Source organism: Silvimonas terrae, from assembly GCF_014202765.1.
Classification (GTDB): domain Bacteria; phylum Pseudomonadota; class Gammaproteobacteria; order Burkholderiales; family Chitinibacteraceae; genus Silvimonas; species Silvimonas terrae.
In genome coordinates this window covers 57,672-113,626 of the sequence record NZ_JACHHN010000009.1, presented here as the reverse complement: position 1 = coordinate 113,626, position 55,955 = coordinate 57,672, and the positions used below count along the sequence as shown (strand labels likewise).

Genomic DNA, 55,955 nt, shown 5'->3' with positions numbered 1-55,955 from the left:
ACTGAAATTACGCTTGGGCGCGCCAGCGATCGCCAACTGGAAGGCGGTGGAAAAAAGATCCTGAGTCCCCTTGTCCAGCGTTTCTGTGCTGGCTTTGTCGCCATCGCGCAGATTGATTTGATGGTTGGCCCAGTCAAACTGCGCTTCGTTCTGCAGTTTGCCATCTTTCACATCGGTAAAGTGTTCCGGCGCCAGTCCATCCTTGCCCAGCAAGCCGTCACTGGTAAACGCGCGGGTACGCCCAAACAGGCTGGCAGCCAGTTTGAGCGAATAACGTCCGTCAGCGGTTTGCCATTTCAGGCGCATGGGAATCGGCAGGCCGCGATAAACGTAGGTGATCTCCAGATTATGCGGGAAATCGGTGGCAGGCCGTACCGGGGCCGCCGCCTGGACAGGTAGCGCGCACAGGGCAAGTAACAGGGTGAGCAGGCAGAGCAATCGGGGTTTCATCAGGTTCATCCTTGTTCAGCCACCACGCGGGCCACGCGGGTTATCAAGGCCCGGAGGCGGGGATTCGAGCAGCGTCTGGCCGTCGACATCGAGATCACTGGCATACACATCATAGGTGTCTTTCCCCACGTTCAGGATCATGCGCACGGGCAGGTTGTGCCATTGCGGGGCCAGCCAGAAATCAAACACCCGATCTTCAAAGGTGCCACGCAACAAAATGGCATCCACATCCTTGCCGGAAAGTCGCAGTGTTTTCTCGCCCATCACCTGAAAGGCGACGTTGGCGTACACCTTGCGCCCACTGGCGAGAGAGAACGTAAACGAGGGCAGGCTGGCGCCTTGCAAGGCGAACTGGAAGGCGGCGGAAAACAGATCCTGATCGCCAGGTTGCAGTGGCGCCTCAATGGTTTTGTCGCCATCGTGCAGTACAAATTTTTGCTGATCCCATTCAAACAGCGCTTCGTTTTGCAGCTTGCCGTCACGCGTATCGCTGAACCGCTCCGGCGCAAGGCCGCGTTTGCCAATGGTGCCGACGCTGCTGAAGGTGCGGCTGCGGCCAAACATGGCTGCGCCGATCTGTAGTGAATAGCGGCCGTCGCCCGCAGTCCAGGTCAGCCTGGCCGGAAAACCTTTCCAGCGATAGGTGATATGGACGAGTTTGGGGAAGGCATTGTTAATGACCGGCATGGCCGCAACGGCAGAAGCGGGGGGCGCCGCCCTGGCCACGGCAGAGGCCGCGCTGGCGGCGTGGGCGGGTGCAGAGGCCACCGCCACCGCGCTGGCATGCGCAGGCGCACTGGCTGTGTTACCAAACCAGGATTGCGGCGCGGAGGCGGTCAGGCTGGCGATGACGACCGGAGGACGCGTCACTGCGGGCGTGCTGGCCGGCACACGGACGGGCTTCGGTTTGCGTTTGGGGGCCGGCGTTGGCGTTGGTTCGGCCGTGGCCACGACGACCGGCTTGGGTGGTGGCGCTTTGGGCATCAACCAGACCGTCTGGATGTCCGGGCGTTTGATGTTTTTCAGTTCGTCCGGCAGCTTTTTTTCGTCTTCCCAATCCTGGCTTTTGAGTTTATGCGCGGGTTTGCGCAGCTTCTCATTGGGCTTGTCGGGAGAGGTGTTGGTGAAATAGTCGTACAGCAGGTCACCGGTGGCCGAGAAAATGTGCGTCAGCAACGACAACACAAAGGCAACCACCAGCAGAAGACGGGAGGCGCGCCAGCGGGAGGACGCGCCGGACTTTGTCATGCGCGGGTCGGGCCCACGCGTACGCGATGGCCCTCAATGGTCAATCGGTCTTCAACAAACCAGCGCACGGCCAGCGGGTAGAGCTGGTGTTCTTCTTGCAGCACGCGCGCGGCCAGTTGCTCGGCGGTGTCATCTTCCAGGACCGGTACGGCAGCCTGGGCGATGATGGGGCCATGATCCAGCTCTGCGGTCACAAAATGGACCGTACAACCGGCCAGTTTCACGCCCTCATCGATGGCGCGCTGATGGGTGTTCAGGCCGGTGAAAGAGGGTAACAGCGACGGGTGCACGTTGATCAGTCGCCCCGCGTAATGGTTCACAAAGGTCGGGGTGAGAATGCGCATGAATCCGGCCAGAACCACAAGGTCTGGCGTATAGCTATCGATCAGTCGGGCCAGTTCGGCGTCGAATGCATCCCGGCTGTCAAAGCTGCGATGATCGAGTGCGGCTGTTGCAATACCGCGCTCTGCCGCCCAGGTCAGCCCTTCCGCGGCTGGCCGGTTGGAAATGACTGCGGCGATGCGCGCATCAGGAATGGCGGCCTCGACGATCTTGCGCATATTGCTGCCGCGACCGGAAACCAGAATGACGATGTTTTTGGACATGTGAGGTGTAGTGCGCGAGAGATGCCGGAGCGCAGACTTTGTGTCCTCGCACCCCGGCAAATCTGCTGCGTCGCGTCAGGCGACCTGGGTCTGGTGCTCGTCGCCGTTGCGCTCGCGCACCGCGCCAATGCGGTACACGGTCTCGCCTTCGGCCTGGAGCAACTGGGTAGCTGCATCGGCCTCACCTGCGCCGACAATCACCACCATGCCAATGCCGCAGTTGAAGGTGCGGTACATTTCCGCCGCCGCCACACCGCCTTTCTCTTGCAGCCACTGGAACAGCTTGGGCATGGCCCAGCTCTTGGCGTCGATCTGGGCCACGGTGTTTTCCGGCAGTACGCGCGGCACGTTTTCAGAGATGCCACCGCCGGTGATGTGGGCCATGCCCTTGACTGGCAGGGTCTGCATCAGTTTCAAGAGTGGCTTGACGTAGATGCGCGTCGGGGCCATGACCACATCAGCCAGCGACTTGCCGTTTTCGAACTCGGCTGCGTAATCGGCTTCCGAGAGATGCAGAATCTTGCGCACCAGCGAGTAACCGTTGGAGTGTGCGCCATTGGAGGCCAGACCCAGCACCACGTCGCCCGGCTGAATGGTTTTGCCGGTGATGATATTGGCCTTTTCGACCACACCCACGGCAAAGCCGGCCAGATCGTATTCACCCACCGGGTACATACCTGGCATTTCAGCGGTTTCGCCGCCGATCAGCGCGCAACCGGCTTGTTCACAGCCGTGGGCAATGCCACGGATCACTTCGGTAGCCGCATCGACATCAAGCTTGCCGCAGGCAAAGTAATCCAGAAAGAACAGCGGTTCTGCGCCTTGCACCAGAATATCGTTCACGCTCATGGCGACCAGATCGATACCGACGGTGTCGTGACGATTCAGTTCAAAGGCCAGCTTGAGCTTGGTGCCCACGCCATCGGTGCCGGAAACCAGCACGGGCTCTTTGAACTTTTTGGAGATTTCCACCATGGCGCCAAAGCCGCCCAGACCGCCCAGCACTTCCGGGCGCATGGTGCGCTTGGCATACGGTTTGATGTTTTCAACAAGTTGATCGCCAGCGTCAATATCAACGCCTGCGTCGCGGTAGCTCAAGCCGGTGGGGGTGGTGGTCATGTTGTATATGGCCTCGTGGTCCAGATCAGGTGGGCGTGCTTAGAATCGCTAACAAAACCCGGCCAGTGTCGTTGCACCGGGTTTTGTTAGCGGCCCTTAATGGCGGGATTGGTCTGTTACGGCTAGAATTGTGAGCCTTCGCCAAAAGACCAATCCGGGGAGTGGCAAAGAAAATCCGGTGCAGCATCGCTGGCAATGGATAGGGTGTACCTGGGTACGCCCACCAGTCCGGTTTTTTTAGCCGCTCCACAAAAGGCCAGTATTTTACCGCATCTTTAGATGATACGCCCGACTCCCCGTCTGTTTGCCCTGCAAAATCACCTGGTTGCCGTTCTGCACCGGGCGAACAGGCACGTCTGTGCCTGGCAAAAAGGGGCACGCGGATGAGTGAGCAACTGATTCTGGACCTCTACCTGCCGCAACCGCCCAGCTTTGAAGGCTTTGTGCCGGGCGAGAACGCAGAGCCGCTCTTCATGCTGGCCGAATGGGCGGCCGGTGCCGCGGATATCCGCTTTCTGTATTTGTGGGGCGGGGATGGCGTGGGTAAATCGTACTTGCTGGACGCAGCCGCGGGCCGCCTGGCCGGTGCGCTGGTGATCGATGCCGCGCATGAGGCCCTGCCCGAGCAGATTGATCCTGCCGCTGCGCTGATTGTCGATAACGTTGAAGCGTTGAGCCCGGAACAGCAAATCCGCTTGTTCGACCACTACAACACGCTGCGCGAAGGCAGCGGCCGCTTGCTGGCCGCCGGCCCCATTCCGCCCATGCAACTTGATTTGCGGGATGACCTGACCACGCGCCTGGGTTGGGGATTGGTGTATCAACTCAAGGCTTTGTCAGACGCCGACAAGATTGCCGCGCTCAAAGCACAGGCGCGGGAAGCCGGGTTTGAGTTGCCGTCTGAAGTGGCAGACTACCTCCTGCGCCACACGGCGCGGGATCTGGCCAGTCTGCGCGCGGTGCTGGAGCAAGCCAGCCGCTACGCCTTGTCCATCAAGCGTCCGGTGACGGTGCCGCTGATCCGCGACGTGCTGGCGGGCGATCGCCACGTCTAACGGTCTGGCGCCGCCGGCCGCTCCACAAAATGCACGCTACTGATCAGGTCGTTGTCCACCCGGTAAATGGCCACGGCAGTGACGGTGTGTGATTCCAGTCCGGTAATGATTTCGTGATCAATCACCGTATTGCCAAACACAATGCGGTTTTGTAGTTCAGCGCGCAGGGCGGGGCGGTTGAAGCGGTGCAAGCGGTAGAACGCCGCCAGCGCATAGCGGCCTTCCATATGTGTTTCGTTGGATGGCCAACCGGCAATGCGCACATCCGGCGCATAACAAGCCACAAAGCGATCGGTGTCGTGCGCGTTGTAGGCATCCAGTTGCGCTTGCACAATCGCCTCAGGCGATATGGTGGATTCGGCGCTGATCATGACGTTGTCCTCCCTTGCTGTACCCAATATAGCGCAGGTCAGCGGGGGCTACCGTCTGGTGCTCAAGCCTTGATTTGCAGGGGGACTTCCGGGTTGATGAAGGCTTCGCCCGCCATCAGTTTGTCCATCATGTGCGGGTCATGCCACTCCGCTTTGACCTGCTCGGAAAACACCAGGTCTTGCAGCCGGATCAAGCCCATACGGGGGTTTTCAGCGTCTTCCCGGAACGCCTGGGCGTAACCGGTTTCGGTTTCGTGGGCAATCACCGAATGCAGGCGCACATCGTTCTCGCCATTTTTCATCACGGTGTTTTTGAGGATGGCGTCGATCACCACAAAAAATACGCGGGCAAATTGCTCTGCCGAGGGCGACACCGGCACGCTGATCCAGCGGGCAGAGAATTCTTGCGAGAGGCGGATGTACTCAGGATCGTCCTTGTCCCAGAAACAGATGGCATGGTCGAACGCGTCAATCACGTCTTTGATGGTGCCCTTCATCAGGCCAAAGTCGTACACCATTTGACCGTTGTCGAGTGCGTGCGCTTCCAGCAGCACTTCCACCTTGTAGCTGTGGCCGTGGATAGAGCGCCGACACCGGTCGGACGAACAATTGCGCACGATATGTGCACTTTCAAATTTGAACAGCTTGCGGATCAGCATGGATAAAACCCGAGTAATGAACTCGGGTTTTATCAGAATCCGGCCATCTGCTCAAGCATGCCGGGTGACGTGCTTCCGGACGGCATGCATGGTGGAGTAGGGCGTAAGGTTTGTAAGTAGTTTGCTGTACGTGGAGGGGGCCGAATCAACAAAATGTCATCCGGTTGACATCCGGCTGTCGCAGATCGGCGGTAGTGGCCAGGCAACTGGTATCTGCTGCTCCTTCATCAGCAAGTGCTTTTTTTGTGCTGCATCATAGGCAATCCGGGCAAAAAGCCGCAGCGCATCGGTCTGATTCTCCCGTTGGTCCTCTTTGTGCTGCAATGCAACAAAACACGAATGAGGCAGTGGTCTGATTGCCCGGAAAACCGCAGCCATACGCCTGATGCCGTTGCCTTGACACACCCTCTCCCCATGCCGCTAATCGATAGCGCGCCCGCAAAACGGCAAGAAAAGCCTTGGCGGGACCGGTGCCATAACGCGGTTTTCTTACAAAAACCGGCACCTTCAAAGATCCGTCGGACACAAGAACGGATCATCGCGATACAGAGATCAATGGATTGGAGACTGAACCTATGAAAAGCAAGCGGCTGGCCCTTGCGGCTGTGCCCTTTGCCTTGGCTGCGGTATACGCATTGGGCGCATACCCAGCCTGGCAAGACGGTGGTACCTACACCGCAGGCACGATTGTTTACTACAACGGGCACGACTATCAGGCACTGGTTACCCAGACTGACTATGCGGGTGCCAACTGGAACCCGGCAGCAACGCCAAGCTTGTGGAAGGATCTGGGCGTAGATACCGGCGGGACACCGACACCGGCCCCGACACCCGCGCCGACACCGGCACCGACGCCTGCGCCAACACCGGCCCCGACACCCGCGCCGACACCTGCGCCAACACCGGCCCCGACGCCTGCGCCGACACCCGCACCTACGCCGGCCCCAACGCCGTCGGGCAACTGTTACGCCGCCTGGGTTTCCACCACCGCCTATAGCACCGGTGCAACCGTGAGCTACAACGGTGTGAATTACAAAGCCAATTTCTGGACCCAGGGTAACAACCCCAGCACCAGCAATGGTGCGACTGGCACTGGCCAGCCGTGGACCGTTGTCGGCAACTGTGGCAGCACCACACCGACGCCGACGCCAACTGCAACGCCGACCCCAGCCCCCACACCGACGCCAACTGCAACGCCGACCCCGGCCCCCACCCCGACGCCAACCGCAACGCCGACCCCGGCCCCCACGCCGACGCCGACTGCAACGCCGACCCCGGCCCCAACGCCGACGCCGACCGCCACGCCAACGCCGGCACCGACCCCGTCGGCCAACGCTTGCCGTCCGGATGGCCTGATCCCGGGTGCCAGCAACGTGCCGTACTGCAAGGTGTATGACGCCAATGGCCGCGAAGTACTGGCCAATGGTCTGAATCGCCGTATCGTTGGTTACTTCGCCAGCTGGCGCACCGGCGCGGGCGGCACGCCGGCTTATCTGGTCAACAATATTCCGTGGAACAAGGTTTCGCATATCAACTATGCGTTTGCCACGGTGGATCAGAATGCCTACACCATCAAGATCGACACCAGTGCCACCAGCCCGGAAATCGGTCTGACCTGGCCGAACGTCGCTGGTGCGAGCATGGATAGCACGCTGCCGTACAAAGGCCACTTCAACTTGCTGGCCCAGTACAAAAAGCAGAATCCAGGCGTGAAGATCATGATGTCGATTGGCGGTTGGGCTGGTGGTACCGGCTTCTACACCATGACCACCAATGCCGATGGCAGCACCAACACCGCTGGTATCAATACGTTTGCCGATTCGGTGGTGGCGTTCCTGCGTCAGTACAACTTCTTTGATGGCGTGGATATCGATTACGAGCATCCCACCACCAATAACCAGGCCGGTAACCCGGACGACTTCAGCATCTCTACCCCGCGCCTGAAGGGGCTGATGACCAGCTACAACCTGTTGCTCAAGACCCTGCGCCAGAAACTGGATACCGCTGCGGCCACCGACAACAAGTACTACATGCTGACCATTGCCGGTTCGGCTTCGGGCTGGATTCTGCGTGGTGAAGAGAATCTGTCGGGTCTGCAATATCTGGACTACGCCAGCCTGATGTCTTACGACTTGCATGGCGCGTGGAACCAGTATGTTGGTCCGAATGCGGCACTGTATGACGATGGCAACGATGCTGAACTGAAGGCGGGCGGCGTGTATGGCGCTTCGCAATACGGTGGCATTGGCTATCTGAATACCGACTGGGCTTACCACTACTACCGTGGCGCGCTGCAGTCTGGCCGTATCAACCTGGGCCTGCCGTACTACACCCGTGGCTGGAAGGGTGTGACGGGCGGTGCCAATGGCCTGTGGGGTACCAGCCCGACCGTGAGCAGCACCGTAACCTGCAAGGGCATTGCCACTTGCGGTCAGGGCGCGACTGGTATCGACAACGTCTGGTATGACCTGGATACCAACGGCAATCCGGTTCCTGGTGGTGGCAACCCGCTGTGGCACGCCATGAACCTGCAAAACGGCATTGTTCCGGATTATCTGGCGGCCTACGGCGTCACCGAGAACACCATCACCGGTACCTACAGCCCCAACTACAATGCAACCCTGGTTGCGCCGTGGTTGTGGAATGCCACCAAGCAGGTGTTTATCTCCACCGAAACCGAGCAGTCCATCCAGACCAAGGCCCAGTACATTGTCGACCGCGGCATTGGCGGTGCCATGATCTGGGAACTGGCCGGTGACTATGCCTGGAACGCCAGCATGAACGGCGGCAAGGGCGAGTACTACATGGGTAATACGCTGACCACCGATATCTACAACGCCTTCACTGCTGCCGCGCCGTATGGCAACAAGAAGGCTGAAACCACGCTGCCGACCACCTCGGCTGCCGTGGGGATCATCCTGGATCAGTGGCCGATGGGGGATAACAACTACCCGATCACACCCAAGATGGAAATCACCAACAATTCCACCCAGACCATTCCGGGTGGCAGCACGGTCGAGTTCGACTACCCGGTATCCGCACCGGCCACGATGGCAGACCAGTCTGGTTTCGGTCTGACCAACACGGTTGCGGGTTATACCGGCCCGAACAACATCGGTGGTTTCAAGAACAACTACAACCACGCAAAGTTCAGCATCCCGACCTGGCAAACCATCGCCCCGGGCCAGACGGTGACCGTCGCGCTGAACTACTATCTGCCGATTTCTGGCCCGTCTAACTACGTGGTCACCATTGGCGGTAACAAGTACATCCTGCAGCAAGAGAACCCGGATGCGACAGTGGGCTACAAGTAAGACGCATTGAATGGCGCGGCAGACCGGTCTGACTGGTTTGCCGAGCGTTCAGACATAAAAGGCAGGTCTACGGACCTGCCTTTTTTATGCCGTTGATCGGAGTGTGTCGCTGGCTGGATGCAGTGTCGCTATATGGCGACAGTGGTAAGGCGCTGATTTTATGGGTTTGTAGTGCATTGCTGGCGAACACTGTCGCTTGATGGCGACGATTTTCTTTCTTTATGCCATCAGAATGCGGCAGTCAATCCCGGCGGCCTTGCCATGTGACTGATTAAACAGGTGTTTTATCGTCTGGCCTGATTCTTGCTGTATACCCCGTCCGCTCTCAAAACAGATAAAGACAACAATGAATCGCATCGCATTGGCAAGTGCTGTGGCCGGGTTGCTCTTCTTTGTCGCCGTGCCGGCTCAGGCCATGTATACCGCGTGGCCGTTCAATGGCCGCGTGATCAATCACAGCCAGCAGGATGTCAAAGCCTGGGATGGCGAACATGACTTTTACAGCATCCGCGCCGGGATCACGTCCTCCAATCTGTATGACGTTGACCATATCCAGCTGGCGGGGGATGCGGACTGGTGCAAGCTGGGTGCCAACACGGTCACGGTGACGCCGGATGGCCGCATCAACGGCTGCGAATGCCGTGTCGCGCATGCGGCGGATGAATGCGCGCCGGCGGAGCAGCGTTCGCTCTTGTCGCAAGTAGCGTCTGTATTCTTTGGCCGGCAGCGGACCGAAACCGTCATGGCCTACCTGACGCGTATCACGCCGTTACGCCGGGTTTGATGCGGGAGCCGGAACGGTTAGCCATAAAAAAACCGGCCATGAAGGCCGGTTTTTCTTTGGACGTTGACCGCAATTACTTGGTCAGTTCCAGCAGCTTGTCGAAAGCTTCATCAAACAGCTTCAGACCATCAACCTGCAGTTGTTCGCCGGCCAGGTTGTAGTTGATACCCAGCTTGCGCAGTTGGGCCATCACTTCAACAGCGGCTTCGGTGTTGGTTTCCAGCTTGTCAGCAGCAACGCCGTGGTCGCGGAAGGCGTCCAGGGTAGCATCCGGCACGGTGTTCACGGTTTCCGGGCCGATCAGCTCTTCCACATACATGGTGTCGCGGAACGCGGCGTTCTTGGTGCCGGTGGAAGCCCACAGCAGGCGTTGCGGGTGTGCGCCCTTGGCCTTCAGATCGGCAAAGCGGCTGCCGTGGAACAGCTTCTTGTAGTGCTGGTAAGCAACCTTCACGAAGGAGATCGCAACCTTGCCTTGCAGGGCCTTGGCTTCAGCGGAGCCGATGGCTTCCAGCTTCTTGTCGATCAGGGTGTCAACGCGGGACAGGAACACCGAGGCCACAGCGCGGATGTGATCCACCGGCTGGCCGGCGGCCACGCGCGCTTCCAGACCACGGATGTAGGCGTTGGTTACGTCATCCACATGCACCAGGTTGAACATCAGGGTGATGTTCACGTTGATGCCGGAGGCGATCAGTTCTTCAAACGCGATCACGCCAGCGGAAGTGGCCGGCACTTTGATCATGGCGTTCGGACGGGCAATGGCAGCCCACAGACGCTTGGCGTTGTCGATGGTGCCTTGTGCGTCGTTGGCCAGGTGCGGGGATACTTCCAGGCTCACGTAGCCATCCAGACCCTTGGTATCGCGGTACAGCGGGGCGGTCAGGTCGCAAGTGGCTTGAATGTCCGGCACAACCAGCGCTTCGTAGCGTTGTTCGGCGGTCAGGTCTTGCTTCTTCAGTTCAGCCAGGTCGCCGGTGTAGAGCGGGTCGGAGCTGATGGACTTGTAGAAGATCGCCGGGTTGGATGTCACACCTGCGATGTCATCTTCCTGAATCAGGCGAGCCAGTTCGCCGGACTTCAACAGACCACGGGACAGGTTATCCAGCCAGATACGTTGCCCGAAGGGCTTGATGGCAGCGATTCTACTCATTGCATTCACCTCAAATTCATACGTTGTCATAAAAGGGCGTGATCGCCAGACTCATCTGTCATTATCCGCCATGTATAGCGGTTTGACATGCAATCACCCAGAAGTTTTCGCCCCGTCGGCGCATCAGATAAGCCCGACGGACCGATAGTATATGGGGGTCCGCCCAGGAAATAAAACAGGGCGATCGGGGTTTTCCCGATAAAAGCGCGGTTTTGGGCGAAATTAGCCGGTGCTGAACCGTTTTTTCTCTGCAAAGATGCCGGCAAAACCCGGCGCCAGGGGTTGTGGGCCTGATCACGCCGGCTGGTTTTTGGGATGGTCTGCCATCCGTAGCCCGGATGGAGTCGGAGGCGAGAATCCGGGGCGGCGATGCCGGAAAAGAACCTTGTCCTGACATGGATTGCTACCCCGGATTCCCGCTCCGTTTCATCCGGGCTACGTGTTGATCAATCGGCCAGCAGCCGATGCGGCGGAAAGCGCACCGAGAACTCGCTACCCTCGCCCAGGCGGGATTTGACCGCCAGTTGCGCCTGGTGGCGCTGCAAAATATGTTTGACGATCGCCAGCCCCAGCCCGGTGCCGCCAGTCGAGCGGGAACGGCCACGATCGACCCGATAAAAACGCTCGGTCAAGCGCGGCACATGTTCTGGCGCCACCCCAATGCCGGTGTCCTGGACACTGAACACCGGTTGCTCATCATCCACCACCCAGTTGATGGTGATGACCCCACCTTGCGGGGTATAGCGGATGGCGTTGGAAACCAGGTTGCCAAAGGCCGAATGCAACTCATCGTGATTGCCGATCAGCCGCGCCGGGGCGAGCGTGCCAATGCGCACTTCGTGGCGACCTTGTGACAGGCCGACGGCTTCGTCATGCATCAGTCGCATCAATTGCGGCACGTCGACTTCTTCTTCCTTCATCTGTTGGCCATTCTCCAGGCGGGAGAGGGTCAGCAGATCGTCCACCAGGCGCTGCATGCGCTGGGTCTGGTCGTACATCAACTGCAATTGCTGCCGGCGTGTCGCTTCTTCCAGATCCGGAATATCGATCATGGTCTCGATAAAGCCGCCCACCACGGTCAGCGGCGTGCGCAATTCATGCGAAACATTGGCGATAAAGTCGCGGTGCACGGTCTGTACCCGATCGAGCTGGGTAATGTCGCGGGATAACAGCAGTTTGCGGGTGGTATCAAACGGCACCAACTGGACTGACAACACCTGCTCCTGGGGCCGCGTAGTGCGCAGCATCAGCGGGTGGGCAAAATCCTGCATGCGCAGGTATTCGCGCAGGCTGGGCTGGCGCACGATGTTGGTGACGATCTGCCAGATGTCAGTGACGCGATCGATACCCAGATGCTGACTGGCCGCCTGGTTACACCATTCCACGCGGTCGTGTTCGTCCAGCATGATCACGCCATCGGGCAACGCTTCACCGGCGCTGGTAAAGCGCTCCAGCATGTGGGCCAGACGATCCTGAGTTTTGCGCTGACTGCGGACTTGTTCGTACAGGCGATCGAACACGTCTTGCCACAGCAGCATGCTGCCCGGCACGTTGTCGACGCGCGGGTTTTTCATCCAGCGCAACAGACGGGCCAGATTGTAGAGGTGAAACGCAGTGGCAAGGCCAAGGATGCCGGCAGCCAGGGACAAGCCCCAGACCGGGCCGGCAGCGGCAGAAATAATCAGTGCGAACAGCAGAATGCAGACGTAGTAAACGGTCGAGCGCAGCCAAATCATCGAATAAATCCGGTAATGCACAATGGGTTTAGAGGCGCGGACAACGTCGGGCTGGCTATATGCGCTAAGACTGGCTTGCGCGCCTTGACCCTCGTAATGGTGTCGGTAGCACTCATGCGATCGAGACTGGCACGAGTTTATTACGATTCTTCCACCAGCCCTCACCAGACTGGTGGAAATATTTGAAGGACTTACTGGGCAGAGAGGCGATAACCGGTGCCACGCACGGTCTGAATGAGACGGTCATAGCCCGAAATTTCCAGCGCCGAACGCAGGCGACGGATATGCACATCAACCGTGCGCTCTTCCACAAACACATGATCACCCCAGACTTGATCAAGCAGCTGCGCACGCGAATGCACGCGCTCCGGGTGGGTCATGAAGAAATGCAGCAGGCGGAACTCGGTCGGGCCCAGATCAATCGGGTCGCCATTGCCGGTCACGCGATGCGTGGTCGGATCAAGTCGCAGGCCCTGGATTTCCACCAGGTCATCCGTCACTTGCGGTGAGCGGCGGCGCAGCACGGATTTGATCCGGGCTTGCAATTCACGCGGGCTGAATGGCTTGGTGATGTAATCATCGGCACCGGTATCCAGACCAATGATCTTGTCCTGTTCGTCCGAACGGGCAGTCAGCATGATCAGCGGGATCTGGCGGGTACGCTCTTCACCGCGCAGCTTGCGGGCAAATTCAATCCCCGTCATGCCTGGCAGCATCCAGTCCAGCAGGATCAGATCTGGCAGCGCATTGCGCACGATATGCGCAGCAGATTCGGCGGAATCAGCACGCATGACATGGTGGCCGGCCTGGGTCAGGTTAAAGGAAATCAGTTCCTGGATGGCCGGTTCGTCTTCGACAAGCAGGATGTTGGCTGGCATTGGGTAAATAACCTCACGGGGTAGCGTTGTGGGCGCGTCTTGCTGCCATCCCGAGGGAGGCTCATCTCCTGGTCAAACCAGCCATCACTGGCCGGTTCTAATCGTTATTTAAGACTTGGTGCGCCCGAAAATTGTTGCGAGATTAAGGCTCCAATGTGAACAGAATATTACAAGTCTGCGTAATCCGGGTGGGTGTGGTTTGTGTGCCCAGGGCGGCCAGGGACTCTTATCTTCAAACAATGCAATGCGTTTGGTGCTTGATTTTGTTAAAGATTGCCGGTTTTTCTGGCTATTGCTGACATCCATCAAGCCCGGTAAATCGATATGATTTTGTCATTGCACCGCTGATCGCAGGTGCCCGGCGGCATGAGCCGGGACCCGCCCGAATGCGGTGTTTGATCATCGACAGGAGAAACCAGTCATGAAATCCGGATGGGTCAGCCGTATTGTTGCCGCATTGGTGGCCGTATCAACCACCATGCTGCTCGGCCACGTCTTCGTGGCGCTTTGAAGCACACCGCAGGGTGTTGTCCCGCATACCAATAAAAAAACAGAAGAGATGGAAAAGAGTCGCCGCAAAGGCAATTTCACAAAGCCCCGTACAGGGGCTTTTTTCTTGTGCGGCGCATGCGTTGCAGGGTGGGCACGGCCATAATGAAGGGATCTGCTGACCACCTGGATGCCCATGCCTGTTCCTGCCCTGACTGCCTTTCTCAACGGCCAGTTTGCGCCGCTTGATACGCTGCAAGTATCCGTCATGGACCGTGGTTTTTTATTTGGTGACGGCGTGTACGAAGTGATTCCGGTGTACAACCGGCAACCGTTCCGGCTGGAAGAGCATTTGCAGCGGCTGGAAAACAGCCTCGCGGCAATTGCGCTGGTTAATCCGTACTCGCGCGGGCGCTGGGCTGAGTTGATCCATGCCATCGTCGCGGCGCAGGATTTTGAAGACCAGTCCGTTTATTTGCAGGTGACCCGTGGCGCAGCCTGGCCGCGTAACCACGCGCTGCCCGCTCAGGTCACGCCGACCGTGCTCATTTATGCTGACGAATTGGCGGCACCGTTACCGGCCATGGTCGAGCAGGGTGTGACCGCTATTTCGGCCGGGGATATCCGCTGGCTGCGCTGCAATATCAAGGCCACGGCATTGCTGGCCAACGTGTTACTCCGCCAGATGGCGGTGGATGCCGGAGTGGCGGAAACGGTACTATTCAGGGATGGCCTCTTGATAGAAGGCTCCTCCAGCAACATCTTTGTGGTCAGTCAAGGCGAAATCCTCGCCCCGCCACCCTCACATTTGATGCTGACCGGAATCACCTATGACCTGATTCTGGAACTGGCACAGCAGCATGCGCTGCCATACCGGGTGTGTGAAATCACCGAACAGCAAGTGCGTGATGCCGATGAAGTCTGGCTCACGTCCTCTTCCAAAGAGGTGCTGGCGCTGGTCCAGCTGGATGATCAGCTGGTGGGAGACGGCAAGCCCGGCCCGGTGTTTCGCGAGATGCACCGCCACTATCAGCAATTCAAGCGCGACGTCATGCGCAACAAGGAGTTCAGACATGACCCAAGTTAACATCACCGACCTGGACCAACCCAGGCTGGAAGACCTGGTTGAGTTTCCCGCGTTGATTCCGGTCAAAGCCGTGAGCCGCAAGCAAGTCGCCCAGGATGAGTTTCATGCAGCACTGGTGGACCTGACGGCGCAGCATGTGCCGGGCTTTGTGGCTGAACTGGTGACTATTCGTCCCAGCAGCCAGGGTAACTATTTTGCCGCCACGCTCTCGGTGACCTTCCTGAATGTGGAACAAGTGCACGCGCTGGATGCCGCCCTGAAGGCGCATCCGCTGGTGCGCATGGTCTTGTAATCACTGACTGGGGAACGGCCTGTGCGGCGCGAAGAAAACATCATCCTGCAAAGTGACTGGGCCAGTGTTGGCCCCGCCACGGTCGCTGGCATTGCGGTGCGTCCGCTGGGCCTGCAGGCCTATGAGCCAACCTGGCATGCGATGCAGGACTTCACCGATGCCCGCACGGCGGACACGCAAGACGAACTCTGGCTGCTGGAGCACCCCCCGGTGTACACCCTGGGGCAAGCCGGCAAGCCGGAGCACATCTTGCAGCAAACGGATATTCCCATCGTCAAGATTGATCGCGGCGGTCAGGTGACCTATCACGGCCCCGGTCAACTGATTGCCTATACCTTGCTGGACTTGCGCCGCAACAAGCTGGGCGTGCGCGAACTGGTGCGCAAGCTGGAGCAAAGCGTCATCAACCTGCTGGCGGACTTTGATATTGAAGCGTACGGCAAGATCGATGCACCGGGCGTCTACGTGCAGGACGAACTGGGTGAAGCCAAGATCGCCGCGCTGGGCTTGCGGATTCGCAACGGCTGCGCCTTTCATGGCTTGTCGTTCAATGTCGGCATGGATTTGACCCCGTTTGGCTGGATCAATCCTTGCGGTTATGCCGGTTTACGTGTCGCGCAGCTTAACGATTACGGCTTTGCCGAGACACCCGCGTCGCTTGCGCGTAGAATGGGCGACCAAATTCTGCAACAAATCAACTGACTAACGAGCGGTTAACAAAACCCTGCTGGCAGCGTTGTGCTCAGTACTACAAGTACGGTCTTCGTTGCGCACGCCTTGCCATCACCGATTCGCTGGGTATTGTTAGCCGCTCCTGACCGGACAAAAGCCGGGAAGCTGCCGATGACCGAAGAGATCAAAACCGCCGCCGCATCTAATGCCGCAGGTGTGAAGCACAAGGGCGAATCCAAGACTGCCCGCATTCCCATCAAGATTGTTCCGCTGGAACAAAAGCTCAAAAAGCCGGACTGGATCCGCGTGCAGGCGCCCAGCCTGAACAGCCGTTTTTATGAGATCAAGGACATCTTGCGCTCGCAAAAGCTGCACACGGTCTGTGAAGAAGCGTCCTGTCCCAATATCGGCGAGTGTTTTGGTAAAGGCACTGCCACCTTCATGATCATGGGCGACATCTGCACCCGCCGTTGCCCGTTCTGCGACGTCGGCCACGGCCGCCCGAACCCGCTGGACGAGAACGAACCGGCACATCTGGCCGAAACCATCGCCGCGCTGAAACTGCGCTACGTGGTCGTGACCTCGGTGGACCGGGACGACCTGCGCGACGGTGGCGCCCGCCATTTTGTCGAATGCATCACCAAGACCCGCGCCGCCAGCCCGGAGACGCAGATTGAAGTGCTGGTGCCCGACTTCCGTGGCCGTCTGGACATTGCCGTCGATATCTTCGGCGAAGGCCTGCCAGACGTGATGAACCACAACCTGGAAACCGTGCCGCGTTTGTACAAGCAAGCTCGCCCGGGGGCGGACTATATGCACTCGCTCAGGCTCCTCAAGGACTTCAAGGCCAGATATCCGCATGTGAACACCAAGTCCGGCATCATGGTTGGCCTGGGTGAAACAGATGAAGAAATCCTGCAGGTGATGCGCGACATGCGTGATCACGACATCGACATGCTGACCATTGGCCAGTATCTGCAACCGTCCAACGGTCACCTGCCGGTGCTGCGCTACGTGCACCCGGATGTGTTCAAGATGTTTGAAGAAGAAGCCTACAAAATGGGCTTCAAGCATGCTGCCGTGGGGGCGATGGTGCGTTCCAGCTACCACGCCGATCAGCAAGCGCACCATGCGGGCGTCGTCGCGTAAAACCGACTGATGCCAAATACAGATGACGCCGGGCCCGCCCGGCGTTATTTTTTGTCTGCGCCCAACGTCTTTCGGAGTACCTATGACCGACACCCCACGCCACAAACTCACCATGACCGTATTGATGATGCCGGACATGGCCAATTTCTCTGGCAACGTGCATGGCGGGCAACTACTCAAACTGCTGGACGAAGTGGCCTATGCCTGCGCCAGCCGCTTTGCCGGCACCTATGTGGTGACATTGTCGGTGGATCAGGTGATGTTCAAGCAGCCGATTCACGTGGGGGAGCTGGTGACATTCCTGGCAACCGTGAATTACACCGGTCGCACCTCGATGGAGATCGGGATCAAGGTGATTGCCGAAAATATCCGTGAACGCACGGTGCGGCATACCAATAGTTGCTATTTCACCATGGTGGCGATGGGGGATGACGGCAAGCCGGCGATGGTGCCGGAGCTGGTGCCGACGGATGAGATTGAGCGGCAGCGCTGGCAGGATGCCGAGGGGCGGCGGGTGGCGCGGTTGAAGAGGAATGGGTGAAGGGGCGGCCTCGAGTTGCCTCGGTGGCTGCACTCCAGTGCCTCGTCATTCCGGTCCTCGGCGGCCCCCTTGCGCCGGAATCCAGCTGCGATATGCGCCTGGGAACTACTACAAAACTTTTGGACCCGTGTTAGCGCCTTCGGCGCGAGTAGAAGCATTACACACCGGGGTGCCCCGCTCACCAGTCCGGCTCGTTCTCCCCGCGCCACATCACCGCAAATCCCAGCAAGAACAGCATCGTCCCATAGGGCCACAAATCACTGATCAGTGCGGCCAGCCCCCGGAAGTGCATCAAATGCCCGTAGTTCCAGCGGAACAACGGCAAGATGGCCGAGAGCTGCGGGGAGAGCGGCCACATCCAGCTCACCAGCACGGTGCAAAACAGGCACAGTGCGCCGACAAGGGCCCGCCAGGGGCGTTTGAGTTGCAGCAGCACCGCCAGCAAAGGCAGGGCAGCCAGCCCGCCCAGCACCACGTTGTGGTTAATCCAGCTGAAAAAGTCCGCCCACTTGAGCATAAAGCTGGCAAACACGATCTTGCTGGCCAGAACGCTGGCCAGCAATGTCGCGACAGCCCATGGGGCCTGACGACTGTGGCGCATCAATACCGAGACAAACAGGCAAACCCCCACTGTGTTGAGCATCATGCCGGAGCCTTCCAGCAAGTCCAGGAACAAGGCGGGGTTGTTGAGCGGGGCGAGGATGGGTTGGGGAATGCCGCGCGGTTCATCGACCACGCCAAAGAAGGGCACCGAGGGGTCGAACTGGGTGATCAGCCACAGCCCCAGCCAGACCATGCCCCATTCCGCAGCGGCCCCTGGGAACAGGTAAGAATGACGGAACACCAGCCAGCGCCGTTGAGAACGCCGCAGCATCAGCAAAAGGGCGATGGCTGCGCCGATCATGGCGCCGGAGCTGTTAGAGAGGATGTCCAGATTGGATGCCACCCGGGACGGGATGAACTGCTGCACGAACTCAACAAAACACGACGTACCGGTGCCAATCAGCACCGCCATCACCGGGCTGGCCCAGCGCCAGCGGCGTAACGCCAGACCGGCGGAGAGCCCCAGCGGAATATAGGCGAGCACGTTGATCAGATTATCGAAAAACGTGAAGTAGTACGGCAGGGGGTAAGTGTAGAAGGCAAGGATGGGTTCACCGGTGAAACGCCAGCCGGTAAACGGGTAAAACGAGACCAGCAGCACGACCAGCAGGTAGCACCAGAAGAAGTAACGCGCCACGCGGGTGGGGGCGTTACGGTGGGCCAGAAAGCTGATGGGTGGGTGTGCGCGCATGGGTAAACAATAAAGGGGTGGTCTTGGCGACCACCCCGCAGAGCTTACCGGGCGGTCTTCACTTCCGTCCAGAGGCGGTTCAGGTCACGCAGGGGCTTACCTTCCAGCGAGTTGAGCTGGTACAGCTTTTTCATGTTGTCCGCAGTGGGGAACACGGCGTTGATCTTCTTGATGTCCGGGCTGACAAACTGGGCGGCAGCGGCATTCGGGTTGCCCGAGCCAATCATGTTGGTCAGTTCGGATGAGTTCTTGCCATCAAGCATGAAGTTGATGAACTTGAAGGCCAGATCCGGGCGCGGCGCACCCTTCATTACCATCATGTTGTCCACAGACAAGGTATTGCCTTCTTTTTGCAGGGTGTAGGCAATGTTGAACGGGCGCTTGGCGGTGTGGGCGTCGGTATTGGCCTGGAACATGTCGTTGGAGTAACCATGCGCCAGCCAGATGTTGCCGACGGTCAATTCCTTGATGTAGCTCTGGTTATTGAACGCAGCCCAGTACGGTTTGGCCTTGATGATGGTGTCCTTGGCCTTTTGCCACTGGTTGATATCCGTGCTGTTCGGATTAAACCCGTTGTACATCATGGCGGCGGCGAACAGTTCTTTCGGGTCATCCAGTACGGTGACCTTGCCCTTGATCTTTTCCAGCACCTTCGGGTCGAAAATGGCCGACCAGGACGTCGGGTCGATACCCAGTTCCTTGATCTTCTTGTCGTTGTAGCCAATCAGCGTGGTGGTGAAGGCATACGGGACAGAGTAGACGTTGCCCTTGTCGAACTGGCTGTTCATGAACGCCGGGTTCATGTTTTTCAGATTCGGGATCTTCGACTTATCCAGCGGTTGCACCAGGCCTTGCTTGATCAGCGGCGGCAGGGCAAAGCCGGTTGGCACAACAATGTCATAACCCTTGGCGCCTGCGGCCAGCTTGGCCAGCATTTCTTCCATGGCGCCGTAGTAGTCCTGCACGACCTTGCATTTGCAGTCGGCTTCGAAATGCTTGACCGTTTCCGGCGCGATGTAGTTGTTCCAGTTGTAGATGTGCAAAACATCTTCAGCTTGTGCGGTGCCCATGGCTGCACCGGCAGCCAGCATCAGGGCCAGAAACTGTTTTTTCATGGCGGTTTAACTCCAGGTCCGGAATCACAAGAAATGAGCGCGGGATACGCTGTCCCACGCCAGAAAAACGGCGATTATGCCAGATCGACGAGTCAGGAAAACAGCCGATCCGGCATTGTCGTTTATTTGCTGATTTTGATTTCCGTCCAGGCCTGGTTCCAGGCACGGCGCGTCTTTGCGTCCAGATCCGTCAACTGTTCCAGCCTGGCCGCCTGCTGGGTGTTGGGCGCGATGGCAGGGTTCTGTTTGAGGTCTGCGCGCACAAAGGGCAGGGCGGCGCTGTTGGGTGTGCCAGAACCCACCTGATTGGTGGTTTGCGCCGCGTTTTTACCATCCAGCATGAAGTTGATGAACTGATGGGCCAGATCGGCGCGGGGGGCGTTCCGCGCAACGACAAAGCTGTCGGCCGTCATGCCGTTGCCTTCTTTTTGCAACTGGTAGCCAATCTGGAATGGCCGCCCGGCTTTCTGGGCGTCTGCGCGGGCCTGATACATATCGTTGGAATACCCCAGCGCCACCCAGATATTGCCCACGGTCAGTTCCTTGATGTAGCTCTGGCTGTTGAACGCCGCCCAGTAGGGCTTGGCGGCCTTGATGGTCTCTACCGCTTTTTTCAGCTCAGCCGGGTTGGTCGAGTTGGCGGAAAAACCGTTGTACCGCAGCGCCGCGCCGATCACCTCGCGCGGGTCATCCAGCACCGTGATCTTGCCTTTGATTTTTGCCAGTACTTTCGGGTCAAACACCATGGACCAGGAGTTCGGGTCCAGCCCCAGCTCCTTGATCTTTTGGGTGTTGTAGCCGACTAGCGTGACGGTAAAGTCATAGGGCACAGAGTACTTGTTGCCCGGATCGATGGGCGTGTTGGCAAAGGCCGGGGCAATGTTCTTGAGGTTGGAGAGCTTGCCGTGATCCAGCGGCTGCACCAGGTTCAGTTTGACCAGTGGCGTGATGCCGTAATTGGCCGGGCCGATGACATCAAAACCCTTGGCACCGGCCGAGAGCTTGGCCAGCATTTCTTCTACCGAACCGTAATACGTGGCCTCGACCTTGCATTTGCATTGCGCCTCAAACGCCTTGACGGTGTCGTCGCTGATGGCGTTATTCCAGTTGAACACATGCAATACGTTATCGGCGCGGGCCACGCCGGTGATCAAACAAAGAGCGATCAGAAGTTTTTTCATGGAACCCCCAAAGACGTTGCCCGCCCCCTTGCGGGTAGCGGGCAACGGTATGCCTGACAACAACGGGTTGGATATACCCGTCAGTGACTGGCGCGCAAAGCGCCGGGGGCAATTTTGGCGGCGATCACGATCAAGGCCAATGTCAATAACATCAAAAGTGAAGAAATCGCATTCACTTCCGGTGTCACGGCGATCTTGAGCATGGAGTAAATCTGCAGCGGCAAGGTAGACGCCCCGGCACCGGCCACAAAGTAGGTGATCACAAAGTCATCAATCGACAAAGTAAACGCCATCAGCGCACCGGCAATGATGCCCGGCAGGATCAGCGGAAAGGTCACCTGCCAGAAGGCTTGCAGCGGTGCCGCGCCCAGATCGCGGGCGGCTTCGACCAGTGACTCATCCATACCTTGCAAGCGTGAACGTACCACGATCGCCACAAAGCCAATACTGAACGCAATGTGCGCCAGACCGATCGACAGATACCCCATGCTGAAATTGAGCGCCACAAAGAACATCAAGAGTGACAGCGCCATCAGGATTTCCGGAATGGCGATCGGCGTCAGCACCAGAATCGGCAGCAGTCTGAGTTTGTACTTGTACATGGCCAAGCCTGCCAGCGTGCCAAAGAACGTGGCAAAGATGCTGGACACGAGGCCAATCAACAGCGAATTACGCGCGGCGGTCAGCATCTGGTCATCGGCAAACAATACGCCATACCAGTGCGTCGTAAAGCCCACCCATTCTGCGTTCAGGCGCGAATCGTTGAATGAGTACACCACCACAATCACCAGTGGCAGATACAAGAAGCCGTAAACCAGCAACGATGCCGCCCACAGCCATTTGCTTTGCTTAGAGTGCATTGCGCTTGCCTCCACGGCCCAGCATGGCCATCAAACCGGCCATGATCAGCACCGACAAGGTCAACATGATGGAGAGCACCGAACCAAACGGCCAGTCGCGTGAATCCAGGAACTGCTGCTTGATCAGGTTGCCGATCATGATGCCGTCGGTGCCGCCCACCAGATCCGGCACGGCAAAGATGCCCAGTGCGGGGATAAACACCAGCGCGGCGCCGGCGTATACGCCCGGCAACGACAGCGGCCAGGTGACTTTCCAGAAGCGCTGCCAGCGCGACGCGCCCAAGTCCTGCGCGGCATCCAGCAAGGCCATGTCGTGCTTTTCCAGGTTGGCGTACAGCGGCAGCACCATGAACGGCAGATGCACGTACACCAGCACAATGATCACGGCGAACGGGGTGAACAAAAACTGCTGCGGCGCAATGCCCACCACGCCCAGCACGGTGTTCACCAGCTTGGCGAAGTAACCTTGCGGGCCCAGGATAATCATCCAGGCATACACCCGGATCAGAAAGTTGCTCCAGAACGGCAGGATCACCAGCAGTACCAGCAGATCACGCCATTTCTTCGGGCTGCGGGCAATCAGCCACGCCAGCGGGTAAGACGCCAGCAGGCACAGCAGCGTGGTCAGGAGCGCATAGCCAAACGACTTGATGAACAACTCGATGTACACGGCTTCCTGGAAGAAGCGCGCAAAGTTGTCCAGCGTCAGGTAGTCGTGCCAGTTGTGGCTGTTGACCAGCAGCACGTTCTTGCCGGTGGCCGGGTCTGCGCCAAACAGCGGCATCAAGCCACCGTAATCCCCCGGGAAGCGGAAGGCGGCAAACGCCATCATGGCCGTGGGGATGGCAAAGAAGAAAATCAGGTACAGCAAAGGTGGCCCGGAGATCAGCCACTTTGCCAGGTTTTTTGAGCGAGCCATGTGCGTCTGCGTCCTCAATCAAGCCAGCAAAAAGTGGCCGGCATCAAACCGCCATGCCAGTTCAACCTGATCGTTGTCATCAAAGAAACGTGCGCGGCCTGGTGCGGCGTTGGGCAGCATGGTTTCAATGCGCGTGCCGTTTTCCAGTTCGACGATGTACACGGTCACGTCGCCCAAATACAGACAATCGTGGACTTTGCCCTTGAAGTGGATTTCATCGGGCACATTGGCGGGCAGGGTGGCGCCCAGCTTGATTTTCTCTGGCCGCAGCGTCAGCGTGCCTTGCTGGCCGACGGTCGCGCCGGCCACCGGCAGCACTTCTGCCGTGCCCACGCCGGGGATCTCCACCTTCATGCGGTCGGCGGCAATCTCGGTGATGGTGGCATCCAGCAAATTGCACTGACCAATAAAGTCCGCCACAAAGCGGCTCTTGGGATAGCTGTAGATGTTCTCTGGCGCATCCAGTTGCTCGACCTGGCCCTGGCTCATCACGGCAATACGGTGCGAGAGGGCCAGTGCTTCGCCCTGATCGTGCGTCACGTAGATAAATGTGATGCCCACTTCCTTTTGCAGGTTGATCAGTTCCAGCTGCATTTGCTCGCGCAATTTGGCGTCGAGCGCAGAGAGTGGCTCATCCAGCAACAAGACGCGCGGGCGGTTGACCAAGGCGCGGGCAATGGCCACACGCTGGCGCTGGCCGCCGGAGAGTTCATGCGGAAAGCGGCGGGCAAACTGGGTCAGGCGCACATCTTCCAGCACCTCGGCCACGCGGGCCTTGATCTGGTCGGCAGGCACCTTGGCCATCTTGAGCGGAAACGCCACGTTGTGTTCCACCGTCATGTGCGGGAACAGCGCGTAGCTCTGGAACACGGTGTGCACCGGGCGTTTTTCTGGCGGTACGCCATTGAGCGGCTGGCCGTCCAGCAGCAACTGGCCTTCATCAGGCTCTTCAAACCCGGCCAGCATACGCAATAGCGTGGTCTTGCCGCAGCCCGACGGGCCCAGCAGGGTAAAGAATTCGCCCGCCTCAACACTCAGGCTGACATGGTTGACGGCGGTGAAATCGCCGAAGCGTTTGACCACGTCCCGAATCTCAAGCAGTGCCATGATCTTTCCCGGAAAAAAACGGCGGCCATTTTACCCAAAATGCGCTTAAAAGTGGCACAAGTTTTTGTTTAATATGTATTTGTTGTTGTCACTGTCTAAATGTCTGAAATTGAAATTCGTGCCAATTCATTGACTTGCAACAATCACCCAAGCCGCTGTCAATGCCTGCGGCCATGCAGGGTCCGTGCTAAACCGCAGTGCTCGCGCGCCGCACGGTATGATGCAGCCTTGCGGCCAAGCCTGGCCGAGCCCCTGGTTGTCGTCGTCCTCCCTGGAAAACCTGATCATGATGGACTGGAACCGCCTCCTGACTGCTGACCGGCTGAGCGCATCCCGCCTGCCCGCGCACGATGCAGAGATCTCCCGCAGTGATTTTCACAAGGATCACGACCGCATCGTGTTCTCCTCACCGTTCCGCCGGCTGGGGCGCAAAACCCAGGTGCACCCGCTGACCGAGAACGATCACGTGCACACCCGGCTGACCCACTCCATTGAAGTGGGTTGTGTAGGCCGCAGCCTGGGCATTCTGGTGGGGGAAAAACTTAAGGATAAACTGCCGGCCCATATCTCGCCCTATGATCTGGGCGCCATCATTCAGGCGTCTTGCCTGGCGCACGATATTGGCAATCCGCCCTTTGGTCATGCCGGCGAATACGCCATTCGCGACTGGTTCCGCCGGGATGAACACGCTTACCTCCTGCAAAACCTCACCGCCGCAGAACGCCGGGACCTGCAAACCTTTGAAGGCAATGCCCAAGGGTTCCGGGTGGTTACCCAACTGGAAAACCACCGGTTTGAAGGCGGCATGCGGCTGACTTTTGCCACACTGGGCGCCACGCTCAAATACCCGTGGACCAGCGAACACGCCGGTGAAAAAGGCAAGTTCAGTTGTTACCAGTCTGAGGAAGCTTTGCTGCAAGAAGTCGCCGCTACCTTGGGCTTGCCGCAGATTGCCGCAGGCAAATGGGCGCGGCACCCGCTGTCTTATTTGATGGAAGCCGCCGACGATATTTGTTACGCCATTCTTGATCTGGAAGACGGGATCGAGATTGGCATGCTGCCCTATGAGGTGGTTGAACCGCTGCTCTTGAAGATTTGCGGCGGCGATCATGAATTGTTGCGGCTGGAAGTGGCCGCTGCACCCTCCACCCGCCGCAAGATTTCCTTATTGCGCGGCAAAGCCATTGGCCGTTGTGTGCAGGAAGTGGCCCAGGCCTTCATCAAGGTTTATCCGCGGTTGATGGAAGGTAGCTACCAGGGCGACCTGCTCAACGATTGTCCGGCCAGCGTGCGCCATGGCATTACGGAGTCCAAACAGCTCGCCCGTGACCGGATTTTCAACGCCCGGCGCAAAGTGGAGATTGAAGTTGGCTCCTTCACTTGTCTGGATATCTTGCTTGATGCATTCTGCAACGCCGCTTACCAACTGAAAATCTCGCCAGAATTGCCGTTCCGCATGAAGCGCATTCTGGACCTGATGGAATACAACGCCCCGAAAAAGGAATGGCCGATGTATCAGACCTACCGGCGGGTGCTGGATTTTATCGGGGGCATGACGGACAACTATGCGACGTATCTGGCGCAGCAGGTGGGCGGGATGGGGCGGTAGCGGGTTTTTTGCTGCGGGGAACATGGCCAGGTGTACTGCCTGGTCATTCCCGCGGCGGTGGGAAGCGGGCAGGGCTGCCACGGGTGGTTTTTGGCAGGCTGACCAGGCACTCCGGACGTTGTTCGGCCACTGACTCGTCATTGGCCTTGCGCCGGAATCCAGTCTGGCCGCCACAGGTGGCCTTGGCCGAGCACCACTTGGTAGCCCGGATGGAGGCCGCAAGGCCGGGGTGGCGGACCGGGTTCATATTGTTGTGAGCGTAGGGTGGATTCGGAGCGTTAGCGATAATCCACCATTGCAATGGTTGTTAGCGCCTGACGGCGCGGGGTTTAAAAGCGTTTGATACCGGCGGTGGCCGGAGCACCCTAATTTGCAGTACACATTTATCGTGCAACTTGCTTCGCCACCTCGGCGGCCCCAAAGAAAGTAGGCAAAGAAAGGCGACCCCAGCCTGCCCCTTGGTGGGTACCCCCACAAAGGCGCCGGCATACCAGATGGCAGTAGCAGCGGGGTGGCGGCCCTACGGGCTTCCACCTCGGCGGCCCCCTCCGTCGGTCGGGAGCCTTGGGTCTCCCTCCACTTCCTCGGCGCTGGGCTTTAACGGGGGAGAACGTCAAAGGCAACCCCGAGAATCAAAAGCAACGCCAACGGCAAAAGAACCTGCCGCTAATGTCATTTGTATACAGGCAACAAGGGCCACTGGCCCAATTAACAAATTAGATGAGCAAAGAACATATGAAATTGCAGTTCCTGGCCGCAGCCCTGATCGTCGTGTCCTTATCCGCGTGTAGCGTGGTCACCACCACGGTGGCGGTCGGTGCCGCCGCAGTCAACGTCGCGGCGACGACGGTCAATGTTGCGACGACCACCGCTGGCGTTGCGTGGGATGTAGGCAAGGCGGGCGTGAACGGCGCGGGCTGGGCGATCGACAAGGCCACAGGGGCCCCTGTGGCCACACCGACACAGACGGCCACGGTGCATGCCACCGAGCCGGTGGTAGCGCCCTGACCCGCGTCAGGCGGCGGCAGTCAGGCCGGCTTGCAGTGGCAGGCGGATGATCATGGTCAGGCCGCCTTCGGCACGATTGGTGGCGATGATGGTGCCGCCATGCGCCTGGACTGCGCGCTGGGCAATGGCCAGGCCCAGCCCGTAACCGGGCTGCCGGTTTTCGCCATCCAGCTGGACAAAGGGCTGGAACATCAGCCCCAACTGTTCTTCCGGCGCACCAGGGCCCTGGTCGGAGACGTTGATTTCCAGCGTGTGGCCTTCATCGGCCAGGGTCACGGCCATATCAATGCGCTGGCCAGGCCGAGAGTATTTGAGCGCATTGCGCACCACGTTTTCCACCGCGCGATAGAGCGGCTCGGCCCGGCCCGGCAAAATGGCTTCCTGGTTGGTCAGGGCGGGGTCCATGGCCAGCTCAATCTCTACGCCCGCGTTTTCCGCTTCAAAACGCGCATCGGCGACGATGGTGTCCAAGAGTTCGATCATGTCGAAGTAATGGTCCGGATCGCCCGCGCCAGCGGCTTCCAGGCGGGAAAGGGTGAGCAGTTCACCCACCAGTTCATCCAGCCGTCTGGATTCACGCTCAATCCGGTCAAGACTGGTGATCAGGTTGTCCGGTTGTTTGCGCGCAAGGCCCACCGACACTTGCAAACGCGCCAGTGGCGAGCGCAGTTCGTGGGAGACATCGTGCAAGAGCTGGCGCTGTGAGTGGACCAGTTGCTTGAGCCGTTCTGCCATGCGGTCAAAATCGTGGCCCAGGTCCGCAATTTCATCACGGCGGCGGCCCATGCGCGGGGCGATGCGTTCATCCAGGTCGCCATTGGCGACGCGGTCGAATGCGCGTTGTAACAGCCGGATGGGGCGGGTCAGATACCAGGCCAGCAATGCACTGAAAATCAGACTGCCAAACGCACCCAGCCAGAGCATCTGTGGCGGTAACCATTGGCGCGGCGGCGTCCGGCGCACCATGTTTTCATCCAGCACAGCAAAGATCATCAAATTGCGATGATCCGGCGTTTGCGTCTGCAATACGCTGGGCATGCTTTGATCGGGTTCGCCTTCGACCGGGCGGGGCGTGTTTTTCAGATAGTCGCGTGCCATGGCCAGCGCCCGCGCCGGCACCGGGCGACCAAATACGTCTTTGCCGTCTTCATCCACCGCCAGCAGGTTGGATTTGGCAAAGCGCGGCCAGCTGCGCGTCACTTCCCGCAGTGCTTCCACGCCACCGTAATGCAGCACGCTGGCGGTAGAGGTGGTCAACACCGACATGCGCGGGTTGGTGGCCAGCGCATCTTGCATGCCGGCGCGTTGTTCATCGTAAATGGCAAAAATGGCGGCTACGCCAAAGAACACGCAAATCAGCGTGAGCCAGAATCCGATCAGGATTTTCCAGAACAGACGACCTTTGGGCATTTTCATTCAGGCTCGGACAGGGCAGGAGGTGGAGACGGATGGATGCGGATGCGTTATTCGGCTTGCCACTGATAACCAATCCCGCGCACGGTCTGGATCGGCGTCCGGCCATCCGGATAGTTACCCAGTTTTTGCCGCAGATTGCTCATATGCACATCCACGCTGCGGTCATAGCGCGTGAAGGGTCGCCCCAGCGCTTGTTCGCACAATTCATTCTTGTTGAGTACTTTGCCTTGCGCACGCAACAGCATTTCCAGCAGGTTGAACTCCGAGCTGGTCAGATCCAGCGGTATGCCATCCAGCTCTGCGCGCCGATAGGCCGGATGCAACTGCAAGGCGCCAGAGACCAGCGGAATGTTAAGGTCTTCTTCCGTGGTTTCCATATTGCCGGTGCGGCGCAAAATGGCGCGTAACCGCGCCACCAGTTCCCGTGGCTGACAGGGCTTGGGTACATAGTCATCCGCGCCCAGTTCCAGCCCGATAATGCGGTCAATGTCATCGCCCTTGGCGGTCAGCATGATCACGGGAATGCGGCTTTTCTCGCGGATTTGTCGCAATGTTTCAATGCCGCCCATGCGCGGCATCATGACATCGAGCACCATGATGGCGTATTTGCCCGACAACGCGGCGGCCACGCCGGCCTCGCCGTCATGCACGGCATCTGCCTCAAAGCCCTCGGTGCCGAGGTATTCCTTGAGCATGGTGCAAAGTTCGTTATCGTCGTCCACCAGCAAAATACGCATGATGTTTTCCCTGAGAGCTTATTGGTATCGCGGCCGGTCGTTTTTTCTCAACACGCCAGCCAGGCCGCAGAGGATAAACGCCGCAGGATCAAGATGTTTGTCGCTGCCAATTGCGCGTGATCCGGTTCACATCTTCGCCGATTTGGTACCCATAAACCAGTCAGAACCGGCCTCCTTTACGCAATCTTTGCACTTTGATAACCCACCTTTACCAAGTGGTCGCGCATAGTGAAATCACGCCACACGACAACGGCCAGCAACACAACGCCCCGGTCGTGAAATGGCTAAATCACATTATCTGGAGATCACCATGTTGAAGATTAAATACCTGATTGGCGCAGTTGTAGTCGCAGCCGGCTTTGCCGCTGCACCTGCCATGGCCGGCGGGCATGTATCGGTCAGCATCGGTCTGGGTCTGCCGGTTGCCGTTGCACCGGTGGTGGTGGCCCCGGCACCGGTCTACTACGCCCCGCCCGTGGTCGTGGCCCCTCGCCCGGTTTACTACGCACCACGTCCGGTTTATTACGCCCCGCGTCCGGTGTACGTCGCGCCACGCCCTGTTTACTACCGCCCGGCCCCGCAACACTGGGATAACCACCACGATAACGGCTGGCATGATGGCCGGCGCGGTTGATACCGCAAAACGGCGGTTGAAAAGGGCTGATACTTAACTTTACTTCATCTTTTCAATCGCTTGACACCACTTAACAAAGAGCCGCCGGATAATGCAAACATCGCCGGCAGAGTTCTGCCAGACCCGATAAAACACAAAGTTGTCTACAAAGGAGTGAACCATGTTCAAGACCCGCAACCTGCTGACCGCCCTGGTGGCCGCCGTGGCACTGGGTGGTGCCGTGACTGCCGCGTTTGCTGACGATGCCGCCGGCGGTAATCCGCCTCCGCCGCCGGGGCATCACATGCGCGGTGGCCCACATGGCCCGCACGATGGCTTTTTCTTCAAAGACCTGAATCTGACTGACGCGCAAAAAGCCCAGATCAAGCAATTGATGCAAGCCAACCGCGCCAACATGAAACAGGAAATGGACGGCATGCGTGCCTCGCACCAGCAAGAACAGGCTTTGTTGTTCTCGCCGGATTACAGCGACGCCAAGGCAGATCAACTGGCCCAGGCTGACGCCCAGCAAATGGTGGCTGGCCGCGCTGCCCGCATCAAGTTCCAGCATCAGCTCTACGCCGTGCTGACTCCGGCACAGCAGCAACAACTGCAAGCCAAGATGAAAGAGCGCGAAGCCAAAATGGAACAATGGCGCGCCAAGCACGACCAGAAGGGCGCTGCGCCTCAACAGTAAGCAGTGAGCCAGGGTGCCCGCTCAGGCGCCTTTAAGGCAAAACAAAAAAAGCCACGGCATTGACCGTGGCTTTTTCTTTGCGCTTTCTGCGATGAAGATCAGTGCGCCAGAATCTTCGACAAAAATGCCTGGGCACGCTCAGAGCGCGGGCTGCCGAAGAATTCATCCTTTTTGGCATCTTCAATGATCTGGCCGCGATCCATAAAGATCACGCGGTTAGCCACTTTGCGGGCAAAGCCCATTTCGTGGGTTACGCACATCATGGTCATGCCTTCTTTGGCCAGTTCCACCATGACATCCAGCACCTCGTTGATCATTTCCGGGTCCAGCGCGGAAGTCGGCTCATCGAACAGCATGGCGATCGGGTCCATGGCCAGCGCGCGGGCAATGGCGACACGTTGTTGCTGGCCCCCAGAGAGCTGACCCGGGTGCTTGTGCGCGTGCGCTTTCAGACCCACGCGGTCCAGCAGCTTCAGGCCTTTGTCGATCGCGGCATCCTTGCTGCGACCCAGGACCTTGATCTGCGCCAGCGCCAGGTTCTCGGTAATGGTCAGATGCGGGAACAGTTCAAAGTGCTGGAACACCATGCCCACACGGCTGCGCAGTTTGGGCAGGTTGGTTTTGGGATCGCCCACCGAAATGCCATCAACCGTAATGGTGCCTTGCTGGAAGCCTTCCAGACCGTTCACGCATTTGATGAGGGTGGATTTGCCGGAGCCCGACGGGCCGCAGACCACCACCACTTCACCTTTTTGTACTTCGGTAGAGCAATCGGTCAGCACCTGGAAGTCGCCGTACCATTTGCTGACGTTCTTGATGGAAATCATACGGTCATCCTTTTTTGCAGATGCTTCACCAGGCGCGAAGCGCTAAAGCTGATCACGAAATACACGGCACCGGCCAGCAAGATGTATTGCTGCAGTTCACCCGTGATATTGCCTTTGGAATAGGCCACGTTGAAGAAGTCGAGCACGCCCACGGCATAGACCAGTGATGTGTCCTGAAACAGGATGATCGACTGTTGCAGCAGCAGCGGCGTCATTTTACGGAATGCCTGCGGCAGCACCACCAGACGCATGGTCTGGCCATAGGTCATGCCCAGCGCATAAGCTGCGTTCATTTGTCCGCGAGAAATAGCCTGGATACCGGCCCGGACGATTTCGGCGTAATACGCAGCCTCAAACATGGTGAACGCCACCAGGCACGAGGTGAACGCGCCGATGGGGCGGTTGGTGCCGGTCACCCAGCCAATGATCAGCGGCACGGCAAAGTAGAACCACGAGATCACCATCAACAGGGGGATCGAGCGGAAATACGTCACATACGCGCCACCGAGAGCAGCCAGCACCTTGTTGTGCGACAAACGGGCCAGCGCCAGCAGCGTGCCCAGGATCATGCCGCCAAGAACGGCCATGATCAGCATCTGCAGGGTGACCTTCATGCCTTCCCACAAGCCGGGCAAAGAGCCTTGCAAATCAGAAAAATGCAGCATCTTATTTGCCTCCCAGCGCAATCAGACCTGGCACGCGCAGGCGTTTTTCCACCCAGCGCATGAAGAACATCAACAGCATGTTCACGGCGAAGTAAATCAGGGTGCCGACGGTATATGCTTCAAACTGGTTGGCGGTGAAGTCCACCAGTTGCTTGGTTTGCGCCAGCAGTTCCGGCAGCGCCACCAAAGACGCCACGGAAGAATTCTTGATGATGTTCAGAAATTCCGAGGTGAGCGGCGGAATAATGATACGGAATGCTTGCGGCAACAGCACGTGCCGATACACCTGCGCCAGCGGCAAACCCAGTGCCAGGCCGGCGTTGCTCTGACCCTTGGGCAAAGCCTGGATGCCGGTGCGCACTTGTTCACAGACGCGGGCAGCGGTAAACAGGCCCAGACAGACTGTCACGGTGATAAAGGCGTTGGTGACCGGCGAGATATCCTGCTTGAGCCAGTTGGACAAGTTATCGGGCAACCAGTCCGGGATCACGTAGTACCAGACAAACAGTTGCACCAGCAGCGGTACATTGCGGAACAGGTCTACATAGGCGCCGGCAATGCGCGAGGCGATCTTGCCAGGCAGCGAGCGCATAACGCCCAGCACGGTGCCCAGAACGAGTGCGATCACCCATGCTGACAGCGCCACGCCCAGCGTCATCATCAAACCGGAAACAAACCAGTTCAGATAAATTTCGCTGCCGACCCCGGTGGGCTTGAAAAAGACGCCCCAGTCCCAGTGGTAATGCATGTTGTATCCCCCTTGTACGCTGGAGCGATTGACCGCAACCGGTTGGCCCTGTGGATTGCAAGCTGCCCACATGACTGCGCTGGTTCCGGTCAAGCGCCCTTATCCGTAGAAGGGGCCTGAACAGATTCAGGCCCCACGGCGCGTACTGGTTTCTTTATGACAAAAAAGGGGGCGATTTGCCCCCTTTGTGCGGGAGTAGAACGGTTACATCTGCTCCGCCGACTTGTCAGTCGGGTTGGCAATCAGTTGCTTGAGTTCATCACTCATCGGGAAATTCAGATTCAGACCCTTGGGCGGAATCGGTTGCTGGAACCACTTGGTGTACATCTTGTTGACTTCACCAGACTTGTAAGTGGCCTTCAACGCATCATCGACCACTTTCTTGAATTGCGGGTCTTCACGGCGCATGGAGCAACCGTAGATCTCGTACGATTGCGGCTTGCCGACGATGGTCCAGTCAGACGGGCTCTTGGCCTTGGCCATTTCGCCAGCCAGCAGCGCGTCATCCATCATGAACGCCACAGCGCGGCCCGATTCCAGCATCAGGAACGACTCGCCGTGATCCTTGGCGCTGATGATGTTCATGTTCATTTTCTTGTCGACATTCATGGCCTTCAGGAGGCGCTCTGAAGTCGTACCGGCCGTGGTCACCACGTTCTTGCCCGCCAGATCAGAGAAATCCTTGATGCCGGACTTCTTGCTCACAAGGATACGGGTGCCGATTTCAAACATGCCGACCGAGAAAGCCACTTGTTTCTGGCGTTCTACGTTGTTGGTGGTAGAGCCGCACTCAAAGTCCACCGTGCCATTGGTCACCAGCGGAATACGGGTCTGGGATGTCACCAGGTTATAACGCACGTTCAGGTTGGGCATGTTCAACGTCTTTTTGACGTTATCCACAATCTTGGCGGCCAGGTCCATGGCGTAACCAACCGGCTTTTGCTGGTTGTCGTAGTACGCAAACGGAATGGAAGAATCACGGACGCCGACGACGATCTCGCCGCTTTCCTTGACCTTCTTGAGGGTGCCGGTCAGTTCTTCGGCGTGGGCAAGGGACATGCTACACAGGGCAGCAAGGGCAAGCGCGGCGGGCACAAGTTTGAACATTTTATTCTCCACTGACTGTGAGGGGTTATGACGGCAGTATAGGGACGCATTGTTTCAAACGCCCTTGGTGATATCCCTGAATTGCAAGCGGGTTTGCAGCGTTACGCGAACACAGTTTCTTTTGGTCTTGATATAGCTGCAACTTGCGGATTTTACTAATAAAAACCAGAAGGGCCGGTGGTTGGCCGGCCCCGTAGAAGTGCGTGAGCGCACCTTAGCCGTGCATGGGGGCAAGGATCTGCCGCAGGAACTGGCGCGTGCGCTCGTGTTGCGGGTTCTGGAAGAATGTCTCGGGCGCACCTTGTTCGAGCATCTCGCCGTGATCAAGGAAAATTACCCGGTCAGCCACTTCACGGGCAAAGCCCATTTCGTGCGTAACAACCATCATGGTCATGCCAGATTCAGCCAAACCCTGCATCACTTTAAGCACTTCGCCAATCATTTCCGGGTCCAGCGCGCTGGTCGGCTCATCAAACAACATGACTTTGGGTTGCATGGCCAGCCCGCGGGCAATGGCCACGCGCTGTTGCTGGCCGCCGGACAACTGGCTGGGGTAGGCGTCACGCTTGTGTGCCAGGCCGACACGCTCCAGCAGTTCCATCGCGCGCTGGTTGGCATCGGCCTCACTCATCTTGCGCACGCGGATGGGCGCCAGGGTGATGTTCTCGACGACCGACAAATGCGGGTACAGATTGAAGTGCTGGAACACAAAACCAACTTCTTCGCGCAGGCGGTTGATATTGGTTTTGGGGTTGTTGACCTGAATACCGTCGACCCAGATTTCGCCATCATTGATGGCTTCCAGCTGGTTGATGGTGCGGATCAGGGTGGATTTGCCCGAACCGGACGGCCCGCAGACCACCACCACCTCGCCCGTTTTGACTTCAAGACTGATGTTCTTGAGCACGTGGTGATCGCGGCCATACCATTTGTTGACCTGGTTGAAGCGGATCATGGTGCTGTCTTCAGCGTTCATTGGTGATGCCCGGTTGGATAATCTGTGCAGGACCACCGTCCTGCCGCTTGGCGAAGTCTCTGAATTTACGACAATCAGTCTGTTTTGACCACGCGGGTTATCGCTTACGCCTCGTCCTGAGCGCGCTGTGCAAACAGCCAGTTGGCAAGGCGCACAAATTGCTCGACCGTGATCTGTTCCGGACGTTGGGCCGGGTCGATGCCCAGCGCGATCAATTGCGCATCGTCGACCACACCCCGCAGATTGTTGCGCAGGGTTTTGCGGCGCGCGGCAAAAGCGGTCTGGACCAGTTTTTCCAGCGTCGGCATGTCATCGACCGGCCACGGCGGCGTCGGCCAGGGGATCATGCGGATGACGGCAGAATCTACCTTGGGCGGCGGGTAGAACGCGCCCGGCGGGACGTCCAGCATGTATTCGGTGGCAAAGCGCACCTGCAACATGATGGAAAGCCGACCGTAATCGGCGGTGCCCGGTTCGGCGGCAATGCGCTCGACTACTTCTTTTTGCAGCATGAAGTGCATGTCGGCAATGCTGCTGCCAAACTCGGCCAGATGGAACAACAGCGGCGTCGAGATGTTGTACGGCAGGTTGCCCACCAGGCGAATGCGCGAGCCGGGCGCGATTTCCCGCGCCAGTGCGCCAAAATCAAACTGTAATGCATCCACATTGTGGATGGTCAGTTGTTCTGGTTTGAAGCGCTGTGTGAGGTGGCTGACGATATCACGGTCGATTTCCACCACGTGCAAATGCCCGGCCCGCGTCATCAGGGGTTCGGTCAGCGCGGCCAGACCCGGGCCGATTTCCACCACCGGCTCGCCCGGGCGCGGGTCGACGCAGTTGACGATGTCGTAGATCACGCCCTGATCTTGCAGAAAATTCTGCCCGAAGCGTTTACGTGGAATATGGCCCATGAGGTGCGGTTACCTGAATGCTTGATGGATGCAATGCCCGGCAGCGCCGGCTGGCGGTACCAGCAGGCCCGGCCAGGCTTGCGTTTGATTATGCGACAGCGCGGCTTTTTGCGTGCGCGAGTTCAATGGCCAGTTGCGTGGCGGCGACGAGGCTGCCGACATCGGCCTTGCCCGTGCCGGCCAGATCCAGCGCGGTGCCGTGATCGACCGAGGTGCGGATGATCGGCAGGCCCAGCGTGACGTTGATGCCGCTGCCAAAACTGGCGAACTTGAGCACCGGCAAACCCTGGTCGTGGTACATGGCCAGTACGGCGTCGCCGCGCTGCAATTGAGTCGGGTTGAACAGGGTATCGGCCGGCAGCGGGCCGATCAGCATCATGCCCTCGGCGCGCAGGGCGTCCAGTGTGGGCGTGATGATGTCGATTTCTTCATGCCCCAGGTGCCCGGACTCCCCGGCGTGCGGATTCAGGCCGGCGACCAGGATGCGCGGGGTGGCAATGCCAAACTTGTGCTTGAGGTCCGCGTGCAGAATGCGCAGCGTTTCAGTCAGGCTTTGTGCGGTAATCGCGGCCGGGACATCTTTGAGTGGCAGATGGGTGGTGGCCAGCGCCACCCGCATCTGCTCGCAGGTCAACATCATCACCACGCGCGGGGTGTGGGTGCGTTCAGCCAGATATTCGGTATGGCCGTAAAAGAACTGGCCGCTCTGGCTGGTTTGGCCTTCGTTGATCACGCCCTTGTGCAGCGGGGCGGTGACGATAGCGGCAAATTCACCCGCCAGGCAGCCGTCCACCGCGCGGTCCAGCAGATCAAGCACGTGCTGGGCGTTGCGGGTGTCCAGCTTGCCCGCCGTTACCGGTGCTGCCGCCGGGATATGCAATACCGAGACCGGTGCAACGGTATCCGGCGTATAAGCCGGCCAGTGGCCGGCGCTGCCGACACACGCGGCGCGTGCCTGCAAGACATCCTGGTCACCCAGCAGCACCAGCTGTGCCGGCAAATTCATCTGCCCCAGCGCAGCGAGCAATTCCGGACCGATGCCGGCGGGCTCGCCACTGGTGACTGCAATGCGGGGCAGCGTACCCATACTGCTTATTCGTCTTTCAGGCGGATATCAACGTAAGCGGTATCACGCAGCTGACGCGCCCAGTTTTCGTACTGTTCGTCAGCGCGGCGCTTGCGCAGTTCATTGCGCACGGTCAGGCGTTCACGGTCTTCGGTGACGTCCTGATCACGACGCTCCAGCACCTGGATCAAGTGATAGCCAAACTGGGTGTGGATGACCTCGCTCAGATCGTTCGGCTTGAGGGCGTTCATGGCTTGTTCGAACTCGGGCACGGTTTCGCCCGGGTTGATCCAGCCCAGATCGCCACCCTTGTTGGCACTGCCATCTTCCGAGAAGGCGCGGGCCATGTCTTCGAATTTGGCGCCTTGCAGGATACGGTCACGAATCTGGCTCAGCTTGGCCTTGGCTTCGTTTTCAGAAACCAGCTCGGTCGGACGAATCAGGATGTGGCGCACATGCGTTTGCTGCACCACCTGATGGTCTTCCTGCTTGCGTACTTCCATCAGCTTGACCAGTTCAAACCCGGCCGGGCTGCGGATGATGTCGGTCAGTTGGCCCGGTTGCAGCTGGGCCAGCAAATTCACCATTTGCTCCGGCAGGCTACCAGCGGGATACCAACCCAGCTGACCACCTTCGGTGGCGTCTTTGGCGGTGGAGTACTGCGCGGCAACGGTACCGAAGTCCTGGCCGGAGTTGATGGCCTGGCGGGCGGCGACAATCTTGGCGCGGCGTGCCTGCACTTCATCCGGCGTGGCGTTTTCCGGTACGGAAATCTGGATGTGTGCCAGACGGTATTCCATCTGCGGTTTGTTGGCGTTGAGCTTGAGGTATTCGTTGACTTCCGCGTCAGTGACCACCACGCGGTTGTCCACTTCACGCTGGCGCAGGCGCTGCAGGATCATTTCGGTGCGGATTTCGCGACGGAATTGATCCCAGGCAATCCCTTGTTCGGTCAGGGCTTTACGAAAATCCGGCAGCGAGAGTTTGTTCTGCTTGGCCAGCGCGGCGGTGGCCTGGTCCAGTTGGGCATCGTCGACTTTCATGCCGGTCGATGTCGCAAACTGGATTTGTACCTGCTCGTTGACCATGCGCTCCAGCACCTGGCGTTGCAGCACGTCGGTCGGCGGCTCCGGGATATTCTGTTGTTTCAGGTTCTGTTTGACCTGAACGACGCGGGCGGCCAGTTCGTTGGCCGTAATGACGTCGCGATTGACCACAGCGACGATGCGGTCCACGGTCTGGACCTCGACTGCGCTGGACAGGGGTGCAGCAACAGCACACACCAGTGCCAGCAGCGCAAAAGTAGAGCTCAGCTTCATAAAGGCTATCACTTGTTAGAACTACCAGAAATGTCGGAGTAACCCGGAATTGCCGTCCGCAGCGCAGAGGTCGGGTTGGTACCCAAACCACCCAGCGCGCCCAGTTGAAGCAGCACATAGTACGTGTTGCTGGTGCCGCCGTCAGTGGTGACGTAGCGTTGCGCGGCCAACTGGAGACCCCAGCAGCCCGCATTGTATTGAACCCCGGCCAGCGTATCCAGAAAACGGTTGGGGTCTGATTTGATCAGTGAGTAGTTGACATGGCCAATGCCATACCAGCCTGAAGAGATCGGCCATTGGCCTGACAGATCAATCTGTTTGATGTAGGGCGCGGTGTACGTGCTGTAGATGTAACGCAGGTTGAGCACCTTGGCCACATCCGGCCGCCACGACAGATTGAACGAGTTGTACGTGGTCGTATGATCTTGCAGGTTGTACTGGATTTCATACTGCGCATTGAGCTTGCGGATGACTTCACCGCCCAGTGACACCAGCAGGTCAGATTTGCTGCTATTGGGCAGGTCGGAGGTATCCAGCGAGACACGCGGGCTTTGGAAATAAAAACGCTGGCCAATGGTCGCGTTCAGCCGCTCGATCCCCGTTTCTGACTCAAAAATCCGCGAGGTCAGCGCGACGGTGATCTGGTTGGCGTCGTTGATCCGGTCGTTACCGGTGTAGCGGTTTTCCGAGAACATCTGCGAGTACGAGAAGTCCGTCAGCGCCGAATCGAAATTGGGCAGGTTGGACTGATCTTTGTACGGGATATACAGGTAGTACGCGCGCGGCTCCAGGGTCTGGGTAAAGCTGTCGCCCTGAATATCGAGATCGCGCTCAAATACCAGCCCGCTATCCAGGCTCATGATCGGCAGGACGCGGTTTTCGCTACCCTCGCTGGTGCCATCCGGGGCAGAAAGCTGGTAGTTGGTGGCATGGACGCCAATCTTGGGCGTGATAAAACTGTACGAGGTCAGGAACGGGACCGACACGCTGGGGTAAACCCAGGTGCGGTAGCCGTTGGTTTCGCTCGGATGCGTAAAGTTGGTGAATTCTGCCTGGACGTTGGTCTGGATCTTGCCATCCAGGAAGGTCGGGGCAGTATTGAAATCAATCTGCGGCGACAGCGCATACGGAATGGCAATCGGGTTGACCGTGCTTTGCAGGGTCTGATAGTGCAGCCAGTCTACCGAGGTGTTCCAGCCATCGCCGTTGTAGCTCAGCACACCCTGGCGGGGCAGGTTGGTCTGGGATGCAACGGCCGCGCGGTCACCGAAGTCGTTGAAGAAGTTGTCGTCCGAGACCTTTTCGATATCCAGCGACAGGTGCAGGCGATCGGTCAGTGCTTGCGAGTGCTTCCAGAAAATATCGTAGCGGCTCATGTCCGCTTCTTTGTCTTGCAGCCCGTCCGTGCGCAAAATGCCGCTGTAGGTCGGTTCCAGATACCGGAACTCGGCCCCCACCATCATCCCCCGACGGCTGAAATAGCGCGGGTAGAAGGTGGCGTCCATATTGGGCGCGATATTCCAGTAATACGGAATGGTCAGGTCCAGACCATTCCGGTTATTCAAGGCCAGCGCCGGCGCCAGAAAGCCCGACTGCCGTGCATCGCTCAACGGGAAGTTGATATACGGCATGTACAGGATCGGCGTGTCTTTGAACTCGATCCAGGCGTTGGTGGCCTCGCCTTTGTTCGTGTTGTAGTCCAGCCACATATTGTTGGCGTGGATGTACCAACTGTCGTTATCGACCGGGCAGGTGGTGAAGCGGCTTTTTTGCAGGTGATAAATCTTGTCACCTTCAAACAGCAGCGTCACGGCGTTACCCCGCCCCAGCCCCTGGGCGATCTGGTAGTCGGGATCGGACATCGTCCCTTCCTTGCGATCCATGAAGTAGTCCAGCTCGTGACCCTTCATGACGTCGCCCTGATGCTCCATGCGAACGTTGTCGCCTGCTTTCAGGTGCTGATCGGTCTGGTTATAGGTCGCCCAGTCGGCGTAATAGTATTCATCGCCCTTGGTGATCTGCACATCACCGGTGGCTTTGGCGTTGTCTGGTTGCTGGCCTTCGATGTGGTCGGCCTCAATGGAAACGGGCACATCTTCTTGCGTCTGGCCGCTTTCGGCAGCATTGGCAAGGGCGCTGACCAGCGCCAGCATCAGGACGGAGCAACGATAGGGAGGAATGGCAAACATGCGGGCCAGGGCGACGTGCTGATAGAATTGCCGGATTCTACCGCAATGCAGTCCCTATCATGCAGCAAACCGTTCACATTGCCGCGCCCGGTACCCCGGAGCGCGCTGACCAGATCAATGCCTGGCTCCAAAAGGTCACGCTGACTACGCCGCAAAGCCTGAAACCGGGCGGCTCCGACGCCAGCGTGCGCGTCTATTGGCGCGCCACCTGGCCGGATCGCACACTGATCGTCATGGATGCCGATCCGCAGGCCTTTAACGTCCAGCCTTTTCTGGCGATTGGCCAGCAACTGGCTGCGGGCGGCATCAAGGTGCCTGCCGTTATTGCGCACGATGAAACCCTGGGCCTGACCTTGCTCGATGATCTGGGCGACGTGTTGCTGGCCGATCTGTTGACCGATGAAACAGCGGCCAAAGCCTGGTATTTGCGCGCCATCGACACCCTGGTGGATATCCAGAAAGGCATGGCGTTTGAGCATTTACCTGCATTTGATGCCAGTTTCTTGCGCCGCGAAATGGAAATCGGCCGGGAGTGGTATCTGGGCAAATACCTGGGGGCAGAACTGGAAGGCAAGACCTTGCAGACCTGGGAGCGCACCACGGCGCTGATCGTGGCCCAGTGCTTGTCGCAGCCACAGGGTTTCATGCTGCGCGACTATCACTCGCGCAACTTGATGGTCAAAAACGATGATCTTTATGTGATCGACTTCCAGGACGCGGTCAAAGGCCCGTTGTGCTACGACGTGGTCAGCCTGTTCCGGGATGCGTATATCGAGTGGGACGAAGGCTTTGTGCTGGACCTGGTGATCCGTTATTGGGAAAAAGCCCGTGCGGCCGGTATACCGGTCAACGACGATTTCGGTAGTTTTTACAAAGCGTTCGAGTGGCAAGGCCTGCAACGTCATCTGAAGGTGCTGGGCCTGTTCGCCCGCCTGCATCTGCGCGATGGCAAAGACCGCTACCTGAATGATCTGCCACGCGTGCTGGGTTATATGCGCAAGGTATGCCAGCGCTATGACGAACTCACCGGGCTGTATCGCATTCTGCTCAACGCCCAGGGCGAAAAGATCGACAGCGGTTTTACGTTCTGATGTGAGGCGTGAGGAGAGAGGTGTGAGGCGAAGAGCCAAACCCGCAGCGCTCTTCGGTTTTACGCCTCACCCCTTACACCTCACAGCGAGCATTCATGCGAGCAATGATCCTGGCGGCCGGGCGCGGCGAGCGCATGCGGCCGCTGACCGATACCTGCCCCAAACCCCTGCTGGACGTCGGTGGCAAGCCGTTGATCGTCTGGCACATCGAAAAACTGGCTGCCGCCGGTGTGACCGATCTGGTGATCAATCATGCCTGGTTGGGGCAGCGGGTGGAAGAAACGCTGGGCGATGGCCGCCAGTGGGGCGTGCATATCCGTTATTCCCCAGAAAGTACCGCGCTGGAAACCGCAGGCGGCATCGCCCATGCGCTGCCTTTGCTGGGTGACGCGCCCTTTATGGTCATCAATGGCGATATCTTTACCGACTATGACTTTGCCCAACTGCGCCCGGTGATGGCCCGGATGGCACAAAACGCGGAATGCAGCGGTCATCTGGTGCTGATGCCCAAGGCCGATTACCCCACCGGACGGGATCTGGCGGTAGACACTGCGGGCTATGCCAAAGCGGCGGGGGCCGGGGATGTGCCCATGACCTTTGCTGGCATCGCCGTCTATACCCCGGCTTTTTTTGCGGAGGTGCCGCAAGATCAGCCCTCACCCCTGTTGCCGCATTTTTTGCGCGCCATGACCGCCCGGCAGATGACCGCAGAGGTCTTTACCGGCCAATGGCTGGATGTCGGGACGGTGGAACGGCTGGCTGCCGCCAATGATCTGGTGCGATCCGGGGGCTGATCCGGTGCTGGATGGGCCAGGCCAGCGGCCAAATCGACTGGCTGTCGGTAAAACTGCCTGATTTTGCACAGTATTATTCACTTAGCATGCTTAAATGCCATTGGTATTGTGATGGCTATCGAAAGCAATCAGGTGGAGGTGCGTCATGCAAGTCGGCTCAGTAACCCAGGCAAGCAATCTGCAATCATTGCAACAGTCGCGCAGTACGACGCCAACGCCCGCTAACACCAACAGTGCGACCCAGCTACCGGCGGATACCGGCAGCGCCACGCAATTGCCGGCCACTGGCAACATCTCCGGGCAGACACGCAACCAGCTTTCCGATACCCAGAAAGACATCGCCAGTACGCTGTACCTGTCCAAAACGGCCGAAACCAATATGAAGATTTATATGGCTGTGGCCGCAGACCAGTCCGCCACCACGACCGGCAGCACCACCTGGACTGTGCAACCGGATAGTAGCAATAACCTCAACATCATCATTCCCGGCGCCAACGGCCAGTCACAAACGCTGCCATACGCACCTGGCAGCGTGCTCAATACCAGCGCCTGATTCTGCCCGCGCCGTATCCTGGCGTCTGACGAACCACCCGACAGCGCACCGGTCAGAACCGGGCGCTGTTTTGTTTTTGGCCACCGACAAGCCCCGCGCTTTATCAGTTCCCCGCCAAATCCTGCATTGTTTTTTGCTGCGTCGCACCGTAATCTGAAAGTCCTGTCAGATCACGGAGTTACCATGTCCACACGTGCATTGTTGCAAGATCAGACAGCCCGTCTGAATACACTGCAACGCGATCTGCGCCATGCTTTCGACCCGTTTGGCCTTGTTGCCACCACGCTCAAGGCGCAGCAGGCCTGGCTCACTCATCCGGCCGAACTGACGGGTGCACTGGCCTTCTGGTACGACGATTTCAAACGCTGGGGGGATTACACCTGGCGACGCTGGCAAGGGCAGCCGGTGGATGACGTGTTTGCTGCGCATCCGGATGACGCCCGCTTTGCCGACGCCGACTGGACCGATCACCCAGCCTGGGACAGCCTCAAAGAGTGGTATCTCTTCAATACCCGCTGGCTGCAGGACTCCTTGTTCGCCACGCCGGGGTTGTCTCAGGGCGAACGCAATCGCTCTGCGTTCTGGTTGCGCCAATGGCTGAATGCCATCGCCCCCAACAATTATTTTTTCCTTAACCCGGTGGCCATGGCCAAAGCGCTGGAAACGCGGGGTGAATCACTCGTCAAAGGGTTGGAGAATCTGGCGCGGGACGCCCAGCGCGGTGAAATCGCCATGACCGATCCGGATGCCTTCAAGGTGGGCGAGAACCTGGCGCTGACGCCGGGAGCCGTGGTTTATCGCGGGCCGTTGCTGGAAGTCATCCATTACGATGCCGTCACGCCGGACGTGTACAAAATCCCGCTGGTGATCGTGCCGCCCTGGATCAACAAGTATTACGTGCTGGATCTGGATGCCAAAAAAAGCATGGTCAAATATCTGACCGAACAGGGCTTTTCGGTATTCATCGCCAGTTGGGTCAATCCCGGTCCGGATGCGGCCGAGGTCGGTTTTGATGATTACATCGTTGATGGCATCGACCAGATTGTGGAAGTGGCGCGTTCCATTTCCGGCAGCGATAGCGTCAACCTGACCGGTTACTGTATCGGCGGCACGCTGGTGGCAACTTACCTGGCCTGGCTGGCCAAAAGCGGGCAGGCCGGCAAGATCAACAGCGCGACGCTGCTGACGTCGCTCACGGATTTTTCCAAACCCGGCGATATCGACATCTTTCTGGATGAAGAGGGCCTGGCGTTTGTCGAGCGCACCATTGCGCAGAAGGGTTATCTGGATGGCCGCGAGATGGCCGCCAGTTTCCGCATGCTGCGACCCAACAGCCTGGTGTGGAATTACTGGGTCAGCAACTATCTGCTGGGCGAAACCCCCATGGCGTTCGACGTGCTGTACTGGAACATGGACACCACGCGCATGCCGCAGAAGATGCACTGCTATTACTTGCGGGAGTTCTATTTCCACAACCGGCTGATTCAGTCAGACGTGCTGACCATTGCCGGCCAGCCCATCGATCTTTCCCGCATCGAAACACCGTTGTTTATGGTGTCCACCGAAGAAGACCACATTGCACCCTGGCAGCAAACCTGGGCGTTGACGCGGCTGGCGAAGGGGCCAGTGACATTTACCCTCTCCAGTTCCGGGCATATTCTGGGCATTGTCAATCCGCCCACTCCGACTTCCAAACGCACCTACCGGCAGGCCGGTGTCACGCGGGGTCAGGCGCCAGACGACTGGGTCAAAGATCTGCAAAAGGTCGCAGGCTCCTGGTGGCCGTCCTGGGTGCAATGGCTGCAACCTGTCAGCGGCAACAAGGTCAAACCCAAGCTTTCCAACCGCCAATACCCGCGCATTGGGGCGGCACCCGGTCAATATGTAATGGAATGACCTTATGTCTGGGCGGCCAAATGCCGGAAACACCGTTCAACCGGCTGGGAAAACGCCGTAAAACGACCCGTTCTGGTGCGTCTGGCCGTCTGATTTGCCGCTTTGGGCCTTTGTGTTTAAAACGTAACGAGAATTGCATGGGCTACGGGTTGTCCCCAGGGGCATGACTCGGGGATAATGTCGGCCAGTGCGAAGGCGCGTAACGAACCGTTCGCGCTCATTTCATTTCCACAACTCGAAGCTGTTTCGAATCTATTACGAGAGGAATTCTCATATGGCAACGCGTGCCGATCTCGCCAATGCCATCCGCGCTCTGGCGATGGATGCTGTTCAAAAAGCCAACTCCGGTCACCCGGGCATGCCCATGGGCATGGCGGAAATCGCAGTGGCCTTGTGGGGCGAAGGCAACTATCGCCACAACCCGCAGAACCCGCACTGGGCTAACCGCGATCGCTTCATCCTCTCCAACGGCCACGGCTCCATGCTGCAGTACGCACTGCTGCATCTGACCGGCTACAACCTGTCGATCGAACAACTCAAGCAGTTCCGCCAACTGCACAGCCAGACCCCGGGCCACCCGGAATACGGCTACACCGAAGGCATTGAAACCACCACTGGCCCGCTGGGTCAGGGTATTGCCAACGCCGTGGGTTTTGCACTGGCTGAAAAACTGCTGGGTCAAGAATTCAACCGTCCGGGTTTCAACGTGGTTGACCACCGCACCTGGGTATTCCTGGGCGACGGTTGCATGATGGAAGGCGTGAGCCACGAAGCGTGTGCACTGGCCGCGACCTGGGGCCTGAACAAGCTGGTTGCCTTCTGGGATGACAACAACATCTCCATCGACGGCCACACCGACAAGTGGTTTACCGAAGACATCCCGGGCCGTTTCGAAGCCTACGGCTGGCACGTGATCCGCCCGATCGACGGCCACAGCGTTGAAGCCGTGCTCAAGGCCATCGAAGAAGCCAAGACCATCACTGATCGCCCGACCCTGATCTGCTGCAAGACCATCATCGGCAAGGGTTCGCCGAACAAGGCCGACAGCCACGACAGCCACGGCTCCCCGCTGGGCGACGCTGAAATTGCCGCTACCCGCGCAGCCATTGGCTGGAACCACGGCCCGTTCGAAATTCCCGCCGACGTGTACGCAGGCTGGGACAAGAAAGAAGCTGGCGAAAAGTGGGAATCCTCCTGGAACCAGCTGTACCGCGAATACAGCAAGACCCACCCGGAACTGGCTGCCGAGTTTGAACGCCGTAACGCTGGCCGTCTGACCGCAGACTGGGCGCAAGTGGTGAAGACCGCTGTGGCTGAAGCCAACAGCAAGGCTGAAACCATTGCTACCCGCAAGGCGTCGCAAAACGCCCTGAACGCGTTCGTGCCGAACCTGCCGGAAATGCTGGGTGGTTCCGCTGACTTGACCGGTTCCAACCTGACCAACGTCAAGGCCAGCGTGCAGCTGACCCGCGAGGCAGACAACAGCCTGTCCGGTAACTACATCAGCTACGGCGTGCGCGAGTTCGGTATGAGCGCCATCATGAACGGTATCTTGCTGCACGGCGGTCTGCGTCCGTATGGCGCTACCTTCCTGATGTTCAGCGAATACGCCCGCAATGCGCTGCGTATGGCTGCCCTGATGAAGATTCCGCAACTGTTCGTGTTCACGCATGACTCGATCGGTGTAGGCGAAGACGGCCCGACTCACCAACCGGTGGAGCAAACCGCAACCCTGCGTTACATCCCGAACATGAACGTATGGCGTCCGGCCGACACCGTGGAAAGCATGGTGGCGTGGGCTCATTCCATTGAAGAGACCAAGACCCCGTCGACCCTGATCTTCACCCGTCAGAACCTGCAATTCCAGACGCGTACTGAAGAACAGATCGCCAACATCAACAAGGGTGGTTACGTGCTGCGTGATGCGGCCAACCCGAAGGTTGTGTTCATTGCCACCGGTTCTGAACTGGATCTGGCCGTGAAGGCGCACGAAGCTCTGGCTGCCGAAGGCGTTGCATCGCGCGTGGTGTCCATGCCGTCGACCAACGTGTTCGACAAGCAAGACAAGGCTTATCAAGCCAGCGTCCTGCCGGCTGGTGTGCCGCGTCTGGCGATCGAAGTGGGCGTGTCCGACTTCTGGCGCAAGTATGTGGGTCTGGAAGGCGACGTGCTGGGTATGGACCGTTTCGGCGAATCCGCTCCGGCTCCGCTGCTGTTCAAGGAGTTTGGCTTCACGGTTGAAAACGCCGTGGCCAAGGCCAAGGCCATCATCAAGTAAGCCGTACCTTCATTGCCACATTCATGTGGTCATGAAAAAAACGGGCACCTGCGGGTGCCCGTTTTTCTTTGTGCGGGCTCGTATAATCCTGACTGTGAAAACCCCGTTCTCTTCTTCCCGCCGCACTTTGCTGCTGGCGCTGTTGTGCGCGTTGCTGGCTCACGGATGCCTGTTGCTTTGGCGCGGCTGGCTGGCGCGTGGTGTGCCGCCGGCAGCGGTGGTGTCGGTGCGACTGGTGAACACCAGCGAGGCCGCGGTCACCGCTACCCCAGCCGTTCAGGCCGCACCCGCGCCCACCCACCAGGCGCCAAAACCGCCGGGCGCGCATCCACCGGCGCTGGCGACACCGCGTCAGGCACCGGCGACGAACCCGACCTTGAGCGCCAGCGCCACAACCGGTGATGCGCCGGCCTCCGCACCCACAGAGCATGGCGATCACGGCGCGGGCACGCTGAACAGCGCTGCGGCAGCGTCTGGCAACCCGGCCGGGAACGCCGAGCCCGGCCCTGACAAACCGGCACGCATCCTGGCGTCGCCACAGCCGGCATTGCCCGAGGCCGCCCGCAAGCGCGGTGAAACGGGAACGGTGATCTTGCGTATCCGGGTGAATGAACAGGGTGGGGCACAGGTGAACGTGGCGCAAACCAGCGGCTCGGTCAGGCTGGATGACGCGGCCCGCATGACTGTAGAGCAAAGCTGGCGTTTTGCCCCAGCCATGCAGGCTGGGCACCGGGTAGCCGGAGAGATTATCCAGCCGGTGGAGTTCAGGCTGACGGATTGATGAGAAGTGAGGAGGGGAGACTGGCATACCCAAACCTCGTCATTCCTGCGCAAGCAGGAATCCAGTAGGCCCGCCGCAGGTGGGCGTTCCCTGGCAAACCACTTTCAGGTGCTTGCGGCACGAATGTGTACACCTGGATTCCGGCCTTCGCCGGAATGACGACGTAGTGGTGCAGACCATCTCCAAATCCCTTGCCCAAGGCAAACAATCCATGTGGCATACGCCAGCCCACACCAGATGCCATGTTAAACTGCGCATCTTTCTGTCCGGCCCCGGGTCTCTTTCATGCTCAAGCTTTCCATTAACGGCCAGCCGCGCGAGTTTGCTGCCGTGCTGACAGTGGCTGATCTGGTGCAGGAACTGTCACTGACCGGCAAGCGCGTGGCCATTGAACGCAATGGCGAGATCGTGCCGCGCAGCACCTTTGCCGAGACATCGCTGGCCAATGGCGATGCACTAGAGATCGTTGTCGCCGTGGGTGGCGGTTGATTCACGCGCTACCTGACATTCTTTCCCGCTTTACCCGTTCTTCATTTCTTTGCGAGGTTACTCATGTCCGATATTTTCCAGATTGCCGGCAAAACTTATTCATCGCGTCTGCTGGTGGGTACGGGTAAATACAAGGACTTTGACGAGACTCGCGAAGCCATTGAAGCCTCCGGCGCCGAGATCATCACCGTGGCGATTCGTCGCGTAAACATCGGCCAGGACCCCAGCCAGCCGTCCTTGCTGGATGCCGTACCGCCCAGCAAATACACCTATCTGCCCAACACCGCCGGTTGCTACTCGGCCGATGACGCCGTGCGCACGCTGCGCCTGGCGCGGGAACTGCTGGATGGGCACAAGCTGGTGAAGCTGGAGGTGCTGGGCGACTCTTCCACGCTCTACCCCAACGTGCGCGAAACCCTCAAGGCCGCGGAAACCCTGGTGAAAGACGGGTTCGACGTCATGGTCTACACCTCGGACGATCCGATTATTGCCAAAGAACTGGAACAGATTGGCTGCGTGGCGGTGATGCCGCTGGCCTCGCTCATTGGTTCGGGCATGGGTATCCTCAATCCGTGGAATCTGCGGCTGATTATCGAAAACGCCAAGGTCCCGGTGCTGGTCGATGCGGGTGTGGGTACGGCCAGCGATGCGGCGATTGCCATGGAGCTGGGTTGCGATGGCGTGTTGATGAATACCGCCATTGCCGGTGCCAAAGACCCGGTGCGCATGGCGCGTGCCATGAACCTGGCGGTTCAAGCCGGGCGCGAATCCTTCCTCGCCGGCCGCATGCCGCGCAAACTGTACAGCGCTGACCCGTCCAGCCCGATTTCCGGCCTGATCGGGGCCAAGTAATGGCGCTGAACGTCCGTTACGCAGCGCTGGATGATCTGGACGCCGTAGCACCGCTGTTTGATGACTACCGCGTGTTCTATCAACTGGCGTCTGATCCGTCACTGGCCCGCCACTATCTGGCAGAAAGGCTGTCCAGACTGCAAAGCGTGGTGTTGCTGGCAGAACTGGATGGCGCCGCGGTGGGTTTCATTCAGTTGTATCCGGGCTTTTGTTCGCTGGCCGCTGCCCCGTTCTGGTTGCTCAATGATTTGTACGTCAGCCCGGCAGCGCGGGGTCATGGCGTGGCGCGGGCGTTGATGGAGAAAGCGCGGGAGCACGCACTGGCAACGGGGGCAGACCGGCTGGATTTGTCCACTGCCCATACCAACACCACGGCGCAGGCCTTGTACGAGTCCCTGGGCTACCAGCTGGACCAGACCTACCGCTATTACAGCCTGCCGCTGGCCCGTTGATCCGGGGCTGGTCTGGCGCAAAGCGGCTTCTGGCTTTAACATGCCCCCAGTTTGGCAAAACGCCGCACGGTTTGTGCGGCGTTTTGTTTGCCCGCGCTGTGTTGGCGGGGCTACGCTATTTGAATATCTGATTGAAATTGATTCTGAGCACTGATTGTTATGGATAACCCACATTACATGCGCCGTATCCGCAGTTTCGTACTGCGGCAAGGGCATTTGTCGACCGGCCAGGAACGCGCCATCGCCGAGTTCGGCCCCAAATACGTCATCGAGTACACGCCGGAACCGCTGGACCTGGATGCCGCCTTTGGCCGCCATGCGCCACGCATTCTGGAAATCGGTTTTGGCATGGGCCAGGCCACCGCCCAGATCGCGGGTAACGCGCCAGAGCAGGATTTCCTGGGCTGTGAAGTCCACACGCCGGGCGTCGGTAGTCTGCTTAAACTGGTGGGCGAGCAGAGTCTGACCAATATCCGCATCGTGCAGCATGATGTGGTGGACGTGCTGGAACACATGATCGCCCCGGCCAGCCTGGATGGCGTGCACGTGTTTTTCCCGGATCCGTGGCACAAGAAGCGCCATAACAAGCGCCGCCTGATCCAGCCGGACTTTCTCAAGTTGCTGGTCAGCCGTATCAAACAGGGCGGTTACGTGCATCTGGCGACGGATTGGGAAGACTACGCCATCCAGATGCTGGAAGTCCTGGGTGGCGAGAGCGCACTGCAAAATACGGCTGAGGGGTATGCCCCGCGCCCGGACTATCGCCCACTGACCAAGTTTGAACAGCGCGGAATCAATCTGGGCCACGGCGTGTGGGACCTGGTGTTCAAGGTTCGCTAACCGTTCTGTGCGCCAGATCGGTCGTCCCGCGTTTATCCATATATCATGGCGAAGTCGCCTTTTTGGGTGCTGCACATGGCTTTGAACTTGCGTCCGATCTGCCACAGCCTTTGTGCTTTGGGTCTGCTGGCCTCCGCTTCGACCACCCTTGCCGATGCCCAATCGCCAGGGCCGGGTTATTCGGGCTACCCGGGCCACGCCGCCAGCGCGCCGGCCACAAGCGGTACTGGCGCAGCGGCGGCCGGTCAGGATGATGGCCTGACGCTGGCCGGGGATACCATCGCCGCGCCACGTTGCGCCGCCATGCCCTACAAGCGCAAGGTACTGGTGACCCCGTTCTGGGTCAGTCAGCCCTCTCAGGCAGTAGATTTGCGCCAGCTGCAGGGTGGCATGCAGGATATCTTCCAGCAGCGGCTGACCCGCGCGGGTGGCTGGCTGACCAGCGCCAGCAAGCAGGAAGTGCCGTTTGACCTGCTACCGCGCTACGACGCGCCGGTGTTCATGCCCGATCAGGTGCGCCTCCTGGGGCGGCAGTTTGGTACGCAGATGGTGCTGGGCGGCATCGTCCACGATATCTCCACCGAAGGCGAAACCTATCACTTCACCCACGGCACCGACACCCGCCAGGGCGAGCGCAAGCTGGAGGCCGACGGCCCGATCATCGGTTTCTTTGGCGTTGGCATCAAAGCCACCCCTTCGACGCGCCATGCCGATATTGAGGTGTTTCTGTTTGATGCGGTGTCCGGCGCGCTGATTACGCAGCGTCGGGTGCAGGCGGAGGTCTCTGGTGAAATTCTGGCGCGAGACAGCCAGCCCGTCGGCTCGGCCGGTTTTATGAAAACGGACTTTGGCAAAGCCTTGGGCAAGGTTGCGGACCAACTGGTGGTTGCCATGCAGTCGGACGCGGCTTGTGTGCCATTTTCTGCCCGCGTTACCCGGGTGGATAACAATATTGCGTATGTAGATGCCGGCGCGCTGTCGGGTATTGCACCAGGGGATCGCTTGCAGTTCTTCCGCCAAAAAGCCGGCATGCAGTTCATCTCGCCACCGGGGGCCAACCCGGGCTTTGGCTTTGGTTTGCCGGAAGATCGCGCTGGTACGGTCACGGTGCGGGATGTCCAGGCGCAATTTGCGGCCGTGGGCATCGAGAAAAACCAGGCGCAGCCGGGTGACTTTGTACGTTTTGCGCCGCGCCCGCTCAACGCGCCCGCAGCGCCAGACCAGACCGCGGCGGATACCGCGCCGCAGCCGGCCAGCAATGCCAATGGCGTTCAGGTGATGAAACTCAACCCCTGACCGCCCGGACCCATGCCGTGCTTAACCGCAGGGCGTGGGCTCCAGCACGGTTCCCTTGAGGGTCGCGCTGGCTTTTTGCAGGGCGTCGCGCTGGGTGTCCGTGATGCCTTTGACGATAAAGCTGGTATGACGCAGCGCATCGTCCTTGTCACGGACGACGGCAGATTTCACCCCCTTGGCACGCAGATCGGCCAGGCGGCGTTCCCCCGCTTCATGCGTGGAGTACACCCCAAGCGAAATGGCGTTTTGCCATTTGCTGCCGTTGTTGACCACAAAGTAGTCATCAATCTGCAACTCGGCCAATTGTTCTGCCTTGCGCTTGGCCGCATCCAGATCGGGTTGCGGCGGGATGTACACCCAGACCTTGGCATTGGCGCCCAGATTTTGTTCATTGGCCACGATCTTCAACGCCTTGAGGCGGGTGCGTGCGGTATCTGCCTGATCGCCGGTCAGCCCGGTCCAGCGCAGACACACTTGCGGCCCGCTGGTGGTGACTTGTGCTACCGGCGCCGGGGTGGGCGTGGCGGCCGTCTTGACGGGGGTCGGTGCTGCCGTGGGTTCTGGTGACGGTGCTGGCGTTGCGCTGCTGGTCTCTGACGCGGTGGCGGCGGTACTGGCGGCCGGTTGGCTGGCAAAGCCCGCGTTGCCCGTCACGATATGCACTTTATCGGCGTTGACCTCATGCAAGGGCAAAATGGTCGGCAGTGCGTTGGGAAAAAACTTGTCCAGCGCAAAAAAAACAATGTTGGCGACCAGGAGAATGGCCAGAATCCATTTCATGCGTCAGGTTCCGTGCGGGTTGGGGCAGCGCTGAAGGCCAGCGCGGCAAGGCCATGCAGAACAAGGTTCTCGACCCGTTGATGCGGGGTTTTCAGATACGCCGACAACCGGGGTGCATCGCCGCCGGTGAGCAAGAGGCGCGGTTCTTCTGCGCGCCCCGTCAGTCGTTCGAACATGGATTCGATGCTGCCGGTGAGGGCACTCAGACAGCCGGTCTCGATGGCGTCTTCGGTCGAGGTCGGATAGTCATGGACCCGCCCATCGGCCAGTGGCAGGCGGGCGGTACCCTGGAACAAGGATTGTTTCATCAGCCGGTAGCCAGGCTGGATGCTGCCCCCCAGATAGACGCCATCTGCGGTTAGCGCTTCCACTGTCAGCGCCGTACCGGCATTGGCGACCACCAGCGCTTCATGGGGAAACAAGCTGCGCGCACCCAGTACCGAAGCCCAGCGATCCGGCCCCTGCTGTTCCAGCACGCGATAGCGGTTTTCTACGCCCAGCGCTTCACGCGTGACCGTCAGCCACTCAATCTGGATACCCCACAAATCAAACACGGCGCGGGTCAGAAAATCGCGGATATGTGGCTGCCCGACACTGCAGGCCAGCACGCGCTGCGGGCGGGGCAGGGCGTAGAACAGATTGTGCCAGGCGGCATCATCGGCGGCCTCCACTTCAACCACGTCGCCCCACTCAGCGCGCGTGTGGGCATGCGCCCATTTCAGCCGGGTATTGCCCAGATCAAGCAACAGAATCATGGCTTAGTTGCCCGCAAGGCGCAGGCTGACATCGCCCGCATGAATCAAGGTTTCAATACCGCTGGCGTCGGCCAGGCGCAGAGCGCCATCGGCGGTGACCCCAGCGGCAATGCCGGCTTGATGCTGGCCATCCGGCCGGCTGAGCGTCACCGGCAGGCCTTGCCAGGCGTGGCGGCGTTCCCAGTCAGCGTGAAAATCGCCAAAGCCGTTGCGGGCAAAGCGTTCCAGGCCGTGTTCCAGTTTTTCCAGCAAACGGGCCAGCAGGTCATTGCGCGATACATTGAGTCCATGCGCGTTCAGGCCGGTGACAATCTTGTCCACCTCCACTGCCGGCGGCAGCATGTTCAGGCCGATGCCGATCACCGCCCACGCCGGGCCCAGCGCATCGCCGGTCAGTTCAATCAGAATGCCACCGACCTTGGCATCTCCAATCAACAAGTCGTTGGGCCATTTGAGCGCGATCTGCTCGACGCCACATTGTGCGATGGTTTCCGCCACAATGCTGCCGATGGCCAGCGGCAAGCCGGCCAGGGTGGTCGCGCCGCCCGGAAAGGACCAGGCGAGCGAGAACATCAGGGTGCCACCGACACGGCCTTGCCAGCGGCGACCCATGCGGCCACGGCCTTGCTCCTGCCATTCTGCCGCCAGCGCCAGGCCATGCGCTGGCGCTGCCAGCAACTGCCGGTTGGTCGAGTCTGTCCGGTCTGCCACATCCACATGCAATACCCCGTGGCGCGGCAGCAGCCGCTGGATTTCCCGCGCATCCAGCCAGTCGATGGATTCAGTCAGCCGATAGCCCACGCCATGTTTGCGTTCCAGCGTGACACCGTAGTTTTCTGCCATGGCCAGTGCGGTGGAGACGCTGGCACGAGACAAATCCAGCGCCTGGGCAATCAAGGCACCAGAAACAAAGTTTTCGGCATTCAGGTGCCGCAAACAGGCAAGGGTATGGTTCATGGCGCAGATTTTAGCTCAGCTACCGCACAAAGTGCGGTTGCGCCGTGGATGGCGTGGCCGGCGGTGTTGTTTCGGCGGCAGCCCGAAAAAAAGCCGGCTTGCGCCGGCCGGTCAGAGCGTGCGGATCAAGGCGTTTCGGTGAACGTCTCAACCACGTGGTTCTGGTTGGTATAAATACAGATGTCGCCGGCGATCTCCAGCGCTTTTTTCACGATGAGGGCCGGTGGCAGATCGGTGTGCTCCAGCAATGCGCGGGCAGCGGCCTGCGCGTAAGCCCCGCCAGAACCAATGGCGGCAATGCCTTGCTCAGGCTCCAGTACGTCACCATTACCGGTAATCACCAGCGTAGCGGTGGGGTCTGCCACGATCAGCATGGCTTCCAGCCGGCGCAGCATGCGGTCGGTACGCCAGTCCTTGGCCAGTTCTACGGCGGCGCGCGTCAGGTTGCCCTGGTGTTTTTCCAGCTTGGATTCAAACCGTTCAAACAGCGTAAAGGCATCAGCCGTGCCGCCAGCAAAGCCGACAATTACTTTGTCGTTGTACAGCTTGCGTACTTTGCGCGCGGTGCCCTTGATCACGACATTGCCCAGCGTGACCTGGCCATCACCACCCACTGCGACATCACTGCCACGGCGGACCGAGACGATCGTTGTTCCGTCAAATTGCTCCATGAATTCTTCCTGCCAGTCAAAGGTTGTTGAAGAGCAAGTGGGGACGTTTGCGGATCTGTTCAAGCGTGACAAAGCAACAAGCCCGGCGCAGGGCCGGGCTTGGGGTGGAGCGCGCAGCACGGCGGCATCAGTTCCCGCCAATCTCCACCAGATCGCCAATGCCCATCAAGCGCAGCATGCCGGCGACCAGCGCATTGGCAGCGGCAATCCGTACCACTACGCCTTTTTGCACCAATTCCATGGCCAGATTCAGCATCTGGCCAGCGGTTTCGAAATCCACGCGGGTCACATCGCGAAAATCCAGCACGGGTTTGGTTTGCTGACTGGCAAAGTCCCGGATGCTCTGCATTTGCGCGGCGGCGCCTTGCAGCAACGCACCAGAGAGCACCAGGCGGTCGGGTGAGTGGGTGGACGGGGTTGGCGTCGCGGCTTGGGGCGATTTGGCCGCAGCGGCTTTGGGGGCCGGCGCAGTAAACACCGCAGAGCCATCCCACGACGGCGGCGATACTTCGTAGGTCACGGCGTAATCAATGGCCAGGTTCTCAAATGCATCCTGGTTACCGGTGGCCTGCGTGGTTTCCAGCAACAGCAACCAGTAAGGCGCTTCAGCGGGTGCGGTACGGCCAGGCTCGATCCGGGCGCTCAACAGTTTGATCATATTGTCCGCACCGACAATCTGCACCACGCTGCCCACCTTGCGCACGCTTTGCCAGCCAAACAACAACTCGGCAGCCGCCATGCTGTCGATCGCGGTGACTTTGGCCATATCCAGCTTGACCGGCGTGCCGGATTTACACGTCTTGACCAGACGGTCGACCTCTTTGGAGGTGTTGTCTCCGTTCATCTGGGCCGGCAACGCGATATAGCCCGCAGAGGCGGCAGCGGGGGCGCTGCTTGTGGCAGCAACAGGGCCGCCTTCACGCCACAACGGCGGGGTAGATTCAAATTCCACCACATACAAGAGCGCCAGTTCGTCAAAATCAGCGCGCTTGTTCAGTTGCTGGTACAGCTCAAACAGCATGGCCCAGGTTTCGACGCGGCGTTGGCCGCTGATGGCCTGCAAGGTGCCGCGCAGACTGGTCGCTGCGGCCGCAGTCTGGCCATTGGCGTATAGCACAACGGCTTCTTCTTCGGCCTCGTTCAGATGGGCGCCGCTGCTGTCCTCAACTTCAATAGTCAGTTCTTGCAGGTTGTAGCTGGACGATTCCGGTGCGGCGGGCGCGGGTGCGGCGCCTTTGGCCGCTGGTGCAGGTGCAGCGTTCGCTGCGGCAGGTGCCGGGCGAGTGTTGCCATCGGCAACGGGGGCCGGGGCAGGTGCGCGCGGAGACGTGACCGGACCGCCAGGTTGCGTCTCCGGTTTGCCGTCACCCTCTTTTTTCTTGAAAAACGAAAAAACCACGTTGATTAATCCGGGTCTGAATTCAAAAGTCACTCGGGCATGGTTAACGCCCGATCAAGTGAAATGCGCCATGGCATTGACATTACGTCCCGGCCATAATGGCCG

Annotated in this window: 56 protein-coding genes (1 of these 56 only partly in view); 23 read left to right on the top strand and 33 right to left on the bottom strand. The window is 59.1% G+C overall.

Annotation, left to right across the window (positions count from 1 at the left end; all coding sequences use genetic code 11):
- The 4 genes from HNQ50_RS18565 to purM form a co-directional block, all read right to left on the bottom strand.
- Nucleotides 1–450, bottom strand: the 5' portion of a protein-coding gene (locus HNQ50_RS18565; RefSeq protein WP_184102713.1) for a DUF3108 domain-containing protein. 294 nt of this gene lie to the left of the window's left edge; only the first 450 of its 744 coding nucleotides appear in the window; its start codon is at nt 448–450; its stop codon lies beyond the left edge, outside the window.
- Nucleotides 451–465: 15 nt separating this feature from the next.
- Nucleotides 466–1,698: a DUF3108 domain-containing protein gene (locus tag HNQ50_RS18560; protein ID WP_184102712.1), complete on the bottom strand. Its 1,233-nt coding sequence runs from the start codon at nt 1,696–1,698 to the stop codon at nt 466–468.
- Nucleotides 1,695–2,303, bottom strand: coding sequence for a phosphoribosylglycinamide formyltransferase (gene purN, locus HNQ50_RS18555; RefSeq protein ID WP_184102711.1), 609 nt, complete (start codon nt 2,301–2,303; stop codon nt 1,695–1,697). The genes HNQ50_RS18560 and purN overlap by 4 nt, the downstream gene beginning before the upstream one ends.
- Before the next feature lie 75 nt (nt 2,304–2,378).
- Nucleotides 2,379–3,422, bottom strand: a complete 1,044-nt coding sequence (gene purM, locus HNQ50_RS18550; protein WP_184102710.1) for a phosphoribosylformylglycinamidine cyclo-ligase — start codon at nt 3,420–3,422, stop codon at nt 2,379–2,381.
- Nucleotides 3,423–3,805: 383 nt separating this feature from the next.
- Here purM and hda point away from each other — a divergent pair, with 383 nt between their 5' ends.
- On the top strand, nt 3,806–4,477 hold the full coding sequence (hda, locus tag HNQ50_RS18545; RefSeq protein WP_184102709.1) for a DnaA regulatory inactivator Hda: 672 nt from the start codon (nt 3,806–3,808) through the stop codon (nt 4,475–4,477).
- Here the strand turns inward: hda and HNQ50_RS18540 are convergent.
- The 3 genes from HNQ50_RS18540 to HNQ50_RS18530 form a co-directional block, all read right to left on the bottom strand.
- Nucleotides 4,474–4,848 (bottom strand): nuclear transport factor 2 family protein, encoded by a 375-nt coding sequence (locus HNQ50_RS18540; protein ID WP_221303254.1) that lies wholly within the window; start codon nt 4,846–4,848, stop codon nt 4,474–4,476. The two genes, hda and HNQ50_RS18540, sit on opposite strands and share 4 nt — an antisense overlap.
- Before the next feature lie 62 nt (nt 4,849–4,910).
- A complete protein-coding gene (locus HNQ50_RS18535) occupies nt 4,911–5,507 on the bottom strand; it encodes a 6-pyruvoyl trahydropterin synthase family protein (protein ID WP_184102708.1) in 597 nt (198 codons plus the stop codon).
- Between the two features lie 156 nt (nt 5,508–5,663).
- Complete coding sequence (locus HNQ50_RS18530) at nt 5,664–5,885, bottom strand: hypothetical protein (RefSeq protein WP_184102707.1); 222 nt, start codon at nt 5,883–5,885, stop codon at nt 5,664–5,666.
- A gap of 197 nt (nt 5,886–6,082) precedes the next feature.
- Here HNQ50_RS18530 and HNQ50_RS18525 point away from each other — a divergent pair, with 197 nt between their 5' ends.
- Nucleotides 6,083–8,821 carry a chitinase C-terminal domain-containing protein gene (locus tag HNQ50_RS18525; protein WP_184102706.1) on the top strand — a complete coding sequence of 913 codons (2,739 nt, stop codon included), beginning with the start codon at nt 6,083–6,085 and terminating at the stop codon, nt 8,819–8,821.
- Between the two features lie 346 nt (nt 8,822–9,167).
- A complete protein-coding gene (locus HNQ50_RS18520) occupies nt 9,168–9,605 on the top strand; it encodes a hypothetical protein (RefSeq protein WP_184102705.1) in 438 nt (145 codons plus the stop codon).
- Between the two features lie 73 nt (nt 9,606–9,678).
- On the opposite strand, the gene tal is transcribed toward HNQ50_RS18520, so the two are convergent.
- The 4 genes from tal to HNQ50_RS18500 form a co-directional block, all read right to left on the bottom strand.
- Nucleotides 9,679–10,758 carry a transaldolase gene (tal, locus tag HNQ50_RS18515; protein ID WP_184102704.1) on the bottom strand — a complete coding sequence of 360 codons (1,080 nt, stop codon included), beginning with the start codon at nt 10,756–10,758 and terminating at the stop codon, nt 9,679–9,681.
- A 446-nt stretch (nt 10,759–11,204) separates the two neighbouring features.
- Nucleotides 11,205–12,494 (bottom strand): phosphate regulon sensor histidine kinase PhoR, encoded by a 1,290-nt coding sequence (phoR, locus tag HNQ50_RS18510; protein WP_184102703.1) that lies wholly within the window; start codon nt 12,492–12,494, stop codon nt 11,205–11,207.
- 191 nt (nt 12,495–12,685) lie between these two features.
- Nucleotides 12,686–13,372 (bottom strand): phosphate regulon transcriptional regulator PhoB, encoded by a 687-nt coding sequence (gene phoB / locus HNQ50_RS18505; protein ID WP_184102702.1) that lies wholly within the window; start codon nt 13,370–13,372, stop codon nt 12,686–12,688.
- Between the two features lie 399 nt (nt 13,373–13,771).
- Nucleotides 13,772–14,059, bottom strand: a complete 288-nt coding sequence (locus HNQ50_RS18500; RefSeq protein ID WP_184102701.1) for a hypothetical protein — start codon at nt 14,057–14,059, stop codon at nt 13,772–13,774.
- Between HNQ50_RS18500 and HNQ50_RS18495 the strand changes: the two genes are divergently transcribed.
- The 5 genes from HNQ50_RS18495 (at nt 14,058) to HNQ50_RS18475 (ending at nt 17,602) form a co-directional block, all read left to right on the top strand.
- A complete protein-coding gene (locus tag HNQ50_RS18495; protein WP_184102700.1) occupies nt 14,058–14,948 on the top strand; it encodes a D-amino acid aminotransferase in 891 nt (296 codons plus the stop codon). The two genes, HNQ50_RS18500 and HNQ50_RS18495, sit on opposite strands and share 2 nt — an antisense overlap.
- A complete protein-coding gene (locus HNQ50_RS18490) occupies nt 14,935–15,240 on the top strand; it encodes a YbeD family protein (RefSeq protein ID WP_184102699.1) in 306 nt (101 codons plus the stop codon). Before HNQ50_RS18495 ends, HNQ50_RS18490 begins: the two co-directional genes overlap by 14 nt.
- A 45-nt stretch (nt 15,241–15,285) precedes the next feature.
- A complete protein-coding gene (lipB, locus tag HNQ50_RS18485) occupies nt 15,286–15,942 on the top strand; it encodes a lipoyl(octanoyl) transferase LipB (RefSeq protein WP_184102826.1) in 657 nt (218 codons plus the stop codon).
- Between the two features lie 141 nt (nt 15,943–16,083).
- Complete coding sequence (gene lipA, locus HNQ50_RS18480) at nt 16,084–17,061, top strand: lipoyl synthase (protein ID WP_184102698.1); 978 nt, start codon at nt 16,084–16,086, stop codon at nt 17,059–17,061.
- Nucleotides 17,062–17,143: 82 nt separating this feature from the next.
- Entirely contained in the window at nt 17,144–17,602 is a 459-nt protein-coding gene (locus HNQ50_RS18475; protein ID WP_184102697.1) for an acyl-CoA thioesterase, read from the top strand.
- A gap of 178 nt (nt 17,603–17,780) precedes the next feature.
- Here HNQ50_RS18475 and HNQ50_RS18470 read toward each other — a convergent pair whose 3' ends face one another.
- The 6 genes from HNQ50_RS18470 to HNQ50_RS18445 form a co-directional block, all read right to left on the bottom strand.
- The gene (locus HNQ50_RS18470) at nt 17,781–18,896 is read right to left on the bottom strand and encodes a VanZ family protein (protein WP_184102696.1); all 1,116 of its coding nucleotides are present in this window, start codon (nt 18,894–18,896) and stop codon (nt 17,781–17,783) included.
- A 44-nt stretch (nt 18,897–18,940) separates the two neighbouring features.
- Nucleotides 18,941–20,011, bottom strand: a complete 1,071-nt coding sequence (locus tag HNQ50_RS18465; protein ID WP_184102695.1) for an ABC transporter substrate-binding protein — start codon at nt 20,009–20,011, stop codon at nt 18,941–18,943.
- Between the two features lie 122 nt (nt 20,012–20,133).
- Nucleotides 20,134–21,192 carry an ABC transporter substrate-binding protein gene (locus tag HNQ50_RS18460; protein WP_184102694.1) on the bottom strand — a complete coding sequence of 353 codons (1,059 nt, stop codon included), beginning with the start codon at nt 21,190–21,192 and terminating at the stop codon, nt 20,134–20,136.
- Nucleotides 21,193–21,272: 80 nt separating this feature from the next.
- On the bottom strand, nt 21,273–22,052 hold the full coding sequence (locus tag HNQ50_RS18455; RefSeq protein ID WP_184102693.1) for an ABC transporter permease: 780 nt from the start codon (nt 22,050–22,052) through the stop codon (nt 21,273–21,275).
- Nucleotides 22,042–22,971: an ABC transporter permease gene (locus tag HNQ50_RS18450; protein WP_184102692.1), complete on the bottom strand. Its 930-nt coding sequence runs from the start codon at nt 22,969–22,971 to the stop codon at nt 22,042–22,044. The genes HNQ50_RS18455 and HNQ50_RS18450 overlap by 11 nt, the downstream gene beginning before the upstream one ends.
- An 18-nt stretch (nt 22,972–22,989) precedes the next feature.
- Nucleotides 22,990–24,078, bottom strand: coding sequence for an ABC transporter ATP-binding protein (locus HNQ50_RS18445; RefSeq protein ID WP_184102691.1), 1,089 nt, complete (start codon nt 24,076–24,078; stop codon nt 22,990–22,992).
- Nucleotides 24,079–24,364: 286 nt separating this feature from the next.
- On the opposite strand from HNQ50_RS18445, the gene HNQ50_RS18440 reads away from it, so the two are divergent.
- Together HNQ50_RS18440 and HNQ50_RS18435 are read left to right on the top strand one after the other, a co-directional pair.
- Nucleotides 24,365–25,687 (top strand): deoxyguanosinetriphosphate triphosphohydrolase, encoded by a 1,323-nt coding sequence (locus tag HNQ50_RS18440; protein WP_184102690.1) that lies wholly within the window; start codon nt 24,365–24,367, stop codon nt 25,685–25,687.
- 735 nt (nt 25,688–26,422) lie between these two features.
- Entirely contained in the window at nt 26,423–26,695 is a 273-nt protein-coding gene (locus HNQ50_RS18435) for a hypothetical protein (RefSeq protein WP_184102689.1), read from the top strand.
- A 6-nt stretch (nt 26,696–26,701) separates the two neighbouring features.
- Here the strand turns inward: HNQ50_RS18435 and HNQ50_RS18430 are convergent, their stop codons facing one another.
- Entirely contained in the window at nt 26,702–28,105 is a 1,404-nt protein-coding gene (locus tag HNQ50_RS18430; RefSeq protein WP_184102688.1) for an ATP-binding protein, read from the bottom strand.
- 53 nt (nt 28,106–28,158) lie between these two features.
- Nucleotides 28,159–28,851: a response regulator gene (locus HNQ50_RS18425; protein WP_308419186.1), complete on the bottom strand. Its 693-nt coding sequence runs from the start codon at nt 28,849–28,851 to the stop codon at nt 28,159–28,161.
- Nucleotides 28,852–29,158: 307 nt separating this feature from the next.
- On the opposite strand from HNQ50_RS18425, the gene HNQ50_RS18420 reads away from it, so the two are divergent.
- Nucleotides 29,159–29,482: a hypothetical protein gene (locus tag HNQ50_RS18420; RefSeq protein ID WP_184102686.1), complete on the top strand. Its 324-nt coding sequence runs from the start codon at nt 29,159–29,161 to the stop codon at nt 29,480–29,482.
- A 160-nt stretch (nt 29,483–29,642) separates the two neighbouring features.
- A complete protein-coding gene (locus HNQ50_RS18415) occupies nt 29,643–30,158 on the top strand; it encodes a Spy/CpxP family protein refolding chaperone (protein ID WP_184102685.1) in 516 nt (171 codons plus the stop codon).
- A 98-nt stretch (nt 30,159–30,256) separates the two neighbouring features.
- Here the strand turns inward: HNQ50_RS18415 and HNQ50_RS18410 are convergent, their stop codons facing one another.
- The 9 genes from HNQ50_RS18410 to HNQ50_RS18370 form a co-directional block, all read right to left on the bottom strand.
- Nucleotides 30,257–30,985, bottom strand: coding sequence for an amino acid ABC transporter ATP-binding protein (locus tag HNQ50_RS18410; protein WP_184102684.1), 729 nt, complete (start codon nt 30,983–30,985; stop codon nt 30,257–30,259).
- Complete coding sequence (locus tag HNQ50_RS18405; RefSeq protein ID WP_184102683.1) at nt 30,982–31,650, bottom strand: amino acid ABC transporter permease; 669 nt, start codon at nt 31,648–31,650, stop codon at nt 30,982–30,984. Before HNQ50_RS18405 ends, HNQ50_RS18410 begins: the two co-directional genes overlap by 4 nt.
- A 1-nt stretch (nt 31,651) precedes the next feature.
- Entirely contained in the window at nt 31,652–32,398 is a 747-nt protein-coding gene (locus HNQ50_RS18400) for an amino acid ABC transporter permease (protein ID WP_184102682.1), read from the bottom strand.
- Between the two features lie 204 nt (nt 32,399–32,602).
- Nucleotides 32,603–33,505, bottom strand: coding sequence for a glutamate/aspartate ABC transporter substrate-binding protein (locus HNQ50_RS18395; RefSeq protein WP_184102681.1), 903 nt, complete (start codon nt 33,503–33,505; stop codon nt 32,603–32,605).
- A gap of 214 nt (nt 33,506–33,719) precedes the next feature.
- Nucleotides 33,720–34,460, bottom strand: a complete 741-nt coding sequence (locus tag HNQ50_RS18390) for an amino acid ABC transporter ATP-binding protein (protein ID WP_184102825.1) — start codon at nt 34,458–34,460, stop codon at nt 33,720–33,722.
- 125 nt (nt 34,461–34,585) lie between these two features.
- Nucleotides 34,586–35,392, bottom strand: a complete 807-nt coding sequence (gene rsmA / locus HNQ50_RS18385; protein ID WP_184102680.1) for a 16S rRNA (adenine(1518)-N(6)/adenine(1519)-N(6))-dimethyltransferase RsmA — start codon at nt 35,390–35,392, stop codon at nt 34,586–34,588.
- A gap of 88 nt (nt 35,393–35,480) precedes the next feature.
- Nucleotides 35,481–36,479 carry a 4-hydroxythreonine-4-phosphate dehydrogenase PdxA gene (gene pdxA / locus HNQ50_RS18380; RefSeq protein ID WP_184102679.1) on the bottom strand — a complete coding sequence of 333 codons (999 nt, stop codon included), beginning with the start codon at nt 36,477–36,479 and terminating at the stop codon, nt 35,481–35,483.
- Between the two features lie 5 nt (nt 36,480–36,484).
- On the bottom strand, nt 36,485–37,777 hold the full coding sequence (locus HNQ50_RS18375) for a peptidylprolyl isomerase (protein ID WP_184102678.1): 1,293 nt from the start codon (nt 37,775–37,777) through the stop codon (nt 36,485–36,487).
- Nucleotides 37,778–37,785: 8 nt separating this feature from the next.
- Nucleotides 37,786–39,966: an LPS-assembly protein LptD gene (locus HNQ50_RS18370; RefSeq protein WP_184102677.1), complete on the bottom strand. Its 2,181-nt coding sequence runs from the start codon at nt 39,964–39,966 to the stop codon at nt 37,786–37,788.
- A gap of 59 nt (nt 39,967–40,025) precedes the next feature.
- On the opposite strand from HNQ50_RS18370, the gene HNQ50_RS18365 reads away from it, so the two are divergent.
- The 11 genes from HNQ50_RS18365 to HNQ50_RS18315 all read left to right on the top strand — a co-directional run bounded on the left by HNQ50_RS18365 (nt 40,026) and on the right by HNQ50_RS18315 (nt 51,288).
- Nucleotides 40,026–41,057 carry an aminoglycoside phosphotransferase family protein gene (locus HNQ50_RS18365; protein ID WP_184102676.1) on the top strand — a complete coding sequence of 344 codons (1,032 nt, stop codon included), beginning with the start codon at nt 40,026–40,028 and terminating at the stop codon, nt 41,055–41,057.
- Nucleotides 41,058–41,152: 95 nt separating this feature from the next.
- A complete protein-coding gene (gene murU / locus HNQ50_RS18360; protein ID WP_184102675.1) occupies nt 41,153–41,851 on the top strand; it encodes an N-acetylmuramate alpha-1-phosphate uridylyltransferase MurU in 699 nt (232 codons plus the stop codon).
- 145 nt (nt 41,852–41,996) lie between these two features.
- On the top strand, nt 41,997–42,404 hold the full coding sequence (locus HNQ50_RS18355) for a hypothetical protein (protein WP_184102674.1): 408 nt from the start codon (nt 41,997–41,999) through the stop codon (nt 42,402–42,404).
- A gap of 183 nt (nt 42,405–42,587) precedes the next feature.
- Nucleotides 42,588–44,300 carry a PHA/PHB synthase family protein gene (locus HNQ50_RS18350; protein ID WP_184102673.1) on the top strand — a complete coding sequence of 571 codons (1,713 nt, stop codon included), beginning with the start codon at nt 42,588–42,590 and terminating at the stop codon, nt 44,298–44,300.
- A gap of 274 nt (nt 44,301–44,574) precedes the next feature.
- Nucleotides 44,575–46,578, top strand: coding sequence for a transketolase (tkt, locus tag HNQ50_RS18345; RefSeq protein WP_184102672.1), 2,004 nt, complete (start codon nt 44,575–44,577; stop codon nt 46,576–46,578).
- Nucleotides 46,579–46,648: 70 nt separating this feature from the next.
- The gene (locus HNQ50_RS18340; RefSeq protein ID WP_184102671.1) at nt 46,649–47,359 is read left to right on the top strand and encodes an energy transducer TonB; all 711 of its coding nucleotides are present in this window, start codon (nt 46,649–46,651) and stop codon (nt 47,357–47,359) included.
- A 285-nt stretch (nt 47,360–47,644) separates the two neighbouring features.
- Nucleotides 47,645–47,848, top strand: coding sequence for a sulfur carrier protein ThiS (thiS, locus tag HNQ50_RS18335; protein WP_184102670.1), 204 nt, complete (start codon nt 47,645–47,647; stop codon nt 47,846–47,848).
- Between the two features lie 63 nt (nt 47,849–47,911).
- Nucleotides 47,912–48,700: a thiazole synthase gene (locus HNQ50_RS18330; RefSeq protein WP_184102669.1), complete on the top strand. Its 789-nt coding sequence runs from the start codon at nt 47,912–47,914 to the stop codon at nt 48,698–48,700.
- Nucleotides 48,700–49,152 carry a GNAT family N-acetyltransferase gene (locus HNQ50_RS18325; protein ID WP_184102668.1) on the top strand — a complete coding sequence of 151 codons (453 nt, stop codon included), beginning with the start codon at nt 48,700–48,702 and terminating at the stop codon, nt 49,150–49,152. Before HNQ50_RS18330 ends, HNQ50_RS18325 begins: the two co-directional genes overlap by 1 nt.
- A 159-nt stretch (nt 49,153–49,311) precedes the next feature.
- Nucleotides 49,312–49,992: a tRNA (guanosine(46)-N7)-methyltransferase TrmB gene (gene trmB, locus HNQ50_RS18320; RefSeq protein WP_184102667.1), complete on the top strand. Its 681-nt coding sequence runs from the start codon at nt 49,312–49,314 to the stop codon at nt 49,990–49,992.
- Nucleotides 49,993–50,067: 75 nt separating this feature from the next.
- Entirely contained in the window at nt 50,068–51,288 is a 1,221-nt protein-coding gene (locus HNQ50_RS18315; protein ID WP_184102666.1) for a flagella assembly protein FlgT middle domain-containing protein, read from the top strand.
- A gap of 21 nt (nt 51,289–51,309) precedes the next feature.
- Here the strand turns inward: HNQ50_RS18315 and HNQ50_RS18310 are convergent, their stop codons facing one another.
- From HNQ50_RS18310 to HNQ50_RS18290, 5 genes are all read right to left on the bottom strand, one after another.
- Complete coding sequence (locus tag HNQ50_RS18310) at nt 51,310–52,068, bottom strand: SPOR domain-containing protein (RefSeq protein ID WP_184102665.1); 759 nt, start codon at nt 52,066–52,068, stop codon at nt 51,310–51,312.
- The gene (locus HNQ50_RS18305) at nt 52,065–52,823 is read right to left on the bottom strand and encodes a type III pantothenate kinase (RefSeq protein ID WP_184102664.1); all 759 of its coding nucleotides are present in this window, start codon (nt 52,821–52,823) and stop codon (nt 52,065–52,067) included. Before HNQ50_RS18305 ends, HNQ50_RS18310 begins: the two co-directional genes overlap by 4 nt.
- A 3-nt stretch (nt 52,824–52,826) precedes the next feature.
- On the bottom strand, nt 52,827–53,780 hold the full coding sequence (locus HNQ50_RS18300) for a biotin--[acetyl-CoA-carboxylase] ligase (protein WP_184102663.1): 954 nt from the start codon (nt 53,778–53,780) through the stop codon (nt 52,827–52,829).
- A 125-nt stretch (nt 53,781–53,905) separates the two neighbouring features.
- Nucleotides 53,906–54,451 carry an ATP-dependent protease subunit HslV gene (gene hslV / locus HNQ50_RS18295; protein WP_184102662.1) on the bottom strand — a complete coding sequence of 182 codons (546 nt, stop codon included), beginning with the start codon at nt 54,449–54,451 and terminating at the stop codon, nt 53,906–53,908.
- A gap of 127 nt (nt 54,452–54,578) precedes the next feature.
- Nucleotides 54,579–55,850 (bottom strand): STAS domain-containing protein, encoded by a 1,272-nt coding sequence (locus tag HNQ50_RS18290; RefSeq protein ID WP_184102661.1) that lies wholly within the window; start codon nt 55,848–55,850, stop codon nt 54,579–54,581.
- Nucleotides 55,851–55,955 lie beyond the last annotated feature (105 nt).

What these genes read in the sequence shown, in the direction of transcription:
- HNQ50_RS18560 (WP_184102712.1), bottom strand. Translation starts at nt 1,698, where the DNA reads ATGACAAAGTCCGGCGCGTCCTCCCGCTGGCGCGCCTCCCGTCTTCTG.
- purN (WP_184102711.1), bottom strand. Translation starts at nt 2,303, where the DNA reads ATGTCCAAAAACATCGTCATTCTGGTTTCCGGTCGCGGCAGCAATATG.
- purM (WP_184102710.1), bottom strand. Translation starts at nt 3,422, where the DNA reads ATGACCACCACCCCCACCGGCTTGAGCTACCGCGACGCAGGCGTTGAT.
- hda (WP_184102709.1), top strand. Translation starts at nt 3,806, where the DNA reads ATGAGTGAGCAACTGATTCTGGACCTCTACCTGCCGCAACCGCCCAGC.
- HNQ50_RS18540 (WP_221303254.1), bottom strand. Translation starts at nt 4,848, where the DNA reads ATGATCAGCGCCGAATCCACCATATCGCCTGAGGCGATTGTGCAAGCG.
- HNQ50_RS18535 (WP_184102708.1), bottom strand. Translation starts at nt 5,507, where the DNA reads ATGCTGATCCGCAAGCTGTTCAAATTTGAAAGTGCACATATCGTGCGC.
- HNQ50_RS18530 (WP_184102707.1), bottom strand. Translation starts at nt 5,885, where the DNA reads ATGGCTGCGGTTTTCCGGGCAATCAGACCACTGCCTCATTCGTGTTTT.
- HNQ50_RS18525 (WP_184102706.1), top strand. Translation starts at nt 6,083, where the DNA reads ATGAAAAGCAAGCGGCTGGCCCTTGCGGCTGTGCCCTTTGCCTTGGCT.
- HNQ50_RS18520 (WP_184102705.1), top strand. Translation starts at nt 9,168, where the DNA reads ATGAATCGCATCGCATTGGCAAGTGCTGTGGCCGGGTTGCTCTTCTTT.
- tal (WP_184102704.1), bottom strand. Translation starts at nt 10,758, where the DNA reads ATGAGTAGAATCGCTGCCATCAAGCCCTTCGGGCAACGTATCTGGCTG.
- phoR (WP_184102703.1), bottom strand. Translation starts at nt 12,494, where the DNA reads ATGATTTGGCTGCGCTCGACCGTTTACTACGTCTGCATTCTGCTGTTC.
- phoB (WP_184102702.1), bottom strand. Translation starts at nt 13,372, where the DNA reads ATGCCAGCCAACATCCTGCTTGTCGAAGACGAACCGGCCATCCAGGAA.
- HNQ50_RS18495 (WP_184102700.1), top strand. Translation starts at nt 14,058, where the DNA reads ATGCCTGTTCCTGCCCTGACTGCCTTTCTCAACGGCCAGTTTGCGCCG.
- HNQ50_RS18500 (WP_184102701.1), bottom strand. Translation starts at nt 14,059, where the DNA reads ATGGGCATCCAGGTGGTCAGCAGATCCCTTCATTATGGCCGTGCCCAC.
- HNQ50_RS18490 (WP_184102699.1), top strand. Translation starts at nt 14,935, where the DNA reads ATGACCCAAGTTAACATCACCGACCTGGACCAACCCAGGCTGGAAGAC.
- lipA (WP_184102698.1), top strand. Translation starts at nt 16,084, where the DNA reads ATGACCGAAGAGATCAAAACCGCCGCCGCATCTAATGCCGCAGGTGTG.
- HNQ50_RS18475 (WP_184102697.1), top strand. Translation starts at nt 17,144, where the DNA reads ATGACCGACACCCCACGCCACAAACTCACCATGACCGTATTGATGATG.
- HNQ50_RS18470 (WP_184102696.1), bottom strand. Translation starts at nt 18,896, where the DNA reads ATGCGCGCACACCCACCCATCAGCTTTCTGGCCCACCGTAACGCCCCC.
- HNQ50_RS18465 (WP_184102695.1), bottom strand. Translation starts at nt 20,011, where the DNA reads ATGAAAAAACAGTTTCTGGCCCTGATGCTGGCTGCCGGTGCAGCCATG.
- HNQ50_RS18460 (WP_184102694.1), bottom strand. Translation starts at nt 21,192, where the DNA reads ATGAAAAAACTTCTGATCGCTCTTTGTTTGATCACCGGCGTGGCCCGC.
- HNQ50_RS18455 (WP_184102693.1), bottom strand. Translation starts at nt 22,052, where the DNA reads ATGCACTCTAAGCAAAGCAAATGGCTGTGGGCGGCATCGTTGCTGGTT.
- HNQ50_RS18450 (WP_184102692.1), bottom strand. Translation starts at nt 22,971, where the DNA reads ATGGCTCGCTCAAAAAACCTGGCAAAGTGGCTGATCTCCGGGCCACCT.
- HNQ50_RS18445 (WP_184102691.1), bottom strand. Translation starts at nt 24,078, where the DNA reads ATGGCACTGCTTGAGATTCGGGACGTGGTCAAACGCTTCGGCGATTTC.
- HNQ50_RS18440 (WP_184102690.1), top strand. Translation starts at nt 24,365, where the DNA reads ATGATGGACTGGAACCGCCTCCTGACTGCTGACCGGCTGAGCGCATCC.
- HNQ50_RS18435 (WP_184102689.1), top strand. Translation starts at nt 26,423, where the DNA reads ATGAAATTGCAGTTCCTGGCCGCAGCCCTGATCGTCGTGTCCTTATCC.
- HNQ50_RS18430 (WP_184102688.1), bottom strand. Translation starts at nt 28,105, where the DNA reads ATGCCCAAAGGTCGTCTGTTCTGGAAAATCCTGATCGGATTCTGGCTC.
- HNQ50_RS18420 (WP_184102686.1), top strand. Translation starts at nt 29,159, where the DNA reads ATGTTGAAGATTAAATACCTGATTGGCGCAGTTGTAGTCGCAGCCGGC.
- HNQ50_RS18415 (WP_184102685.1), top strand. Translation starts at nt 29,643, where the DNA reads ATGTTCAAGACCCGCAACCTGCTGACCGCCCTGGTGGCCGCCGTGGCA.
- HNQ50_RS18410 (WP_184102684.1), bottom strand. Translation starts at nt 30,985, where the DNA reads ATGATTTCCATCAAGAACGTCAGCAAATGGTACGGCGACTTCCAGGTG.
- HNQ50_RS18405 (WP_184102683.1), bottom strand. Translation starts at nt 31,650, where the DNA reads ATGCTGCATTTTTCTGATTTGCAAGGCTCTTTGCCCGGCTTGTGGGAA.
- HNQ50_RS18400 (WP_184102682.1), bottom strand. Translation starts at nt 32,398, where the DNA reads ATGCATTACCACTGGGACTGGGGCGTCTTTTTCAAGCCCACCGGGGTC.
- HNQ50_RS18395 (WP_184102681.1), bottom strand. Translation starts at nt 33,505, where the DNA reads ATGTTCAAACTTGTGCCCGCCGCGCTTGCCCTTGCTGCCCTGTGTAGC.
- HNQ50_RS18390 (WP_184102825.1), bottom strand. Translation starts at nt 34,460, where the DNA reads ATGATCCGCTTCAACCAGGTCAACAAATGGTATGGCCGCGATCACCAC.
- rsmA (WP_184102680.1), bottom strand. Translation starts at nt 35,392, where the DNA reads ATGGGCCATATTCCACGTAAACGCTTCGGGCAGAATTTTCTGCAAGAT.
- pdxA (WP_184102679.1), bottom strand. Translation starts at nt 36,479, where the DNA reads ATGGGTACGCTGCCCCGCATTGCAGTCACCAGTGGCGAGCCCGCCGGC.
- HNQ50_RS18375 (WP_184102678.1), bottom strand. Translation starts at nt 37,777, where the DNA reads ATGAAGCTGAGCTCTACTTTTGCGCTGCTGGCACTGGTGTGTGCTGTT.
- HNQ50_RS18370 (WP_184102677.1), bottom strand. Translation starts at nt 39,966, where the DNA reads ATGTTTGCCATTCCTCCCTATCGTTGCTCCGTCCTGATGCTGGCGCTG.
- HNQ50_RS18365 (WP_184102676.1), top strand. Translation starts at nt 40,026, where the DNA reads ATGCAGCAAACCGTTCACATTGCCGCGCCCGGTACCCCGGAGCGCGCT.
- murU (WP_184102675.1), top strand. Translation starts at nt 41,153, where the DNA reads ATGCGAGCAATGATCCTGGCGGCCGGGCGCGGCGAGCGCATGCGGCCG.
- HNQ50_RS18355 (WP_184102674.1), top strand. Translation starts at nt 41,997, where the DNA reads ATGCAAGTCGGCTCAGTAACCCAGGCAAGCAATCTGCAATCATTGCAA.
- HNQ50_RS18350 (WP_184102673.1), top strand. Translation starts at nt 42,588, where the DNA reads ATGTCCACACGTGCATTGTTGCAAGATCAGACAGCCCGTCTGAATACA.
- tkt (WP_184102672.1), top strand. Translation starts at nt 44,575, where the DNA reads ATGGCAACGCGTGCCGATCTCGCCAATGCCATCCGCGCTCTGGCGATG.
- thiS (WP_184102670.1), top strand. Translation starts at nt 47,645, where the DNA reads ATGCTCAAGCTTTCCATTAACGGCCAGCCGCGCGAGTTTGCTGCCGTG.
- HNQ50_RS18330 (WP_184102669.1), top strand. Translation starts at nt 47,912, where the DNA reads ATGTCCGATATTTTCCAGATTGCCGGCAAAACTTATTCATCGCGTCTG.
- HNQ50_RS18325 (WP_184102668.1), top strand. Translation starts at nt 48,700, where the DNA reads ATGGCGCTGAACGTCCGTTACGCAGCGCTGGATGATCTGGACGCCGTA.
- trmB (WP_184102667.1), top strand. Translation starts at nt 49,312, where the DNA reads ATGGATAACCCACATTACATGCGCCGTATCCGCAGTTTCGTACTGCGG.
- HNQ50_RS18315 (WP_184102666.1), top strand. Translation starts at nt 50,068, where the DNA reads ATGGCTTTGAACTTGCGTCCGATCTGCCACAGCCTTTGTGCTTTGGGT.
- HNQ50_RS18310 (WP_184102665.1), bottom strand. Translation starts at nt 52,068, where the DNA reads ATGAAATGGATTCTGGCCATTCTCCTGGTCGCCAACATTGTTTTTTTT.
- HNQ50_RS18305 (WP_184102664.1), bottom strand. Translation starts at nt 52,823, where the DNA reads ATGATTCTGTTGCTTGATCTGGGCAATACCCGGCTGAAATGGGCGCAT.
- HNQ50_RS18300 (WP_184102663.1), bottom strand. Translation starts at nt 53,780, where the DNA reads ATGAACCATACCCTTGCCTGTTTGCGGCACCTGAATGCCGAAAACTTT.
- hslV (WP_184102662.1), bottom strand. Translation starts at nt 54,451, where the DNA reads ATGGAGCAATTTGACGGAACAACGATCGTCTCGGTCCGCCGTGGCAGT.